The organism is Klebsiella sp. BIGb0132 (assembly GCF_024810075.1).
GTDB lineage: Bacteria > Pseudomonadota > Gammaproteobacteria > Enterobacterales > Enterobacteriaceae > Klebsiella > Klebsiella terrigena.
Genome location: NZ_JANUDW010000001.1, coordinates 1,323,386 through 1,380,924, shown reverse-complemented (window position 1 = coordinate 1,380,924; position 57,539 = coordinate 1,323,386). Strand labels below are relative to the sequence as shown.

Annotated in this window: 53 protein-coding genes (2 of these 53 running past the window's edge); 35 read left to right on the top strand and 18 right to left on the bottom strand. The window is 57.2% G+C overall.

Annotation, left to right across the window (positions count from 1 at the left end; all coding sequences use genetic code 11):
- The 4 genes in view from tauA to tauD are tightly spaced (at most 11 nt apart) and all read left to right on the top strand, a layout consistent with a single transcriptional unit that may run on beyond the window.
- A protein-coding gene (tauA, locus tag M2416_RS06370) for a taurine ABC transporter substrate-binding protein (protein ID WP_123706720.1) crosses the window boundary here: on the top strand, positions 1-573 show its 3' portion. The gene continues 390 nt to the left of window position 1, outside the view; 573 of the gene's 963 nt are visible here — the last part of the coding sequence; its start codon lies beyond the left edge, outside the window; its stop codon occupies positions 571-573.
- An 11-nt stretch (positions 574-584) separates the two neighbouring features.
- Positions 585-1,352 carry a taurine ABC transporter ATP-binding subunit gene (gene tauB / locus M2416_RS06365; RefSeq protein WP_045854154.1) on the top strand — a complete coding sequence of 256 codons (768 nt, stop codon included), beginning with the start codon at positions 585-587 and terminating at the stop codon, positions 1,350-1,352.
- Positions 1,349-2,176, top strand: coding sequence for a taurine ABC transporter permease TauC (tauC, locus tag M2416_RS06360; protein ID WP_041144240.1), 828 nt, complete (start codon positions 1,349-1,351; stop codon positions 2,174-2,176). Before tauB ends, tauC begins: the two co-directional genes overlap by 4 nt.
- Entirely contained in the window at positions 2,173-3,024 is an 852-nt protein-coding gene (tauD, locus tag M2416_RS06355; protein ID WP_237374997.1) for a taurine dioxygenase, read from the top strand. The genes tauC and tauD overlap by 4 nt, the downstream gene beginning before the upstream one ends.
- 54 nt (positions 3,025-3,078) lie before the next feature.
- Here the strand turns inward: tauD and olsF are convergent, their stop codons facing one another.
- Complete coding sequence (gene olsF, locus M2416_RS06350) at positions 3,079-4,779, bottom strand: bifunctional ornithine lipid synthase OlsF (RefSeq protein WP_076944625.1); 1,701 nt, start codon at positions 4,777-4,779, stop codon at positions 3,079-3,081.
- Between the two features lie 155 nt (positions 4,780-4,934).
- Positions 4,935-5,909: a porphobilinogen synthase gene (gene hemB / locus M2416_RS06345; protein ID WP_259222741.1), complete on the bottom strand. Its 975-nt coding sequence runs from the start codon at positions 5,907-5,909 to the stop codon at positions 4,935-4,937.
- Between the two features lie 505 nt (positions 5,910-6,414).
- On the opposite strand from hemB, the gene ehaB reads away from it, so the two are divergent.
- Complete coding sequence (gene ehaB / locus M2416_RS06340) at positions 6,415-9,366, top strand: autotransporter adhesin EhaB (protein ID WP_259222740.1); 2,952 nt, start codon at positions 6,415-6,417, stop codon at positions 9,364-9,366.
- Between the two features lie 91 nt (positions 9,367-9,457).
- Positions 9,458-10,081, top strand: a complete 624-nt coding sequence (iprA, locus tag M2416_RS06335; protein ID WP_259222739.1) for a hydrogen peroxide resistance inhibitor IprA — start codon at positions 9,458-9,460, stop codon at positions 10,079-10,081.
- Here the strand turns inward: iprA and ampH are convergent, their stop codons facing one another.
- Positions 10,082-11,239: a D-alanyl-D-alanine-carboxypeptidase/endopeptidase AmpH gene (gene ampH / locus M2416_RS06330; protein WP_041144246.1), complete on the bottom strand. Its 1,158-nt coding sequence runs from the start codon at positions 11,237-11,239 to the stop codon at positions 10,082-10,084.
- Positions 11,240-11,460: 221 nt separating this feature from the next.
- Between ampH and M2416_RS06325 the strand changes: the two genes are divergently transcribed.
- The 3 genes from M2416_RS06325 (at position 11,461) to M2416_RS06315 (ending at position 14,439) form a co-directional block, all read left to right on the top strand.
- Positions 11,461-11,973, top strand: a complete 513-nt coding sequence (locus tag M2416_RS06325; protein WP_259222737.1) for an isochorismatase family protein — start codon at positions 11,461-11,463, stop codon at positions 11,971-11,973.
- Positions 11,974-12,090: 117 nt separating this feature from the next.
- Positions 12,091-13,311 (top strand): peptide antibiotic transporter SbmA, encoded by a 1,221-nt coding sequence (gene sbmA, locus M2416_RS06320; RefSeq protein WP_041144248.1) that lies wholly within the window; start codon positions 12,091-12,093, stop codon positions 13,309-13,311.
- Positions 13,312-13,329: 18 nt separating this feature from the next.
- Positions 13,330-14,439 carry a DUF1615 domain-containing protein gene (locus tag M2416_RS06315; protein ID WP_259222736.1) on the top strand — a complete coding sequence of 370 codons (1,110 nt, stop codon included), beginning with the start codon at positions 13,330-13,332 and terminating at the stop codon, positions 14,437-14,439.
- Here the strand turns inward: M2416_RS06315 and M2416_RS06310 are convergent.
- Entirely contained in the window at positions 14,436-14,738 is a 303-nt protein-coding gene (locus M2416_RS06310; RefSeq protein WP_041144250.1) for a DUF2755 family protein, read from the bottom strand. The two genes, M2416_RS06315 and M2416_RS06310, sit on opposite strands and share 4 nt — an antisense overlap.
- 253 nt (positions 14,739-14,991) lie before the next feature.
- Between M2416_RS06310 and M2416_RS06305 the strand changes: the two genes are divergently transcribed.
- On the top strand, positions 14,992-15,195 hold the full coding sequence (locus tag M2416_RS06305) for a DUF2754 family protein (RefSeq protein WP_041144251.1): 204 nt from the start codon (positions 14,992-14,994) through the stop codon (positions 15,193-15,195).
- 75 nt (positions 15,196-15,270) lie between these two features.
- Here the strand turns inward: M2416_RS06305 and ddlA are convergent, their stop codons facing one another.
- Complete coding sequence (gene ddlA / locus M2416_RS06300; RefSeq protein WP_076944632.1) at positions 15,271-16,368, bottom strand: D-alanine--D-alanine ligase; 1,098 nt, start codon at positions 16,366-16,368, stop codon at positions 15,271-15,273.
- A 336-nt stretch (positions 16,369-16,704) separates the two neighbouring features.
- On the opposite strand from ddlA, the gene M2416_RS06295 reads away from it, so the two are divergent.
- The 7 genes from M2416_RS06295 to psiF all read left to right on the top strand — a co-directional run bounded on the left by M2416_RS06295 (position 16,705) and on the right by psiF (position 23,858).
- Positions 16,705-17,904 (top strand): multidrug efflux MFS transporter, encoded by a 1,200-nt coding sequence (locus M2416_RS06295; protein ID WP_259222732.1) that lies wholly within the window; start codon positions 16,705-16,707, stop codon positions 17,902-17,904.
- Positions 17,905-18,080: 176 nt separating this feature from the next.
- On the top strand, positions 18,081-18,845 hold the full coding sequence (gene idnO / locus M2416_RS06290; protein WP_076944634.1) for a gluconate 5-dehydrogenase: 765 nt from the start codon (positions 18,081-18,083) through the stop codon (positions 18,843-18,845).
- A gap of 110 nt (positions 18,846-18,955) precedes the next feature.
- Complete coding sequence (locus M2416_RS06285; RefSeq protein ID WP_076944635.1) at positions 18,956-20,245, top strand: MFS transporter; 1,290 nt, start codon at positions 18,956-18,958, stop codon at positions 20,243-20,245.
- Positions 20,246-20,311: 66 nt separating this feature from the next.
- The gene (gene idnR / locus M2416_RS06280; RefSeq protein ID WP_076944636.1) at positions 20,312-21,304 is read left to right on the top strand and encodes a DNA-binding transcriptional regulator IdnR; all 993 of its coding nucleotides are present in this window, start codon (positions 20,312-20,314) and stop codon (positions 21,302-21,304) included.
- Positions 21,305-21,667: 363 nt separating this feature from the next.
- Positions 21,668-21,928 (top strand): anti-adapter protein IraP, encoded by a 261-nt coding sequence (gene iraP, locus M2416_RS06275; RefSeq protein ID WP_041144254.1) that lies wholly within the window; start codon positions 21,668-21,670, stop codon positions 21,926-21,928.
- 87 nt (positions 21,929-22,015) lie between these two features.
- Positions 22,016-23,446 carry an alkaline phosphatase gene (phoA, locus tag M2416_RS06270; RefSeq protein WP_259222730.1) on the top strand — a complete coding sequence of 477 codons (1,431 nt, stop codon included), beginning with the start codon at positions 22,016-22,018 and terminating at the stop codon, positions 23,444-23,446.
- Positions 23,447-23,537: 91 nt separating this feature from the next.
- Positions 23,538-23,858 (top strand): phosphate starvation-inducible protein PsiF, encoded by a 321-nt coding sequence (psiF, locus tag M2416_RS06265; protein ID WP_041144255.1) that lies wholly within the window; start codon positions 23,538-23,540, stop codon positions 23,856-23,858.
- Between the two features lie 42 nt (positions 23,859-23,900).
- Here the strand turns inward: psiF and proC are convergent, their stop codons facing one another.
- Entirely contained in the window at positions 23,901-24,710 is an 810-nt protein-coding gene (proC, locus tag M2416_RS06260; RefSeq protein WP_041144256.1) for a pyrroline-5-carboxylate reductase, read from the bottom strand.
- Positions 24,711-24,826: 116 nt separating this feature from the next.
- Here proC and M2416_RS06255 point away from each other — a divergent pair, with 116 nt between their 5' ends.
- A complete protein-coding gene (locus M2416_RS06255; protein ID WP_259222728.1) occupies positions 24,827-25,279 on the top strand; it encodes a YaiI/YqxD family protein in 453 nt (150 codons plus the stop codon).
- A 1-nt stretch (position 25,280) separates the two neighbouring features.
- Here the strand turns inward: M2416_RS06255 and M2416_RS06250 are convergent, their stop codons facing one another.
- Entirely contained in the window at positions 25,281-25,982 is a 702-nt protein-coding gene (locus M2416_RS06250) for a DUF2076 domain-containing protein (RefSeq protein WP_041144258.1), read from the bottom strand.
- Between the two features lie 335 nt (positions 25,983-26,317).
- Between M2416_RS06250 and aroL the strand changes: the two genes are divergently transcribed.
- The 4 genes from aroL (at position 26,318) to ppnP (ending at position 28,631) form a co-directional block, all read left to right on the top strand.
- A complete protein-coding gene (gene aroL / locus M2416_RS06245; protein ID WP_076944639.1) occupies positions 26,318-26,848 on the top strand; it encodes a shikimate kinase AroL in 531 nt (176 codons plus the stop codon).
- 123 nt (positions 26,849-26,971) lie between these two features.
- On the top strand, positions 26,972-27,163 hold the full coding sequence (locus tag M2416_RS06240; RefSeq protein ID WP_045854177.1) for a YaiA family protein: 192 nt from the start codon (positions 26,972-26,974) through the stop codon (positions 27,161-27,163).
- 339 nt (positions 27,164-27,502) lie between these two features.
- Positions 27,503-28,180 carry an AroM family protein gene (locus M2416_RS06235; protein ID WP_259222723.1) on the top strand — a complete coding sequence of 226 codons (678 nt, stop codon included), beginning with the start codon at positions 27,503-27,505 and terminating at the stop codon, positions 28,178-28,180.
- 166 nt (positions 28,181-28,346) lie between these two features.
- On the top strand, positions 28,347-28,631 hold the full coding sequence (ppnP, locus tag M2416_RS06230; protein ID WP_041144262.1) for a pyrimidine/purine nucleoside phosphorylase: 285 nt from the start codon (positions 28,347-28,349) through the stop codon (positions 28,629-28,631).
- Positions 28,632-28,712: 81 nt separating this feature from the next.
- On the opposite strand, the gene rdgC is transcribed toward ppnP, so the two are convergent.
- A complete protein-coding gene (gene rdgC, locus M2416_RS06225) occupies positions 28,713-29,624 on the bottom strand; it encodes a recombination-associated protein RdgC (RefSeq protein ID WP_041147534.1) in 912 nt (303 codons plus the stop codon).
- A gap of 91 nt (positions 29,625-29,715) precedes the next feature.
- Between rdgC and mak the strand changes: the two genes are divergently transcribed.
- Positions 29,716-30,621, top strand: a complete 906-nt coding sequence (gene mak, locus M2416_RS06220) for a fructokinase (protein WP_041144263.1) — start codon at positions 29,716-29,718, stop codon at positions 30,619-30,621.
- Between the two features lie 69 nt (positions 30,622-30,690).
- On the opposite strand, the gene sbcC is transcribed toward mak, so the two are convergent.
- Positions 30,691-33,825: an exonuclease subunit SbcC gene (gene sbcC / locus M2416_RS06215; protein WP_259222716.1), complete on the bottom strand. Its 3,135-nt coding sequence runs from the start codon at positions 33,823-33,825 to the stop codon at positions 30,691-30,693.
- Entirely contained in the window at positions 33,822-35,024 is a 1,203-nt protein-coding gene (sbcD, locus tag M2416_RS06210; RefSeq protein ID WP_259222714.1) for an exonuclease subunit SbcD, read from the bottom strand. Before sbcD ends, sbcC begins: the two co-directional genes overlap by 4 nt.
- A gap of 181 nt (positions 35,025-35,205) precedes the next feature.
- Between sbcD and phoB the strand changes: the two genes are divergently transcribed.
- From phoB to malZ, 5 genes are all read left to right on the top strand, one after another.
- Entirely contained in the window at positions 35,206-35,895 is a 690-nt protein-coding gene (gene phoB, locus M2416_RS06205; RefSeq protein ID WP_004099401.1) for a phosphate response regulator transcription factor PhoB, read from the top strand.
- A gap of 21 nt (positions 35,896-35,916) precedes the next feature.
- Positions 35,917-37,212: a phosphate regulon sensor histidine kinase PhoR gene (gene phoR, locus M2416_RS06200; protein ID WP_259222712.1), complete on the top strand. Its 1,296-nt coding sequence runs from the start codon at positions 35,917-35,919 to the stop codon at positions 37,210-37,212.
- 409 nt (positions 37,213-37,621) lie between these two features.
- Positions 37,622-38,941: a branched-chain amino acid transporter carrier protein BrnQ gene (gene brnQ / locus M2416_RS06195; RefSeq protein ID WP_259222711.1), complete on the top strand. Its 1,320-nt coding sequence runs from the start codon at positions 37,622-37,624 to the stop codon at positions 38,939-38,941.
- Positions 38,942-39,064: 123 nt separating this feature from the next.
- A complete protein-coding gene (proY, locus tag M2416_RS06190) occupies positions 39,065-40,438 on the top strand; it encodes a proline-specific permease ProY (RefSeq protein ID WP_123706745.1) in 1,374 nt (457 codons plus the stop codon).
- A 162-nt stretch (positions 40,439-40,600) separates the two neighbouring features.
- Positions 40,601-42,424: a maltodextrin glucosidase gene (gene malZ, locus M2416_RS06185; protein ID WP_076944646.1), complete on the top strand. Its 1,824-nt coding sequence runs from the start codon at positions 40,601-40,603 to the stop codon at positions 42,422-42,424.
- Here malZ and M2416_RS06180 read toward each other — a convergent pair.
- Entirely contained in the window at positions 42,415-43,317 is a 903-nt protein-coding gene (locus M2416_RS06180; RefSeq protein ID WP_115193466.1) for a LysR family transcriptional regulator, read from the bottom strand. The two genes, malZ and M2416_RS06180, sit on opposite strands and share 10 nt — an antisense overlap.
- A 292-nt stretch (positions 43,318-43,609) precedes the next feature.
- Here M2416_RS06180 and M2416_RS06175 point away from each other — a divergent pair, with 292 nt between their 5' ends.
- The 3 genes from M2416_RS06175 (at position 43,610) to M2416_RS06165 (ending at position 47,067) form a co-directional block, all read left to right on the top strand.
- Complete coding sequence (locus M2416_RS06175) at positions 43,610-44,251, top strand: hydrolase (protein WP_041144271.1); 642 nt, start codon at positions 43,610-43,612, stop codon at positions 44,249-44,251.
- 377 nt (positions 44,252-44,628) lie between these two features.
- Positions 44,629-45,174 carry an antibiotic biosynthesis monooxygenase gene (locus M2416_RS06170; RefSeq protein WP_041144272.1) on the top strand — a complete coding sequence of 182 codons (546 nt, stop codon included), beginning with the start codon at positions 44,629-44,631 and terminating at the stop codon, positions 45,172-45,174.
- Positions 45,175-45,198: 24 nt separating this feature from the next.
- A complete protein-coding gene (locus tag M2416_RS06165) occupies positions 45,199-47,067 on the top strand; it encodes an amidohydrolase (RefSeq protein WP_259222707.1) in 1,869 nt (622 codons plus the stop codon).
- Between the two features lie 76 nt (positions 47,068-47,143).
- On the opposite strand, the gene fba is transcribed toward M2416_RS06165, so the two are convergent.
- The 7 genes from fba to acpH all read right to left on the bottom strand — a co-directional run bounded on the left by fba (position 47,144) and on the right by acpH (position 53,005).
- Positions 47,144-48,004 (bottom strand): class II fructose-1,6-bisphosphate aldolase, encoded by an 861-nt coding sequence (fba, locus tag M2416_RS06160; protein WP_259222706.1) that lies wholly within the window; start codon positions 48,002-48,004, stop codon positions 47,144-47,146.
- Positions 48,005-48,033: 29 nt separating this feature from the next.
- Positions 48,034-48,996 (bottom strand): carbohydrate kinase family protein, encoded by a 963-nt coding sequence (locus tag M2416_RS06155; protein ID WP_259222704.1) that lies wholly within the window; start codon positions 48,994-48,996, stop codon positions 48,034-48,036.
- A gap of 66 nt (positions 48,997-49,062) precedes the next feature.
- The gene (locus tag M2416_RS06150; protein WP_259222703.1) at positions 49,063-50,454 is read right to left on the bottom strand and encodes a PTS ascorbate transporter subunit IIC; all 1,392 of its coding nucleotides are present in this window, start codon (positions 50,452-50,454) and stop codon (positions 49,063-49,065) included.
- A gap of 20 nt (positions 50,455-50,474) precedes the next feature.
- Positions 50,475-50,762, bottom strand: a complete 288-nt coding sequence (locus M2416_RS06145) for a PTS sugar transporter subunit IIB (protein WP_041144277.1) — start codon at positions 50,760-50,762, stop codon at positions 50,475-50,477.
- 5 nt (positions 50,763-50,767) lie between these two features.
- A complete protein-coding gene (locus tag M2416_RS06140; protein WP_076944650.1) occupies positions 50,768-51,211 on the bottom strand; it encodes a PTS sugar transporter subunit IIA in 444 nt (147 codons plus the stop codon).
- 440 nt (positions 51,212-51,651) lie between these two features.
- Positions 51,652-52,254, bottom strand: a complete 603-nt coding sequence (locus M2416_RS06135; RefSeq protein WP_004858569.1) for a peroxiredoxin — start codon at positions 52,252-52,254, stop codon at positions 51,652-51,654.
- 169 nt (positions 52,255-52,423) lie between these two features.
- Entirely contained in the window at positions 52,424-53,005 is a 582-nt protein-coding gene (gene acpH, locus M2416_RS06130; protein WP_076944651.1) for an ACP phosphodiesterase, read from the bottom strand.
- Between the two features lie 367 nt (positions 53,006-53,372).
- Here acpH and queA point away from each other — a divergent pair, with 367 nt between their 5' ends.
- The 4 genes from queA to secD form a co-directional block, all read left to right on the top strand.
- The gene (queA, locus tag M2416_RS06125; protein WP_041144280.1) at positions 53,373-54,437 is read left to right on the top strand and encodes a tRNA preQ1(34) S-adenosylmethionine ribosyltransferase-isomerase QueA; all 1,065 of its coding nucleotides are present in this window, start codon (positions 53,373-53,375) and stop codon (positions 54,435-54,437) included.
- Between the two features lie 194 nt (positions 54,438-54,631).
- Positions 54,632-55,759 (top strand): tRNA guanosine(34) transglycosylase Tgt, encoded by a 1,128-nt coding sequence (gene tgt, locus M2416_RS06120; RefSeq protein WP_041144281.1) that lies wholly within the window; start codon positions 54,632-54,634, stop codon positions 55,757-55,759.
- Positions 55,760-55,781: 22 nt separating this feature from the next.
- On the top strand, positions 55,782-56,114 hold the full coding sequence (gene yajC, locus M2416_RS06115) for a preprotein translocase subunit YajC (RefSeq protein WP_041144282.1): 333 nt from the start codon (positions 55,782-55,784) through the stop codon (positions 56,112-56,114).
- Between the two features lie 25 nt (positions 56,115-56,139).
- Positions 56,140-57,539, top strand: the 5' portion of a protein-coding gene (secD, locus tag M2416_RS06110; RefSeq protein WP_071844890.1) for a protein translocase subunit SecD. The gene runs 448 nt beyond the window's last position; the window shows 1,400 of its 1,848 coding nt (coding positions 1-1,400); its start codon is at positions 56,140-56,142; the stop codon falls past the right edge of the window.

Sequence of the window (57,539 nt, the reverse complement as noted above, 5' to 3'; positions counted from 1 at the left end):
TCCACCACCCACTACAGCCTGCTGTCAGCGCTGAAGCACTGGGGCATTAAGCCGGGCCAGGTGCAGATTATCAACCTGCAGCCGCCGGCGATTATTGCCGCCTGGCAGCGCGGGGATATCGACGGCGCCTACGTTTGGGCTCCTGCGGTCAACGCCCTGGAAAAAGAGGGCAAGGTGCTGACCGATTCGTCGCAGGTCGGCGAGTGGGGCGCGCCAACCCTGGACGTGTGGGTGGTGCGTAAAGACTTTGCCGAGAAGCACCCTGAGATTGTGAAAGCCTTTGCGAAGAGCGCAATCGACGCCCAGCAGCCCTACATCGCTAACCCGGACGCGTGGCTGAAACAGCCGGAAAATATCAGCAAACTGTCGCGCCTGAGCGGCGTGCCGGATGCCGACGTCCCCGGGCTGGTGAAGGGCAATACCTACCTGACCGCGGCGCAGCAGGCGCAGGAGCTGAACGGGCCGGTGAACAAGGCGATTATCGATACGGCTAAGTTCCTCAAAGAGCAGGGCAAAGTACCCGATGCCGGCGCCGATTACAGCCAGTACGTCACCGACCGTTTTGTGAAATAAAGGAGGTCACGATGCTGCAAATCTCGCATCTCTTTGCCGACTACGGCGGCAAACCGGCGCTGGCGGATATCAACCTGACGCTGGACAGCGGCGAACTGCTGGTGGTCCTTGGGCCGTCGGGCTGCGGTAAAACCACGCTGCTGAACCTGATTGCCGGATTCGTGCCTTATCAGCACGGCAGCATCGTCCTTGAAGGGCAGCGCGTAAGCGGACCGGGTGCCGAACGCGGCGTGGTCTTTCAGCATGAAGGCCTGCTGCCGTGGCGTAACGTGCAGGATAACGTGGCGCTGGGGCTGCAGCTGGCGGGCGTGGACAAAGCGTTGCGTCGGGAAACCGCGGCGCAGATGCTGAAGAAGGTGGGCCTCGAAGGGGCTGAAAAACGCTTTATCTGGCAGCTTTCCGGCGGCCAGCGTCAGCGGGTGGGGATTGCCAGAGCGCTGGCGGCAAACCCGCAGCTGCTGCTCCTTGATGAACCGTTCGGCGCGCTGGACGCCTTTACCCGTGAACAGATGCAAACCCTGCTGCTCGGCCTGTGGCACGAGACCGGCAAGCAGGTCCTGCTTATTACCCATGATATTGAAGAGGCCGTGTTTATGGCCACCGAGCTGGTGCTGCTGTCGCCGGGACCGGGGCGGGTGCTGGAGCGCCTGCCGCTCGACTTTGGCCGCCGCTTCGTCGCCGGCGAGTCCTGCCGCAGCATTAAATCCGATCCGCGCTTTATCGAGCAGCGTGAATACGTGCTGAGCCGGGTATTCGAACAACGGGAGGCCTTCTCATGAGCGTGGTCATCAACGATAAACCGCGTCGGCGACCGCTGAAGTGGCGCTGGCCGGTTTCCCGCCAGCTGACGCTGAGCGCGGCGACGCTGGCGGTGCTGCTGGCTATCTGGTGGGCCGTCGCGGCGCTACAGCTGGTTAGCCCGCTGTTTCTGCCGCCGCCGGGCCAGGTGCTGCACAAGCTGATCGCCATTGCCGGCCCGCAGGGCTTTATGGATGCCACCCTCTGGCAGCATCTGGCGGCGAGCCTGACGCGGATCGTCATCGCGCTGCTGGCGGCGGTGCTGCTCGGCGTTCCGGTGGGGATCGCCATGGGGCTGAGCCCGACGGTGCGCGGCATTCTCGATCCGTTAATTGAACTCTACCGACCGGTGCCGCCGCTGGCCTATCTCCCGCTGATGGTTATCTGGTTCGGCATCGGCGAAACGTCGAAGATCTTATTGATCTATCTGGCGATTTTCGCCCCGGTGGCGATGTCGGCACTGGCGGGGGTGAAAAGCGCCCAGCAGGTGCGCATCCGCGCCGCCCAGTCGTTAGGCGCCAGCCGCGCGCAGGTGCTGTGGCTGGTTATTTTACCCGGCGCGCTGCCGGAGATCCTCACCGGGCTGCGCATTGGTCTTGGCGTGGGCTGGTCAACGCTGGTGGCCGCGGAGCTGATCGCCGCCACCCGCGGATTAGGTTTTATGGTGCAATCCGCCGGCGAATTCCTGGCAACCGACGTGGTGCTGGCCGGGATTGCGGTGATTGCGATAATTGCGTTTCTGTTGGAACTGGGGCTGCGCGCGCTGCAGCGCCGCCTGACGCCCTGGCATGGAGAAGTACAATGAGTGAACGTCTGAGCATTACCCCGCTGGGGCCCTATATTGGCGCGCAGGTCGCCGGCGTGGACCTCGCGCGTCCGCTGAGCGATAACCAGTTTGAGCAGCTGTATCACGCGGTGCTGCGCCATCAGGTGGTGTTCCTGCGCGAGCAGAATATTACCCCGCAGCAGCAGCGTGACTTTGCGCTACGCTTTGGCGACCTGCATATTCATCCGGTCTATCCCCACGCGCCGGGCGTCGATGAAATTATCGTGCTCGACACCCATGACGATAATCCGCCGGATAACGACAACTGGCATACCGACGTCACGTTCATCGAGACGCCGCCCGCCGGCGCGATTCTGGCGGCGAAAGAGCTGCCGTCCACCGGCGGTGACACCCTGTGGACCAGCGGCGTGGCGGCGTACGAAGCGCTTTCTGAGCCTTTTCGTCAGCTATTGAGCGGCCTGCGGGCGGAGCATGATTTCCGTAAATCGTTCCAGGAGTATAAATACCGCAACAGCGAAGAGGAGCACCGGCGCTGGCTGGAGGCGGTAGAGAAGAACCCGCCGCTGCTGCATCCGGTGGTGCGCACGCATCCGGTGACCGGCAGGCAGGCGCTGTTCGTTAACGAAGGCTTTACCACGCGCATTGTTGACGTCACTGAGAAAGAGAGCGAGGCGCTGCTGGGTTTCCTGTTTAGCCATATAACGAAACCCGAGTTTCAGGTGCGCTGGCGCTGGCAGCCGAACGATGTGGCGATTTGGGATAACCGCGTGACCCAGCATTACGCCAACGCCGACTATCTGCCGCAGCGGCGCATCATGCACCGGGCGACGATCCTCGGCGATAAGCCGTATTACCGGGCCGGATAGCGCCCCGGGACGCCCGGCTATGGCGCTGCGCGCCGCAGGCCGGGAGATGACGCTTTATAGATGCGCGCCGATATAGCGCTGATAGCGGTTGGCCTTCAGGTAGGTCAAATCCACCAGCACCAGCCCGTCCACGCAGTTGTTGAAGTCAGGATCGCTGCCGAAATCGATAAACTGCACGCCGCCCGGCTCGCACACTTCGGAGTATTGCTTATACAGCGGGGGAATGGCGCAGCCGAGATTGCCGAGCAGGGACTTCAGCCGGGTGAGATCCTCGGCATAATCCTCGCCGCTAAACTGCGCCAGCACGTCCGGTAGCGAAGCGGGATAGGGACGGCGCGACTCCGCCAGCGGGTGGGTCGCCGGGAACCACAGACGATAGAAGGCCACCAGCAGATCGCGGGCCGCCGGCGGCAGGCCGCCGGAAATCGATACCGGGCCGAACAGATAGCGATAGTGCGGGTAGCGTGCGAGGTAGGCACCGATGCCCGACCACAGATAATCCAGCCCGCGCCGTCCCCAGTAGCGCGGCTGAATAAAGCTGCGCCCCAGCTCAATACCGTACTGGAGAATGTCGTCCATCCGCTGGTCGTAATGGAACAGGCTATAGCTGTAAATCCCCTCCATCCCGCGCTTTTCCAGCTGCATTGCGGTGGGCATAAAGCGATAGGCACCGACGATCTCCAGATCTTCCTCATCCCACAGAATCAGATGCAGATAATCGTCGTCATAGCCGTCGACGTCGCGACGCTTGCCGCTACCTTCCCCCACCGCACGAAAGGCGATCTCCCGCAGGCGGCCGAGCTCGCGCAGCAGCGGGGCGTCGTCCTGACCGTTGCGCTGCCACAGATAGATGGTTTTGCCATCGGCGGTGTGCCCCAGGCTCTCCGCGCGGTGCAGCTCGCGTTTTATCAGCGCGCGGTCTTCGGGACGGGCGATGGCGCTTTCCGTTTTAAATATGCCCGCCAGACCTTTGCCCATCAGCTCGACGTGGCGATAGCAGCGGTCCGCCAGCTCCCGAGGAGACATCTGCGGGCTATACCAGCTGGACCAGGCAATCTGCTGACCAATGCCGATCGGCAGGCTGCTGTTGCGGCGACGGAACATTTGCTGCATGAGCAGCAGCAGCGGCAGGTTTTCTGAAAGCAGGGTGCTGGCGTAAAACAGGGCGCTGTTGTGCGCGCGGATCCACACCGGCAGCAGCGGGGCGCGATATTTGGTCGCCAGCTTGATAAAGCCGGGATGCCATTTCTTATCGCGGATCCCCCGGCGCGTCGGGCGCGAGACTTCACCTGCTGGGAAAAAGATCAGCACGCCGCCGTTTTGCAACTGGCGATCCATTTGCTGCAGCGCGGCTTTAGCGGTACGGCCGTTGATATTATCGACCGGAATGAACAGCGAGCTGAGCGGCTCAAGGTGGGTCAACAGGCGGTTGGTCACGACTTTGACATCGCGGCGAACGCGGGAGACGGCATAGAGTAGCGCAAGGCCGTCGAGGGTACCGGTAGGATGATTGGCGACGATCACCAGCGGGCCGTGTTCAGGAATTTGTTCCAGATCGTGCGCCGGGATTGCGCAGCGAATATTCAGGTGTTCCAGCACCTGTTCGACCGTATCGAGCCCCTTCAGGTGACGATGGCGGGCGGCAAATTGTTGAAACTCTTCCTCATGGAGCAGTTTTTTTAGCAGCTTCTTTTGCCAGGCGGCGGGCCTGGCCTGAGGCCACAGGTCGTCGAGTACATGATCGAGACTAAACATAGCGCTTCCTCCTCCGTCCTGCCCAGACAGTAGAAGGTGGAAGTGTCGCTTATATTGCAGTTGGGTGAAGATTCGGCATTGGCAGGCCCGAAAGCGCGGCGCAGGTCAGGAGAGCTCCCGGCCTGCGCGCGGAGCCTGGCGCCCGTAAGGCGGATTTAGCGCAGGATTTTCTTCTCGGCGAGATCGAGGGCGAAGTAGCTGAAGATCAGATCCGCGCCGGCGCGCTTAATGGCTCCAAGACTTTCCAGAACCACTTTTTCTTCATCGATGGCCCCCGCCTGGGCGGCAAATTTGATCATCGCGTACTCGCCGCTGACCTGGTAAGCGCCGATCGGCAGATCGCTGCGCTCGCGGATATCGCGCAGGATATCAAGATAGGCGCCGGCCGGTTTCACCATCAGGCAATCAGCGCCCTGGGCTTCATCAAGCAGCGACTCGCGAATCGCTTCCCGGCGGTTCATCGGGCTCATCTGATAGGTTTTACGATCGCCCTTCAGCGCGGTGCCCGCCGCCTCGCGGAACGGGCCGTAGAACGAAGAGGCGAACTTGGTGGAGTAGGACATGATGGCGGTGCGGGTAAAGCCGGCGGCATCCAGCGCCTGGCGAATAGCCTGCACCTGACCGTCCATCGCGGCGGATGGCGCGATAAAATCAGCGCCGGCCGCTGCCGCAACAACCGCCTGCTTGCCGAGGTTCACCAGGGTGGCATCGTTGTCTACGCCGTGCTCGCAAAGTACGCCGCAGTGGCCGTGGGAGGTGTATTCGCAGAAGCAGGTATCGGACATCACGATCATCTCCGGTACCGCATCCTTACAGATACGCGACATCCGCGCGACCAGGCCGTTTTCGTTCCAGGCATCGCTGCCGTTGGCATCGGTGTGATGGGAAATACCGAAGGTCATCACCGACCGGATACCGGCGTTAGCGATACGCTCGATTTCACGCGCCAGGTGTTTCTCCGGGATGCGCATCACGCCGGGCATGGCCTCGATGGCTTTGTAATCGTCGATTTCTTCTTCAACAAAGATCGGCAACACCAGGTCATTCAAACTCAGTGTTGTCTCTTCAAACAGGGCGCGTAGCGAAGCGGACTGACGCAAGCGGCGCGGGCGAGTGATTAAATCTGTCATGGTTTGCCTGATTTTGTGAAATGAAAGACCGCAGTATACCCGAACCTGAGGGCGGGCGTTTTACGAAAGTGGCTTAAAATCTCCCCGCGCGAACGGCGCTGGCAATAATAATGGGTTGCTGAATTGAATGCGCATAGTGAATATTTATATATGCAGGGGTGCTTGTTTTTTATTGGATGTTTTTGGAGTTAATTGGATTTATATATTTAATATGGGTGAGGATTTTGGTTTGTTTATTCATTGTTGTTTTGTTTGTTTGCTAATGTATTTGTTCGTTTTATATCTCGTGTTTATTTGGTGGCTAATTAACTGAAGTTAGTATGTTTGTTTTTTATTTCCGGGAGTTGTGCTGGTTAAATTATTGTCCGGTTTCGGACTTTGGCTAAAGAATAATTGAACCTTTCCTCGCTGACACCGCATAATCGTTCCGCGAAGCATAATAATGTTCTTCTACGTATTGATAATTGATGGATCAACGATATTACGTCCCTGAGGAGGGATGACAATGCACCCTTGGAAAAAGAAATTTGTAGTTTCACAATTAGCATTAGCCTGCACTTTGGCTATCACCTCTCAGGCAAGTGCTGTTACTGATATATCTGGAACCAACTACACGACATTTAAACATTATAACGACGCTAACTATGCCGACGGCGTTTATTATAATGGCTATGTAGGCTGGAATAACTATGCGACGGATAGTCTTTATAACGGTGACATTTATCCGGTCATCAATAAGTCCGTCGTTAATGGCGTGATCTCGACTTACTATCTGGACGATGGTCTTGCTACCAACGCGAACAGCAATAGCCTGACTATTAAAAACAGCACCATTCACGGGATGATCACCTCCGAGTGCATGACCACCGACTGCGTGGGTCGTGACGCTACCGGCTACGTTTATGACCGCCTGGCGCTGACCGTTGATAACTCGACCATTGATGATAACTACGAGCACTATACCTACAACGGCACGCACGCCGATGGCTCCGTAGATACGCACGTTGTTGACGTTTACGATCTTGGGACGGCCATTACGTTGGATCAGGAGGTCGATCTGGTCGTCAAAAATAACTCCCATGTTGCCGGCATCACCCTGACTCAGGGCTACGAGTGGGGAGATATTGACGACAATACCGTCAGCACCGGCGTCAACAGCGGCAAAGTGTTTCAGAACACGATTAGCGTAGCGGATTCTACCGTGACGTCCGGCTCATGGTCGGATGAAGGCACCTCCGGCTGGTTCGGCAACAACAATAACGCCAGCGATTACGGCGGGAGCGGCCTGAACGTGAACGGCGATGCCGGCTTCAATGCCGATGACGTCGCGATCTCCGCCATCGCCAATCCGCATGCGGATAACGCGATGCAGACGACGGTTAACCTTACTCATTCGACCCTGATGGGGGATATCTTATTTTCCAGTAACTTTGACCACAATTTCTTCCCGAACGGTGCGGACAGCTATCGGGATACCAATTCTGCCGTAGACACTAACGGTTGGGATGGTACCGACCGTATGGATGTCACGCTGAATAACGGCAGCAAGTGGGTGGGGGCCGCGATCTCCACGCATCAGATCGATTCTGATGGCGATGGCGTTTACGACAGCTTTGGCGAAGGCACTGAAGCGACCGCAACGCTGATTGATGTCGCGGCGAACAGCCTGTGGCCATGGTCAACCTATGGTGTCAACAGCAGCGACACGGCCTACAGTGAAAGCGGTCACGTTGCCGGCAACGAAGTCTATCAGAGCGGTCTGTTCAACGTGACGCTGAACGGCGGTTCGCGGTGGGATACGACCAAAACGTCGCTGATTGATACTTTAAGCATCAACAGCGGTTCTGTGGTCAACGTAGCGGACTCCACCCTGGTCTCTGACACTATCTCTCTGACCGGCGGCTCTGTCCTGAAGATCGATGAAGATGGCCACGTGGCGACCCACGCGCTGACAATCGACAGCAGTACCGTCACGATTGCCGACGATGTCTCCGCCGGCTGGGGCGTGGATGATGCCGCGCTGTATGCCAACATCGTCAACGTGACTCACGACGGTATTCTGGACGTCGGCAACGGCACGGCGTACGCGCTGCAGGCCGATACGCTGAACCTGACCAGCTCGACGGATGCCCGCGGGGATGTACATGCTGGCGTGTTTAATGTTCACAGCAATCGCTTCGTGCTGAATGCCGATTTAACCAACGATCGCACTAACGATACCGCTAAGCCTAACTACGGCTATGGCATCATCGCCATGAACTCTGATGGTCACCTGACCATCAACGGCAACGGTGACTCCGATACCTCTTTTGACCAGTCCGAAGTGGATAACGCGGGCGACAACGTTGCGGCCGCCACCGGCAACTATAAAGTGCGTATTGATAATGCGGTCGGTACGGGCTCCATTGCTGATTACAAAGGCAAAGAGCTGGTCTATGTTAACGACAAGAGCAGCAGCGCCACCTTCTCTGCGGCAAACAAAGCCGATCTGGGTGCCTACACCTGGCAGGCTAAGCAGGAAGGCAACGTAGTGGTTATGCAGCAGCGGTCGCTGACCGATTACGCAAATATGGCGCTCAGCATCCCGTCCGCTAACAGCAATATCTGGAACCTACAGCAGGATACCGTGGCGACTCGTCTGACCCACTCCCGGCATGGTCTGGCGGATAACGGCGGCGTCTGGGGCAGCTACTTTGGCGGTAGCTTCAACGGCGACAATGACGCTATCAGCTACGATCAGAACGTGAACGGCGTCATGCTGGGGCTGGATAGCAAAATTGAGGGGAACCATGCTCAGTGGATCGTCGGGGCCGCAGCGGGCTTCGTGAAAGGCGACCTGAGCGATCGCAGTGGTCAGGTGGATCAGGACAGCCAGACGGCCTACGTCTACTCGTCCGCTCGCTTTGCAAACAACGTTTTTGTTGACGGTTCACTGAACTACTCTCGCTTCAGCAACGAGCTGTCTGCCAACATGAGCAACGGCCAGTACGTCGATGGCAGGACTTCCACAGACGCCTGGGGCTTTGGTCTGAAGCTGGGCTACGACTGGAAGCTGGGCGATGCGGGCTATGTGACTCCGTACGGCAGCGTATCCGGCCTGTTCCAGTCCGGGGACGACTACCGCCTGAGCAACGGCATGAAAGTGGGCGAACAGTCTTACGACAGCATGCGCTATGAGCTGGGCGTTGACGCGGGCTACACCTTTAGCTACGGCAGCGATCAGGCGCTTACGCCTTACTTCAAGCTGGCCTACGTGTATGACGATGCCGACAACAACGCTAAGGTCAACGGGGATGCTATCGATAACGGCACCGAAGGTTCTGCGGTACGCGTTGGGCTGGGTACGCAGTTCAGCTTTACCCGCAGCTTCAGCGCCTACTCTGATGTGAGCTACCTCGGCGGCGGGGACGTGGATCAGGACTGGTCTGCTAACGTGGGCGTTAAATACACCTGGTAAGATAGTTTGCAGTGATAAAACATTAAAGGTTATTTAATCTAAAAGTATGCCCGTCAAGGAGTTGACGGGCATTATTGTCAGGAATGCATAAATGCTATCGCTGAGTAAACCGCTTAATGAATTTGGTCAGCTGGATCAATGCCTGTCAAAATACGGCACGCGCTTCGATTTTTGTAGTGAAAAGAAGATTATATTTTCGAACGATATACATTGCGACCAAACGGTGGTTATTTTAGCCGGCGTAATCTCGCTGCGCCGAGGTGAAAATATCCTTGTGGGCATCGCTCAGGCCCCTTTTATTATCGGGCTGGCCGATGGGGTAATGAAAAATGAGGTGAAATATAAATTAATGACCGAAGGAGAGTGCAGCGGATACCACCTGCCTTCCTCCCTGGCGATTAAAATAATCGACCAGAATAATTTGTGGCGCGACGCATTCTGCTGGCTGGTATGGCATAACCGCATTATGGAGCTACGCGACCTGCAGCTAATCGGTAATAACTCCTATGAGCAAATTCGCGCAACGCTGCTGTCGATGCTTGACTGGGACGAAGAATTACGTTTCCGTATTGGTGTTATGAATTATATTCATCAAAAAACGCGTATTTCGCGCTCCGTTGTTGCCGAAGTGCTTGCTGCTCTGCGTAAGGGCGGCTATATCGAAATGGATAAAGGCAAACTGGTCAGCATCAACCATTTGCCTTCAGAATATTAATCAGGATTCGGGAACGGGCAGCGGTTTTTCGCCGCTGAGCTCGCTGACCAGGTCGTTGATGCCGTTACTCATATTGCTAAAGCGCGTCAGCGAGGAACGGGTGACCACCACGAAGGCACCCACGTTAGCCTGCGGGTTCATCGCCATGTAGGTAATAAATCCGCCGCCGCCGCCGGTCTTCTGAATAATGCCCGGATGCCCATTCTTCGGCTTCATATAAACCCAGCCAAGGCCCAGCGCATCGGCTTTCCCCGGCACGTCCATACCGATAACGCGGGTCAGCTGGCTGCGCTGATAGATCAGCGTCTGCATGCGGTCAGCCTGCTGGCCGCGGGTGTAAAAATCAGAGGAGAGGAACTGCTGCATCCAGCGCATCATATCGCCCGGCGTAGAGTAAACGCCGCCGCTGCCGATCGCCGCCAGGGTGTTGTTGCACGGGCTGGCGCCCTTCTCGGCGACCATCAGGCGGCCACACTGATCCGGCGATGGCGTAAAGGTGGTGTCCTTCATGCCCAGCGGGCGGGTAATTTGCTCTTCAAACAGCTGCGGATAAGGCTTGCCCGCGGCGTTCGAGAGGGCGTCCGCCAGCAGATCAAACGCGAGGTTGGAGTAGGCGGCCTGCGAGCCGGGAGCGGCTTTTAACGACGTCGTCGACAGCCATTCCCAGCGCTGCTGGCGGGTTGGCCAGACGAAGACCGCGCGGTGCGCCGCGCCGCCGGGCTGTTCACGCGGCAGGGCGCTGGTATGCGTCGCCAGGTTAACCAGCGTAATCGGCGTGCCCTGATAGCTCGGCACCCGAGCGCCCGGCGGAGCGTATTTGCTCAGCGGATCGTTAAGCTTCACCACCCCCTGATCGAGCATTTTCACCAGCATTTCGCTGGTCATCAGCTTGCTCAGTGAGGCGATGCGGATAACGGAATCCAGCTGAGGATGTTCATTATTGCCCGGACGCGTCTCGCCAAAGCTGCGAAAAACGCGCTGGTTACCGTCGATGACGACCAGCGCCATGCCGGTGGCGCCGCTACCGTAGTAGATATGGTTGGCATAACGGTCGACAACATCGGAGGCAAATTCCGGATCGACGCTCGGTTGAGCAGCCTGGACCGATGTCCACGACGCCGCGCACAGCGCAGCAAAAATGAGCAGACTACGTTTCAACGGGGGTATCCATATGATGAAAAGAGATATAGAGCGTATTTATACTACGAAGCGGCGCACAGCGAAGCGCAATGACGACAATATTTCACGGAAAAACGTAACGGTGCGTAAAAAACGATTTTTTACGCTTTCGATACCCGCTTTACCCGGCGGGCGCGTATGATTATTGTTTGGTTTATCAGGTTGTAAGAGAGAGAGACATGGCCGCTCAACGGGTAGTAATGGTAGTAGATATGCAAAATGGCGTTTTTGCGACCCCGCGTATTGAGCGTGAGCGCTGCGTCGCACAAATTAACCGCCTTGTCCGCGCGGCGGATCGCGTGATTTTTATTCAGCACGCTGAGGATGGCGGGCTGGAAGAGGGAAGCGAAGGTTTTGCGCTGCTGCCTGAGATGGAGCAGCCGGAAAATGCAATTTTTGTCACCAAAACCGCCTGCGATGCGTTTTATCAGACCCGCCTCGCGCAGGTGCTGAGCGAGCAGGACATTACGCAGTTTGTGATTTGTGGCTGCGCAACGGACTATTGCGTTGATACCACCATCAAGAACGGCGCCAGCCGCGGCTATGCTCTAACCGTCGCCGAAGATGCGCATACTACCGCTAACCGCCCGGCGGCGCAGGCACAAACGCTGATTGCCCACTATAACGAGGTCTGGCGTACGCTGACCGTCCCCGGCAATCCTGTACGCGTGAAATCCACAGAAACAATTCTTAGCGCCTGGCAGACGAACTAAGCTGCTGATATCCGGTCTCATAATTCGGTCGCCTTTCCTTGCCGCTGCTCCTCTGCGGCGGGCATTGTCGTGGTACACAGCATAATCAGAATGATAAGAAGTTAGCAGGAGAGCATGATGTTTAAATCTTTTTTCCCCAAACCGGGGCCGTTTTTTATCTCTGCCTTTATCTGGTCGCTGCTGGCGGTGATCTTTTGGCAGGCGGGCGGCGGCGACTGGCTGCTGCGAATGGCCGGCGCATCGCAAAACGTGGCCATCAGCGCCGCGCGCTTCTGGTCGCTGAACTATTTGGTTTTTTACGCCTACTACCTGTTCTGCGTCGGCGTTTTCGCCCTGTTTTGGTTTAGCTGGTGCCCGCATCGCTGGCAGTACTGGTCGATCCTCGGCACGTCGCTGATTATCTTCGTCACCTGGTTCCTGGTGGAAGTGGGGGTGGCGATCAACGCCTGGTACGCGCCGTTCTACGATCTGATACAGGCCGCGCTGGCCACGCCGCATAAGGTCAGTATTAACCAGTTTTATCAAGAGATTGGTGTATTCCTCGGGATTGCGGTTATTGCGGTGATTATCGGCGTGATGAACAACTTTTTCGTCAGCCACTACGTCTTCCGCTGGCGTACCGCGATGAACGAACACTACATGGCGCACTGGCACCATTTACGCCATATCGAAGGTGCGGCCCAGCGTGTGCAGGAAGATACCATGCGCTTTGCCTCTACCCTTGAAGATATGGGCGTGAGCTTTATCAACGCGGTGATGACCCTGATTGCCTTTCTGCCGGTGCTGGTCACCCTGTCCGAGCACGTGCCGGACCTGCCGATTGTTGGCCACCTGCCGTATGGCCTGGTGATTGCGGCGATCGTCTGGTCGCTGATGGGCACCGGTATGCTGGCGGTGGTGGGGATCAAGCTGCCGGGGCTGGAGTTTAAAAACCAGCGCGTTGAGGCGGCCTATCGTAAGGAGCTGGTATACGGCGAAGATGACGCCGCTCGCGCGACGCCACCGACCGTTCGCGAGCTGTTCGGCGCCGTACGCCGCAACTATTTCCGCCTCTATTTCCACTACATGTACTTCAACATCGCGCGCATTCTCTATCTGCAGGTCGATAACGTTTTCGGTTTGTTCCTGCTGTTTCCGTCGATCGTTGCCGGTACGATTACGCTGGGCCTGATGACGCAGATAACCAACGTATTTGGCCAGGTGCGCGGTTCGTTCCAGTACCTGATCAGCTCCTGGACGACGCTGGTGGAGCTGATGTCCATCTACAAACGTCTGCGCAGCTTTGAGCGTGAGCTCGATGGCAAAGAGTTAAATGAAGTCACGCAAACGCTCGGTTAATTATCTCAAGGAAGGATTATGGCGGCAGCAGCCTCTACTCGTATCGTTTCGCTCTCCCTGACGCTTCTGGCGGGGATGGTTCTCAGCGCCTGTACCAGTAATCAGGGACCGGCGCTAAAAAAAGGCGAAAAGCCCGTGGACGTTGCCGCAGTAGTCCGGCAAAAAATGCCGGCCAGCGTGAAGGACCGTGATGAATGGGCGCAGGCGATAGCTAAAGCCTTCGAAAGCCAGAAGCTTGCGCCGACGGAAGAAAACGTCTGTTCGGTGCTCGCCGTGGCCCAGCAGGAATCCAACTATCAGTCTGACCCGGTGGTGCCTGGGCTGAATAAAATCGCCTGGCAGGAGATAGACCGCCGGGCGGAGAAAATGCACATTCCGCTGTTCGTCGTGCATACCGCGCTAAAAATTCCTTCGCCGAACGGCAAAAGCTACAGTGAGCGCCTGGATAGCGTGAAAACGGAGAAGCAGCTAAGCGCCGTTTTTGACGATTTTATCGACATGGTACCGATGGGCCAGACTCTGTTTGGCTCCCTCAACCCGGTGCATACCGGCGGCCCGATGCAGGTCAGCATCGCCTTTGCTCAGCAGCACACCGACGGCTATCCGTGGAAAATGGAGGGCAGCGTGCGCAAGGAGGTCTTTAGCCTGCGCGGCGGCCTGTGGTTTGGCACCCGGCATTTGCTGAACTATCCGGCGAACTATAGCGCGCCGCTGTATCGCTTTGCTGATTTCAATGCCGGCTGGTACGCCAGCCGCAATGCCGCATTTCAACATGCGGTCAGCAACGTTAGCGGCGTGAAGCTGGCGCTGGACGGGGATTTGATTCGCTACGACAGCGACGAGCCGGGGACCACAGAGCTGGCGGTGCGGCGTGTAGCCGGACAGCTGGCGATGAGCGATGACGATATTCACCGACAGCTGAAGAAAGGCGACAGCCTGGCGTTTGAGAAAACCGACCTCTATCAGCAGGTTTTCCGTCTTGCGGATAAGAAAGCAGGCAAGGCCGTGCCGCGGGAAATCCTCCCCGGGATCCAGCTCGAAAGCCCTAAAATTACGCGAAATCTGACAACTGCCTGGTTCGCGAAGCGGGTTGATGAGCGGCGCGCCAGCTGCATGGCGCGTCGTTAGCGATTATTGCGCCAGCGCAGAATAAGCCCGAGAAGAGCCACCAGCAGGCAGCCAATCAGAAAGGGGACCAGGCCAAATATTGTCCCCACCGCCAGACCTATTTCTATGCGCGGATGTTGGGTGTTCTGGACCTGTATTAAGTGTTCAAAAACGCCGGGTGCGTGCACCAGCATGCTCAGCATTTGCGCTCCGGCCCAGAAGCAGAACAGCACAAACAGTCCGTAGGCGATATTGCTGCTGGTCAGCGGGCTCCTTCTTTTTTTGCCAAAGAGCGTTTTTGAAAAGGCAAACTCTGCCATATAACCTCCGTACTCCACTTCTCAGCCGTTTTTACACCGGCTACACGGCGACTATTTTGGCAGCGGGGGGCGCTATCCAGTATCAGATTGCTGGTAATTTTCGGCCAGGAATATTCCTGAACTTACCGCTTTGCGAGCGTGCTAAGAGTTTGGCAAAGGGAGAGCCATCTCCCACTGTTAAATAATTCTCAACGTCGCTACAGACCGCGGATTGCGCCTGTGCGAAGATGCTTTTTTTGCCGTTGGAGTTGTCATGAAGCTCACTGATAAAATTCGCCGTGACTGGCACTATTACGCTATTGCGCTGGGGTTAATTTTTATTCTGAACGGCGTGGTGGGGCTGCTGGGGTTTGAAACTCAGGGCTGGCAATCCTATGCCGTGGGGCTGGTGACCTGGGTCATTAGCTTCTGGCTGGCGGGGTTTATTATTCGCCGTCGTCCGGCGGAGCAAGCCTAGGCACTGACAGTTTCGCGGCCACCCGGGCCGTAAAGCGGTCGCCCCGGCAAGCGCTGCGTCGCCGGGGCAATTTCATCAGTTCATCGAGGTTTTCAGCGCGCGATCGGCGGCGTGACGCTCCAGCGCCAGCTCAATCAGGCGAGTTATCAGGCTGGTATAATCCAGTCCGCTGGCTTGCCACAGCTTGGGATACATGCTGATATTGGTAAACCCTGGCAGCGTGTTGATTTCATTGATAACAACTTCATTATCTGCCGTCAGGAACACGTCGACGCGCGCCATGCCGCTACAGCCGAGCGTCTGATAGGCGCGCACGGCAATATCGCGAATTTTATCGTTAACTTCACCGTCAATGACCGCCGGAACGACGACTTTCGCCCCCTGGTCGTCAATGTACTTGGTGTCGTAGGCGTAGAATTCGCTGTTGAGGACGATTTCGCCGCAGGTGCTGGCCTCAGGTTCATCGTTACCCAGTACCGCACACTCGATCTCCCGGCCCTTAATTCCTTGTTCAACCACCACTTTATGGTCAAATTCAAAGGCCAGGGCAACCGCCTGCTGATACTGCTCTTCGTTGTTCACCTTGCTCACGCCCACCGACGAGCCCTGGTTGGCCGGTTTGACAAACAGCGGCAGGCCGAGGGTGTTTTGCACTTCAGCGAAGCTAAAGCGCTGGCGGTTAGCGCGGGTCAGGGTAATAAACGGTGCGATAGACAGGCCGGCGTCACGTAGCAGGCGCTTGGTGACGTCCTTATCCATGCAGGCGGCGGAGCCGAGCACGTCAGAGCCGACGAAGGGCAGGTTAGCCATCCGCAGCATGCCCTGCAGCGAGCCGTCTTCTCCCAGGGTGCCGTGGACAATCGGGAAAATGACGTCGATGGCGGCCAGCGGTTGACCGCTGTCGGCATTAATCAGCTGCCGGGATTGGCGACCGGGAATTTGCGCCAGCGTGACATCGGAGGGACGCAGCGCAATATGGGCAGGATCCTGCGGGTTCAGCAGATAGTTACCGGCATCGTTAATGTGCCAGAGACCCTGTTTATCAATCCCCAGCAGAACGACGTCGAAGCGCGATTTATCAATTGCTTCCACGATGTTCTTCGCCGACTGCAGTGACACTTCATGTTCTGCCGACTTGCCGCCAAAAACGATCCCAACCCTCATCTTAGCCATTTCAACTTCCATCCTGATTACATCAAAGCACATAACATAGCATGTGCGATGACGGCATGGCTGCCAGAATCTCTGCGGCAGATGGCAGGGGGTTAAAAGCTGTTCAACCGCCGCTGCGGATAAGCAGGCGAGGGCGGGAGCTGATGCGCGGCGCCGCCGCGACGTCAGCACAACGCCCTAAGGCTCAGGCGATTAGCTCTGATAATATTTTATAAATCGGGATATGGAATGATAAAACACTAAACTCATCGCGAGCGCATCTCTGGTAATACGCCGGCGGAGGGAACTTGCTAAGCTAGATAATAATTCACAAAAAACTAATGAATACGCGTAGTTATGGAATCCTGGAAGGTTAATCTCATCTCTGTCTGGTTCGGCTGCTTTTTTACCGGCCTGGCAATCAGCCAAATTCTGCCGTTTTTGCCGCTCTATGTTTCTCAGCTGGGCGTCACCTCTCACGAGGCGCTGTCGATGTGGTCGGGCCTGACGTTTAGCGTCACCTTCCTGGTATCGGCCATCGTTTCGCCGATGTGGGGCAGCCTCGCGGATCGCAAAGGGCGTAAGCTGATGCTGCTACGCGCCTCCCTGGGAATGGCGATTGCCATCCTGCTTCAGGCCTTTGCGACCAACGTCTGGCAGCTGTTTATCCTGCGCGCGGTGATGGGGCTGACTTCCGGCTATATTCCTAATGCGATGGCGCTGGTGGCCTCTCAGGTACCGCGCGAGCGCAGCGGCTGGGCGCTCAGTACGCTATCGACGGCGCAGATTAGCGGCGTCATCGGCGGGCCGCTGCTGGGCGGTTTCCTCGCCGACCACGTTGGCCTGCGAATGGTGTTTATCATCACCGCCATTTTGCTGACGGTGAGCTTCCTGGTGACGCTGTTCTTGATTAAAGAGGGCGTGCGCCCGCAGGTCAGTAAGGCGGATCGCCTAAGCGGGAGGGAGGTATTTGCTACGCTGCCCTATCCCGGCCTGGTCATTAGCCTGTTCTTCACTACCCTGGTGATTCAGCTGTGCAACGGTTCAATCGGGCCGATTCTGGCGCTGTTTATCAAATCGATGGCCCCGGAGAGCAATAATATTGCCTTCCTCGCCGGCATGATTGCCGCCGTGCCGGGCGTTTCGGCGCTGATCTCGGCCCCGCGTTTAGGCAAGCTTGGCGATCGGATTGGCACCTCGCGGATCCTGCTGGCGACGCTGTGCTGCGCGGTGGTGATGTTCTTTGCAATGTCGTTCGTGACCACGCCGCTGCAGCTGGGCGTGCTGCGCTTCATGCTGGGCTTTGCCGACGGCGCGATGCTGCCGGCGGTGCAAACGCTGCTGCTCAAATACTGCAGCGATAGCGTGACCGGACGCATCTTCGGCTACAATCAGTCGTTTATGTATCTGGGGAACGTCGTCGGGCCGCTGATTGGCGCCTCGGTATCGGCAATGGCCGGCTTCCGCTGGGTGTTTATCGCCACGGCGATTATCGTGCTGATTAACCTTTGGCAGCTGGCGGTTATGCTGCGGCGCAGCCGCCAGGCGACGGAGTAATCACACTCCTCCCTTCTGCCGGTATTTACGTCACAGCGTAAATGCCGGTTACCGATCCCTCCCGGTTATAAATGTATCTCCGATCACAAAATGATCATTTTTAGCTCTTCTCCTCTTCTATTTGTAACTGTTACGCGTATACAGTTACGCGTAACAGCTATCTTGAAAGAGGTTTTATGAGAAATTTATTCGATTTATCGGGGAAGCGAGCGCTCATCACCGGTTCTGCCCAAGGGATTGGTAATCTGCTGGCCGGCGGCCTTGCAGAGTACGGCGCGGAGATCATTATCAACGATCGGACCCAGCTGCGCGCGGACCAGGCCGCGCAGGCGCTGGTTGATCGGGGCTATCGCGCAGTGGGATGCGCATTTGATGTGACCAGGGCGGAGGAGGTTGAGCGCGGGATTACCCGCATTGAGCAGGAAATTGGGGCGATTGATATTTTAATTAATAACGCCGGGATCCAGCGCCGATATCCTTTTACTGAATTCCCCGAAGCGGAGTGGGATCGGGTTATTGAAGTTAACCAGAAAGGGGTGTTCCTCGTCTCGCAGCAGGTCGCTAAATATATGATGACGCGCCGTGCGGGTAAAATAATAAATATTTGCTCGATGCAAAGCGAATTAGGTCGAAAAACTATTACCCCGTATGCCGCATCGAAAGGAGCGGTCAAAATGCTTACCCGTGGAATGTGCGTGGAGCTGGCGGAATATAATATTCAGGTTAATGGCATTGCCCCCGGCTATTTTGCTACCGAGATGACGGCTGCGCTGGTGAATGACGAGGCGTTTTCCGCGTGGCTGTATCAGCGTACGCCAGCAGCCCGCTGGGGAAAACCGGAGGAGCTGATTGGCGCTGCGGTGTACCTGGCTTCTCCGGCGGCAAACTTCGTCAACGGCCATCTGTTGTTTGTCGATGGAGGGATGCTTGCCGCCGTCTAATGTTCACCCTAATCCAGATTGTATCGCTGCTGCTTTAGGCGCAGTTAATAAAATGAATCTCAAGTCATAATTAAACCCGTTTACCTACGAACATAATCTGAGGATTGCTTATGCAAATGCTCGCGAAGTTACCAGCGCGTCGCTGGTGGTATTTAATGCCCATCATTTTCATTACCTATAGTCTGGCATATCTCGATCGCGCGAATTACGGATTTGCCGCCGCGGCGGGAATTGAAAATGATTTAGGCATCACCAAAGGGACCGCCTCGCTGATTGGTGCGCTCTTTTTTCTCGGCTATTTCTTTTTCCAGGTTCCCGGTGCGATATATGCCGTAAAACGCAGCGTGCGCAAAATGATTTTTTGCAGCCTTATATTATGGGGCGTCTGCGCAGCGGCGACCGGATTTGTCAGTAATATTCCGATGTTGATGGCTATTCGCTTTACCCTCGGCGTGGTCGAGGCGGCGGTGATGCCGGCGATGCTGATTTATATCAGCAACTGGTTTACCAAAACCGAGCGTTCGCGTGCCAATACCTTCCTGATCCTCGGTAATCCGGTCACCGTGCTGTGGATGTCTATCGTTTCCGGCTACCTGATTCAGTCCTGGGGCTGGCGGGAAATGTTTATTATCGAAGGCATTCCGGCAGTTCTGTGGGCGGTATGCTGGTGGATACTGGTTCGCGATAAACCTTCAGAGGTCTCCTGGCTGAACGAGCAGGAAAAACAGGCTCTGCAGCAGGCGATGGATAGCGAACAGAGTCATATCAAGCCGGTACGTAATTATGGCGAGGCGCTGCGGTCGCGCAGCGTCATTATGCTGTGCGCCGTGCATGCGCTGTGGAGCATCGGGGTGTACGGTTTTATGATGTGGATGCCGTCGATTCTGAAAAATGCCGCGCAGATGGATATTGTGGCGGTAGGCTGGCTGGCGGCCGTGCCGTATCTGGCTGCCATTATATTAATGCTGACGGTCTCCTGGCTGTCGGACAAGTTTCAGAATCGTAAGCTGTTCATTTGGCCATTACTGCTGATCGCCGCTATTGCCTTCTTCGGTTCATGGATGGTGGGCGACCAGGCATTCTGGTTCTCTTATGCTCTGCTGGTGATTGCTGCAGCCTGCATGTATGCGCCGTACGGTCCCTTCTTTGCGCTGATCCCTGAGCTGCTGCCGCGCAACGTCTCCGGCGTTTCTATGGGATTGATTAACAGCTTCGGGGCGCTTGGTGCTTTCCTCGGCGCGTGGCTGGTCGGCTATTTGAATGGCGTTACGGGCGGTCCCGGCGTTTCTTACACCTTTATGGCTATCGCGCTGCTGGCCTCGGTGGTGCTGATGTATAACGTGCGGGCCAATAATGAATCCTCTTCATCGCTGCTGACGGCAAAAAAGGTTGCGGGTTAACATAAAACGTAGCTGCTGTGGTAAGGTTCTCTGCGAGCACATAAGTCGTTTGTCGTAGAGAACCTGATGAAAAACAGCCGGATGACATTACAGGATATCGCCAACCTGGCGGGACTTAATAAAATGACGGTGAGCCGCTATTTGCGCGACCCTGGCCAGGTGTCGCAGCGCAGCCGCGAGCTTATTGCAAAAGTCATGGAAGAGAATAACTATATCCCCAACCGGGCACCGGAAATCCTGCTTAACGCGCGCAGTAAAACAATCGGCGTGCTTATCCCCTCGTTTCGCAATCAGATTTTCGCCGACGTGCTGGCCGGTATTGAGTCGGTGACTTCCGCGCATCAGTACCAGACCCTGATCGCTAACTACGAATATGACCCCCAGCGCGAAGAGCGCGAAGTGCTCAACCTGCTTTCATATAATATCGATGGCCTGATCCTGACCGGCAAGCAGCATAGCGATCGCATGATCCAATACGTACGCGCGAGCGGTATTCCGGTTGCGGAACTGATGGACTTCGGTGGCCCGCAGCTTGATATTCAGGTGGGCTTCGATAACGAAAAGGCCGCACGGGATATGACCAATGCTTTTCTCGAAAGCGGCAAACGGTCAATTGCCTTTTTTGGCTCAATGGACGATCCCCGCGATCTGAGCCGTTTTCGCGGTACCGAGCTGGCGCTGCAGGCTCATGGCCTGAAGGCGTATCACATGGCTCCGCGTACGATTTCTTCGGTCGCCCTTGGGCGGCAGATGTTCCTGAAAATGCAGCAGTCGTGCCCAGGTATCGACGCGATTTTTTGTACCAATGACGATCTGGCGGTTGGCGTATTGCTTGAATGTCAGTCTCAGGGTAAAGCGGTGCCGCAGGAGATGGCTATTGCTGGTTTTCACGGGTTGGAAATTGGCCGCGCAAGCTTGCAGAAAATAGCCAGCGTCATTACTCCACGTTATGACATCGGTAAAACGGCCAGCGAAATACTGCTTGCCAGACTTGCCGGTAAAGATGCACCGGACAGTGTGAATTTGGGCTACCAGATATATTATGGCGATACGTTATAGTTATATATGCGCTATCCCTAAAATTGCTGATGCCTTGACCCTGCGGCTCCCGAATCATCCACCGGCCTCGACCCGTCAGAGAGCTGGCTATGCTCCTGCCAGTTCGCCGCCTTTCGGTAACCACATTTATTGTCGGCGTGCTGGAATAGCAATATTCCTTTTAACTCTTATCTATTAAATTTAGTTATGAAGATTATTACGCCGGTATTCAGGGGACCCCTCGCATCTAATAAGTAATGAGCAAAACGTTTCGCTTAATATTGATAGTGGTGAGTAATCATTTTCAAAAAATAATTCTGGTATCCGACGGCTAATGTATGACATAAATAGCAACTCACTGACCTCGCCTAAGGATAAAGCGTTGTGAAGAATCTCATTGCCGAGCTACTGGTAAATCTGGCACAAAAGGAAGAGGAAACAAAGGAACTGACGGTGCAGGTTGAGGCGCTGGAAGTGGTGGTCACGGCGCTGCTAAGGCATATGGAGCAGGACGCTCAGCAGGCGTTAATTAACGATATTGAACAGGCTATCGAGCAGGCCAGCCCCGGTCCGCTGGTTGACGAGCGCGATGCCCAGCGGTTGCAGCAATATATAAAAAAGCTGTTGCGGCATCCTCGTAGCTAGCGCCCGTGACAAGGCATGGATGCTGTCATTTTACTGTCACATCGCTTTTATAAAGTCTCCCTCGTTTTGTTTTTTAAGTATTTTTACATGGAGACGACAAAAGTGAAATTAAGCGCCCTCTTTATTGCCCTGCTGCCTCTGCTGGCTTCCCCGGTTATTCATGCTGATACCCCGTCCGCCCCGGCGCTCGATAATCGTGCCGCCCAGGGAGATATCACCGCTGCCGGCGGCGCTCGTCGTTTAAGCGGCGACCAAACTGCCGCGTTACAGGCCTCATTAATCAACAAGCCAGCGAAAAATATTATTTTGCTGATTGGTGACGGAATGGGGGATTCAGAAATTACCGCCGCCCGCAATTATGCCGAAGGCGCGGGCGGTTTCTTCAAAGGTATTGATGCGCTGCCGTTGACCGGTCAGTACACCCACTATTCTCTGGATAAGAAAACCGGCAAGCCGGATTATGTGACCGATTCCGCCGCCTCCGCGACGGCGTGGACCACCGGCGTCAAAAGCTATAACGGCGCGCTGGGCGTCGATATCCACGAGAAAGATCACCAGACCATCCTTGAGCTGGCGAAAGCCGCGGGCTTGGCTACCGGCAACGTCTCTACCGCCGAACTGCAGGACGCCACGCCGGCCGCTCTGGTGGCGCACGTGACCTCCCGTAAGTGCTATGGCCCCAGCGTCACCAGCGAAAAATGTCCGGGTAACGCGCTGGAAAAAGGCGGCAAGGGATCGATTACCGAGCAGCTGCTGAACGCCCGCGCCGACGTGACGCTTGGCGGCGGAGCAAAAACTTTCGCTGAAACCGCTACCGCCGGTGAATGGCAGGGCAAAACGCTGCATGACCAGGCGGTCGCCCGCGGCTACCAGATTGTCACCGACGCCGCTTCGCTGGCCGCAGTCGGCGAAGCCAACCAGGGCAAACCGCTGCTGGGGCTGTTTTCTGACGGTAATATGCCGGTACGCTGGGAAGGGCCTAAAGCCTCCCTGCACGGCAATATCGACAAGCCGGCGGTAACCTGCACGCCGAACGCCAGTCGCGACGCCTCGGTGCCAACGCTGGCGCAGATGACGGATAAAGCCATCAGCCTGCTGAGCAGCAACGAGAAGGGCTTCTTCCTGCAGGTTGAAGGTGCCTCCATCGACAAACAGGATCACGCGGCGAACCCGTGCGGCCAGATTGGCGAGACCGTCGATCTTGACGAAGCGGTGCAGAAAGCGCTGGAGTTCGCCAAAAAAGATGGCAATACCCTGGTGGTGGTGACCGCCGACCACGCGCACTCCAGCCAGATCATCCCCGCTGATTCTAAAGCGCCGGGCCTGACGCAGGCGCTGACCACCAAAGACGGTGCGGTGATGGTGATGAGCTACGGTAACTCCGAGGGCGAGTCGATGGAGCATACCGGGACGCAGCTGCGTATCGCCGCCTACGGCCCGCATGCCGGAAACGTCGTCGGCCTAACCGATCAGACCGATCTGTTCTATACCATGAAAGAGGCTCTGGGCCTGAAATAAGCCCGTGCCGGCGGCGAATTTCAGCCGCCGGCTGGTTTTTTTCCCGTCAGCGACCAGACTTACAGGGATTGACTCACAGAAGGATGGTGCGATGAAAATAACATTACTGGTTGCCCTGCTGTTTGGCCTGGTCTTTGCCACTGCGGTCAGCGCCGCGGAAAAAACGCCGACACCCCAGCAGCAAAAAATGACGGTCTGTAACAAAGACGCGTCGGCGAAAGCGCTGAAAGGGGATGAGCGTAAGGCGTTCATGAGCAGCTGTCTGAAGAAAGATGCGCCGGCTCCGGAGAACAAAGGGTTAACGCCTCAGCAGCAAAAAATGGGCGAGTGTAACGGTCAGGCGACCCAGCAGTCGCTGAAAGGGGACGATCGTAAGAAATTTATGAGCGCCTGCCTGAAAAAACAGGGGTAGTGGAAACGGGTGAGGCCCGGCCTCACCCGATCATACCCGGCTTCAGGAGCGGCTAAGCTTCTCTGATTTTTCCATGCATTTCGCTATCGCTTCGATCACCGCTGAACGGAAACCTTTCTCTTCCAGCACCCGAACCGCCTCGATGGTGGTTCCACCCGGCGAGCACACCATATCCTTCAGCGCGCCCGGATGCTCTGCGCTTTCCAGCACCATTTTCGCCGAGCCCATCACCGCCTGCGCGGCAAACTTATAGGCCTGAGCCCGCGGCATGCCGCCGAGCACGGCGGCGTCAGCCATCGCTTCAATAAACATAAACACGTAGGCCGGCGCCGAGCCGCTGACGCCGACCACCGGATGGATCATCGCCTCAGAGATAATCTCAGCCTGCCCAAAGCAGCGGAAAATAGTCAGAATTTCAGCGGTCTCTTCGCTGGTGACCAGCGCGTTTGGCGTGACGGAAGTCATACCCGCGTTGACCAGAGAGGGGGTGTTAGGCATGGCGCGGACGATCTTGCGATCGTGCCCCAGCGCGCGTGCGAGCTGATCGAGGGTGACGCCCGCCGCGATGGAGACCACCAGAGAATCTTTATTCAGGCTGGAGGCCACGTCGCTCAGCACTTTAACCATGATCCCCGGCTTCACCGCGCCGAACACAATATCTGCGACCTGGGCAACGTCCTGGGCGCTCTGCGCCGCGTTGATACCGTACTGGTCGTGTAGGGCCGCCACTTTATCCGGCGACGGGGTGTAGACCCAAATTTGCCCCGGCTGTACCTGCCCGCTGGCGATCAGGCCGCCGAGAATGGCCTTACCCATATTGCCGCAGCCGATAAAGCCAATTTTCTTCTCCATCACCCTTCTCCTGTGCTTATTTTGTCGTGAGTTATCTAGCTTATCACTCCGGAGCTTTCCCGGGGGACAAAAGCAGGTGACAATAATAGCCCCCTTTTTCGTCCACAGGAGCTGGAATGGCTATTTGGGTTGATGCGGACGCCTGTCCAAACGTGATTAAAGAGATTTTGTTTCGTGCCGCCGAGCGCACGCAAACGCCGATGACGCTGGTGGCAAACCAGGCGCTGCGGGTGCCGCCGTCGCGCGTTATTCGTACCCTGCGCGTACCGCAGGGCTTTGATGTTGCCGATAACGAAATTGTTCGCCTGTGCGAGCCGGGCGACCTGGTGATTACCGCCGATATTCCGCTGGCCGCCGAAGTGCTGGCCAAAGGCGGCGCGGCGCTCAATCCGCGCGGGGAGCGCTACAGCGAGGCCACCATTCGCGAGCGCCTGACGATGCGTGATTTTATGGAAACGATGCGGGCCAGCGGCGTGCAAACCGGCGGCCCGGATACCCTATCGCAGCGCGACCGTCAGCAGTTTGCCGCCGCGCTGGAGAAGTGGCTTATAGAAACGAAAGGTCGGTAGCCTACACCCAGCTATCGTCGTCGCTGCCGATGTCGTCATCGCCGAAACCGGCGTCGAAGTCGGAGCTGTAGGTGCTGTTATCCGCAAGGAACTGACCGTCGTCCTGGCGGAAGGGATCGTCCGATGCGCTGCTGTCCGCCGTCTGCGCGAGGTCAGCCTGCGGCTTCTCTTCGATGATATTGACGATCTCCTGCGGGTGCGATCCGCTGAACATATTGGTCAGCATATTGCCGAGCACCACCCCGCCCGCCACGCCCGCCGCGGTCTGGAGCGCACCGGCCATAAAACCGCCGCCGCGAGCCGCCTGAGGAGCGTAGTTCTGCTGCTGCATTTGCGGGGCATACTGCGGCTGCGCGCCGGCCTGCGGCCGACCGTACTGCTCCGCGCCCGGAATAGGGTCAGAACCGCGCGACTGCGACTGACCGCCGCCAAACAGGCCGGAGAGAAACCCGCCGCTGCTCGGTTTCGCCGCCTGCAGCTGCGTCACCTGGCCTTCCAGCGCCTGGATACGATCGTTAAGCTGCTTAATCGCCGCTTCCTGAATCAGGATCGTTTGCGCCATGTAGTAGGGGGCGGCTGGCTGCTCTTTGATGTGCTGCGCAATCCGCTCCTCGGCGTCGGCATCGCGCGATGCGCTCTGTGTTCCGGCCTCTTTTAGTCGGGAAAACAGCCCATCGATAAGGCGTTGTTCTTCAGATTGCATGATACATTCCTCTGTCACACTGATAAATTACGGTCAGAGTGCGTCTGGACCACCCATGTTGTAAATATGTTGCAGCGTAAAGCTTTGCATAAATGTGTTACCGTTTACGCCAGCCAGCGGCTAAAAAATAATCCCTGAGTCGAGGTAAATCTGGCGCAACATTTAATGCAATGATAAGTTTACATGCAAAATCCCTTTGCTCTCTATGATGAAAGGGAATGCCTGATAATTTGTAACGTTTATTTTACGGTTATCGTGATGCCGCTTTGCAGGTATCATTGCGCACTTTTCGTATTCATTTTCCCGCAAAATGCGGAACCAGAGGGTCTTCGGTAATGACACAGCCAATCTATCTCATCGGTCCACGCGGCTGCGGTAAAACGACGATCGGCCACGCGCTGGCGCGGGCGCGTAATTACCAGTTTACCGATACCGATCATGCCCTGCAGGCGCTTGAGCAGCGTACGGTCGCGACGATCGTCGAGCAGGAGGGCTGGGATCGCTTTCGTGAGCTGGAATCGCAGGCGCTAAAAGCGGTCACCCGCCCGGAAACGGTTATTGCGACCGGCGGCGGCATTGTGCTCATCGAAGAGAACCGTCAGTTTATGCGTGAGAACGGCGTGGTTTTCTATCTCCAGGCCTCGGTATCTGCGCTGATTGACCGCCTTGAGGCCTATCCGAAAACCGAACAGCGTCCGACGCTGACCGGCAAACCGATCCGCGATGAGGTTGGCGAAGTGCTGGCCCAAAGAGAGGTGCTGTACCGGGCGACCGCGCACCATATTATCGATGCGACCGCCGAGCCGGATGAGGTGGTCGGACAGATTATGGCGACGCTGCAGAGCGCCTGTACGGTCGATAATTAACCCTTCAGGGTGGCGAAAGAGCCGCCTGCTGGCGGGTAACGGAGCGAGTTCGGACTTTACCTGGGGCAAACGGAGCGCGGCTATCTATACTTTATGGCTCGTACGGTAAAAGAGGGAAGAGCCATGCCAGACCGACCGCCATATCCGCGCGAAGCGCGCGTCGTCGCCGTTGAGAAAGGTCAGAAAGGCCAGACTGAGACCTGGTATCAACTCCGCGCCGATTATCCTACCCCCGATTCACTGATTAGCGAACATCCAGTCGAGAGTGAAGCGCTGGATGCCAAACGGCGCTATGAGGATCCTGAGAAATCGTAGCTGCCTTCTGCGCCGCAGCCTGTCAGCGCCATCGCTGGCAGGTATTTTTGCCCCCGCTGAACACGTCTCTCGCCGCTGATTTACGCGCCTGCGCGGCGCGCTGTTTTTCTCAGCCAAAGAGTAAAACCGGACATCTGTCACATTTTTAATTCATCACGCGTACTAATGAATATCTAAGGTGCGGATTTTTCAGGAGTGTTCCTGAATCATCTGGAATCTTTACACTCTACTGGAGCGCTAAGCTGCTACGCTTCTGGACGGTTGATTTTTAGCCACCAGGGGGGCGGATATTATGCGGTAAGCCTGTGCTGAAGGCGTGGAAGTGAAAAGGTAGATGATATGAGTACAACAATGGCCATTTTAACCGTTGGCGTGGTGCCGGTGGCGGAGGTTCTGCCGCTGTTAACCGAACATATCAGGGAAGAGCAGATCACGCATATTAGCCTGCTAGGTAAAATGACGCGCGAAGAGGTGATGGAAGATTATGCCGTTGACCCCGACGACGATCGCCTGCTTACCTTGCTCAATGACAACCGGATGGCCGAGGTCTCGCGGTGGAAGATTGAACGTGATTTAAAACATCTTATCGCGCTGCTCGATCGGCAGGAGTATGACGTCATTCTGCTGTTGAGCTCCGACATGCTGAGCGGTTTTACGGCGCGCAACGCTATTCTGCTGGAGCCGCAGCGCATTATCCCGCCGCTGGTGGCGTCGATCGTCGACGGTCATCAGGTGGGGGTCATCGTTCCCGTTGAGGATGTTCTGCCGCTGCAGCAGCAAAAGTGGCTCTCGCTCAACAGCGCGCCGTACTACGCGCTGGCGAACCCGGTTAGCGGCAGCGACAGCGATTTGCTGGCGGCCGGAAGGGCGCTGCTGGAGCAGGGCGCCGACGTGCTGGTGCTGGACTGCCTCGGCTATCATCAGCATCACCGGGACGTGCTGCAAAAAGCGCTGGACGTGCCGGTTCTGCTGTCTAACGTGCTGGTTTCGCGGCTGGCGGCAGAGCTTTTAGTTTAAGCCGATCGGCGCCGGCGCGTATTGCGAGGCGCCTGGCCTACGGGCAAAGGCGGGCGCTGCGGCCATCCTGGGTCACAGGACAGGCATCAGGCGTTAATTTTACGTGACAGAAACGAGGAGCGCCCCCTATATTGAGGTTTCAACAAAAGATCATAAGGGCTTGTTTATGCTTCAAAGTAATGAATACTTCGATGGAAAAGTGAAATCGATTGGTTTCACCAGCAGCAGTACGGGCCGCGCGAGCGTGGGCGTGATGGCGGAAGGGGAATATACCTTTGGCACCGCACAGCCGGAAGAGATGACCGTGGTCAGCGGTGCGCTGAACGTTCTGCTGCCTGGGGAAACCGAGTGGAAAGTCTATACCGCCGGTGAAGTATTCAACGTTCCTGGCAGCAGCGAGTTCCACCTGCAGGTTGCTGAGCCAACGTCCTATCTGTGCCGCTATCTGTAATGCAGATTTTGTCATCCTGCCGCCGTGCGGCAGGATGACGATCCGCGTCATCGAGTGATTCTGCGGATGTCATTCAGCTGATTAGCGCTGGGCTTCTCCGCCCAGGGCTTCCACCAGATTCTGAATCAGCGCGGCCAGTTCGCCGGTCATCAGAATAAAATCGGCGTCAAAGCGCAGGGCAAAATCTTCCCGATCGATATCTTCATTCTGATCGCGCAGTTCGTCACAGAACTTCAGGCGCTTGATGGAGCCATCGTCACACATCAGGAACTGAATACGCTGCTGCCAGTCGAGGGCCAGCTTGGTGACGACCTTCCCGGCCTCAATGTGCACGGCGATTTCGTCGCTGACCAGATCCTGCTTCTTCGCGCGGATCACGCCGCCGTCTTCCAGCATAGCCTTCAGCTCGGCTTCATCCAGCAGCTGGAAGCCTTGCGCCACGGTGCCTGAGCGCACCCATTCGGTGAGCGTCAGCTCGATCGGGTTTTCCAGCGCCAGCGGGACAACCGGCAGCGAGCCTAAGGTTTTGCGCAGCAGAGCCAGCGTATCTTCCGCTTTTTTGGCGCTGGCGCAGTCCACCATGATCAGACCGTTGACGGTATCGATCCACATCATGGTCTGGCTAAAGCGGCTAAAAGCGCGCGGCAGCAGCGAGTGCAGCACTTCGTCTTTCAGCGAATCTTTTTCGGTTTTCTTCAGCTTGCGGCCCTGCTCGGCTTCCAGCTTGAAGATCTTCGCTTCCAGCGCCTGTTTGATCACCGGAGACGGCAGGATCTTCTCTTCTTTGCGCGCGCAGATAACGATCTGGCCGTTTGTCGTGTGCGTCAGCGCATCGCTGTGCGATCCCATCGGCGATACCCAACCGGTTTTCGCCATATCCTGGCTACCACAAGGCGTAAACGTCAGCTCGGCCAGCTGTTTTTCCATCTCCTCGGCGCGCAGTGAAATGTCGCGGCTGAGACGGTAAACCATTAAATTTTTGAACCACAGCATGATAATTTCCACGGCTTTGTCGTTAAATCCAGCGGGCATGATAGCGAATTGTCGCTATGCTTGCATTGTTAATCGGGGAGAGGAGCATACAGTGCGTATTGGTATTGATTTAGGCGGCACGAAAACGGAAGTCATTGCCCTGAGTGATAAGGGAGAGCAGCTGTTTCGCCACCGTTTGCCGACTCCGCGGGACGATTATCGGCAAACGATAGAGAATATTGCCGCCCTGGTCGATATGGCAGAGCAGGCGACCGGAGAGCGCGGCAGCGTTGGGATGGGGATCCCCGGCTCGATTTCGCCGTACACCGGCGTAGTGAAAAATGCTAACTCCACCTGGCTCAACGGCCAGCCGTTCGATAAGGACCTGAGCCAGCGGCTGAATCGCGAAGTGCGGCTGGCGAACGATGCCAACTGCCTGGCGGTATCAGAAGCGGTGGATGGCGCCGCGGCGGGCGCTCAGACCGTGTTTGCGGTCATTATCGGCACCGGCTGCGGCGCCGGCGTGGCGTTTAACGGACGTTCGCATATTGGCGGCAACGGCGCCGCCGGCGAGTGGGGGCATAACCCGCTGCCGTGGATGGATGAGGACGAGCTGCGCTATCGCGCGGAGGTCCCATGCTACTGCGCAAAGCAGGGGTGTATTGAAACCTTTATCTCCGGCACCGGCTTTGCCACCGACTATCGGCGTCTGGGCGGTCAGCCGTTAAAGGGCAGCGAGATCGTGCAGCGGGTCGGCGAGCAGGACCCGCTGGCGGAGCTGGCGCTGAGCCGCTACGAGATGCGACTGGCAAAGTCGCTGGCCCACGTGATTAATATCCTCGACCCGGACGTTATCGTGCTCGGCGGTGGAATGAGCAACGTCGAACGCCTGTACCAGACGGTGCCCGCGCTGGTGAAAGGGTGGGTGTTTGGCGGCGAGTGTGAAACGCCGATCCGTAAAGCGCTGCACGGTGACTCCAGCGGCGTGCGCGGCGCGGCCTGGCTGTGGCCGCTGTAGGCGGCTGAGGAGAGGCTCCCGACTCCGGCTTCCCGGCGGCACCGCGCTGCCGGGAAGCCGGGTGGCGTTTTACTCCACCGCGTAGGCCTTATCGAGACGGCTGTATCCCAGCCCGTTGATTTTTTTCACCTTGATCTGCACAGGGATACGCTCCTTCATCGCTTCGACGTGGCTAATCACGCCGATCGCCTTGCCGCTGGCGTTAAGGGCGTCCAGCGCGTCCAGCGCGGTATCCAGCGTTTCGCTATCGAGCGTACCGAACCCTTCGTCAAGGAACAGCGAATCAATGCGCGTTTTATGACTCACCAGATCGGATAGCGCCAGCGCCAGCGCAAGGCTGACGAGGAAGCTTTCGCCGCCGGAAAGGGTGCGCGTATCGCGCACCGCGTCCGCCTGCCAGGTATCGACCACCTCCAGCTCCAGCGCTTCGCTGGCCTTGCGCTGCAGCTGATAGCGGCCGTGCAGGCGGTTGAGCTGATGGTTAGCCAGCCAGACAAGGTTATCCAGCGTCAGCCCCTGGGCAAATTTACGGAATTTATCGCCTTCTTTCGAGCCAATCAGCGAATTGAGCCACGCCCAGTCCTCCATCTGCTGCGCGGCGAGCGCGATCTCCTGCTGCAGCGCCTGCTGGCGCTGCTGGTTCTCGGCGTTCTGCTTCAGCTGCTGGCGGATCTCCCCCTGACGGGCGCTGTTTTCCCGCAGCAGCGGGGCCAGCTGCCGTAAGCGGGCCTCGACCTCTTCCATCGGCTGGGCGATGTCGGCCTCCGCCGGTGGCTGCTGCTGATGCTGCGCCAGCGCTTCGCGGGCCCGCAGGGCGAGAGCGCCGTTTTGCTGGAGCGTATTTTCCAGCGTCTGCCTGAGCTGCTCCAGGCGCTGGCGGGTCTCTTCGTCGAGCAGGGCGTCGAGAAACGCCTGCCGGTCGGCAAAGGGGCTGGCGGCCAGGGCGGCGGCAAACTGGCCCTCGGTTTCTGCCAGCATCCGCTGCTGCTGGCTCTCCTGCTGGCTAAGGGTGCGCCACTGGCTCTGCAGCGCCAGGCAGTCGTCGTGCACCTGGCGCCAGCCCTCAAGCGGCGCGGGCGGGACCGCCTCTTCCGTCTCCGGCAGCGTCTCCAGCAGAGGGATCAGCTGCTGCAGGCGCTCCTGCAGGGCGGCAGATTCGTCGTGCCTGGTCTGCCAGCCGCGGGTTTCCTCTTCGCGCTCGGCCAGCCAGGCCGCCGCTGTTTCCGCCTCAGGCGCGCTGAGGGCAAAGGCCGCGAGCTCGGCGTTTAGGGCGCTGTGACGCTGAGTCAGATCCTGCTGCAGCTGCCGGAGCTGCAGCTCGCACTCCTGCAGCTGCGCCTGCCAGGCCAGCCGCTGCTGATGCTGATACAGCTGCTGCTCCCGCTCCTGCTGAGCGTCGAGCCAGCCGGGAATATCATCCTCCGGCCGCAGGTCAATCTGCAGTTCGCCGCTGACGCTCTGCCACTGCGAGGTAAGCGCTTGCTCCTGCTGGAGCAGCGAGTCTCGCTCCTCTTTTTGTTTAAGCTGTTGTTTCATCAACGCATCCAGCTCGCCGCGCAGCTGGGCGCCTTCTTCCGCCAGTCGTTTAACCTCGCGCTCGAGGGCCTCGCGGCGGGCCTGATTCACGCCGGGCGCCAGCGCCCGATATTCGGCGACGGCCGGGTGTTCGCAGGAGCCGCAGAGCGGGCAAGGCGCGCCGGGCTGCAGGCGCGCGCGCTCCTCTTCCAGTCCGGCAATCCGCGTTTCCAGCTCGCAAATGGCTTTCACATCGCTGAACTGCTGATTTTTCTCTTTGTAGGCCTGGCGCCGCTGGGTGAGCGTTTTTTCCAGCTTCTCCTGCTCCTCGCGGCCGGCCTGCTCCGTCGCCTGCAGCTGGCTGAGGCGCTGGCGCAGGGGCAGCAGACGGCTGTGCAGGGTTGCCAGCTGCTGACGCTGCGGGCGGGCGGCGGCGTGGCGGGCAAGGTCGTCGTGAACCTGGTCAGCATCCAGCGCCAGCGTCGCCGGCGGCAGTTCGCCGAGCCGACGGCGGGTTTCCGCCAGCCGCTGCTCCAGCCCGGCCTGCTGCTGCGCGTCACGCGCCTGCTGCTGGAACGCCGCCTGCCAGCCTGCCAGGGCATTGCCCCACTGGCGATAGCGGTCGTTGGCCTTCAGCCATTCGGCGAGCGATTGCCGGGTCTGCTGCAGCTGGCTCGTTTGCTGCTGCGCCGCGAGACGAATGCCCGCCCGCAGCCGCAGCCGATCGTGTAAGCGAGTATTTACTTCTTCCACCTGACGGCGGGTCTGCGCCAGCGCCTCGGCCTGCTCCTGCTGTCGGGTCCACAGCGGACGCAGCTGGTCGGCAGGCTGCGCCTGCTGCAGCGCCGCCAGCTGTGGCTGGGCCTGCTCCAGAGCCTGCTGCGCCTCGCGCAGTCGCGTCTGGGTCTGGCTCTCATCGCGGATGAGCTCCTGCTGGCGCAGCAGCCATTGCAGCGTATTTTGCTCGCGCGCCTGCTCAGCGAGGCGCTGCTGTTCTTCAACAGTAAGTACTTGCAAACTTTGCTGCAGCGCCTGCTGCTGCTCGTCGCTTAGCAGCAGCACCCCGGAGGCCTGGGCCTGCAGCTTTTCCAGCTCGCTGCGGGCGAGCTTGTGCTTTTCAAACACCTGGGCGGAGATCTGCCCGTAGATTTCGGTGCCGGTGAGCTCCTCCAGCAGCTCCGCGCGCTCTTTGGGTTTGGCGTTAAGAAAGGCGGCGAACTGGCCCTGGGAGAGGAGCATCGAGCGGGTAAAGCGGCCGTAATCGAGGCCGGTGAGCGAGGCGGTCATCTCCAGCTTATCTTTGACTTTGTCGGCCAGGATTTGCCCATCGTCGCAGCGGGCCAGCTCGACGCGGGGCGCCTGCAGGTTGCCGTCGGGCTGGTTGCGCGCGCGGTTTTGGCTCCAGAAGGCGCGGTAGGCGGTGCCTTTGACCTCAAACTCAACTTCAGCCAGGCATTCGGCGGTATTGCGGGTCATCAGATCGTTTTGCGATTGCGACACGCTGCTCAGGCGCGGCGTTTCGTGGTACAGCGCGAGGCAGATAGCGTCCAGCAGCGTCGTTTTCCCGGCCCCCGTCGGCCCGACGATCGCGAACAGCCCGTTGCTGGCGAAGGGTTCGGCGGTGAAATCAATTTTCCACTCGCCTTTCAGCGAGTTAAGGTTTTTCAGACGCAGGCTCAGAATTTTCACAGGTGCTCCTCACCGTTCAGGCTGTGCAGCGTTTCGTTGAACAGCTGCTCGAGGCGCTGCTGCTGCGGCTCTTCGAGATTCTCCAGCGCCAGGCGACGGGCAAAAACCTCCTCAACCCGCAGTTCGCTGAGGGTTTCCCGCCGCTCGCCGGCCAGAATGCGCTCGCGCTGGGCGCGGCTGCGGCGCACCAGCAGCACTTCCACCGGCAGCGCTTCGCAGCGGGCCTGGATCTGGCGCTGAATATCGTGCAGATATTCATCGCTGGTGATTTCAATATCCAGCCAGGCGGCGGGCAGTTCCGCGCTGTCCTGCCATCGGTCAAGCTGTTCGCTGATGCTGGCGAAATCGCCCTTTAGAACCGCCAGCGGCTGAACTATCGGCACCGTCAGCGGGCTAACGTCCGTCAGTCGTCCGTCGGTAAAGGTCACCAGATTGACGCTTTTACTTTTCCCGGTCTCATCAAAGCTCAGAGAGATTGGCGAGCCGCTGTAGCGTATATGCTCGCAGCCGCCGACGATCTGCGCCCGGTGGATATGGCCCAGCGCGATATAGTCGACGGGAGGAAAACGGCTGGCCGGGAAGGCATCAAGGGTGCCGATGTAGATTTCGCGCACCGCGTCGCTTTTGCTGGCGCCGACGGTGGTCAGGTGGCCGCTGGCGATAATCGGCAGCGGCCGGTCGCCGCGCAGGTCGCAGGCCTGCTGGTACTGCTGCTGATAGTAGTCGCTGATAGCGGTGAGCAGCAGCTGCTGCTTTTCACCGCTGGAGTGTCCGGCCTGGCTGGTGACCAGCTCGCGCGGGCGCAGGAAGGGGACCGGGCAGAATATCGCCCCCGGCGAGCCGTCGCGTAGCGGCAGAACGAAGGGGGCATGGCCGGCGTTCGCCACGACCGTGGTTTTTAAAAAGGCCAGGATGTCGCGCGATTCATTCAGCGTGGCGACCGAATCATGGTTGCCCGCCAGCACCACCAGCCGACAGCCGGTTTGCTGGAGCTGAACCACGAAGTGGTTATACAGCTCGCGGGCGTAGCTCGGCGGCGAGCCGGTATCAAAGATATCGCCGGCGACAATAATGGCATCGACCTCGTGCTCCTGCGCGCTGGCCAGCAGCCAGTCGAGAAAGGCCGCATGCTCAGCGGCGCGGCTTTTGCTGTAAAAGTTTTGCCCGAGATGCCAGTCAGAGGTGTGAATGATGCGCATAAATATTCCGTTGCCTGAGAGCGTTGCCGCCATTATACCATCGACGCAGGGGGAGTTAAGTGCGTGTCATAATTCAAAATCCTCGATCGTCAGGCGACCATTTTTTTCATAAATCTGTCACAAAACTGACGCATAATGGCGCCGCACTCTATACTGATGGCTAAAAAATACAGGGTAAATAATGGCGAGAAGAATTCTGGTCGTTGAAGATGAAGCTCCAATCCGCGAAATGGTCTGCTTTGTTCTGGAACAAAACGGCTTTCAGCCCGTCGAGGCGGAAGATTTTGACAGCGCGGTGAACCAGCTCAATGAACCCTGGCCCGATCTGATTCTCCTTGACTGGATGCTGCCGGGTGGTTCGGGCCTGCAGTTTATTAAACAGCTTAAGCGTGAGGCGATGACCCGTGATATTCCGGTGGTGATGCTGACCGCTCGCGGTGAAGAGGAAGATCGCGTTCGCGGCCTCGAGACCGGCGCCGACGATTACATCACCAAGCCTTTCTCGCCGAAAGAGCTGGTGGCGCGAATCAAAGCCGTGATGCGGCGCATTTCCCCGATGGCGGTGGAAGAGGTGATTGAAATGCAGGGGCTGAGCCTCGATCCCTCCTCCCATCGCGTGATGACCGGCGAAAACCCGCTGGACATGGGACCGACCGAGTTTAAGTTATTACACTTCTTTATGACCCATCCGGAACGCGTATACAGCCGCGAGCAGCTGCTGAATCACGTCTGGGGGACCAACGTGTATGTAGAAGACCGAACGGTAGACGTGCATATTCGCCGTCTGCGTAAAGCGCTGGAACACAGTGGCCATGACCGGATGGTACAAACGGTTCGCGGCACGGGATATCGTTTCTCCGCCCGTTTCTGAATGTCGACAGGAGTGTGAACCGTGCTGGAACGGCTGTCATGGAAAAGGCTGGCGCTTGAGCTTTTCTTATCTTGTATCCCGGCCCTGATTCTCGGGGCGCTATTTGGTCATTTGCCGTGGTTTTTACTGGCGGCGGTGACCGGACTTCTTATCTGGCATTTCTGGAATTTATTACGTCTTTCGTGGTGGCTGTGGGTGGACCGCAGCATGACGCCACCGCCGGGGAGCGGCAGCTGGGAACCGCTGCTGTACGGCCTCCACCAGATGCAGATGCGTAATAAAAAACGCCGACGCGAGCTGGGCAGCCTGATCAAACGCTTTCGCAGCGGGGCGGAATCGCTGCCCGATGCGGTGGTGCTGACCACCGAGGAGGGGGCGATCTTCTGGTGTAACGGCCTGGCACAGCAGATCCTCAATCTGCGCTGGCCGGACGACAGCGGACAAAACATCCTTAACCTCCTGCGCTATCCTGAATTTGCCAACTACCTCAAAAGCAAAGATTTCAGCAAACCGCTTAATCTGATCCTTAATAACGCCCGTCATCTGGAAATCCGCGTGATGCCCTACAGCGACAAGCAGATGCTGATGGTGGCGCGCGACGTGACGCAGATGCACCAGCTTGAAGGCGCCCGGCGCAACTTTTTTGCCAACGTCAGCCACGAGCTGCGCACGCCGCTAACGGTGCTGCAGGGATATCTGGAGATGATGCAGGAGCAGGTGCTGGAAGGGGTGACGCGGGAAAAGGCCCTGCATACCATGCGCGAGCAAACTCAGCGTATGGAGGGGCTGGTTAAACAGCTGCTGACCCTGTCGCGTATTGAAGCGGCCCCGGTTCTGGCGATGAACGACAAAATTGACGTGCCGATGATGCTGCGGGTTGTCGAGCGAGAGGCGCAAACGCTCAGCCAGAAAAAGCATACCCTGCACTTTGAGGTCGATGAGTCGCTGAAGGTGCTCGGTAACGATGAGCAGCTGCGCAGCGCGATCTCGAATCTGGTGTATAACGCGATCAACCATACGCCGGAGGGAACGGAGATTACCGTCAGCTGGCAGAAAGCGCCGCACGGCGCGCTGTTTAGCGTTGAGGATAACGGCCCGGGGATCGCGCCCGAGCATATTCCGCGGCTGACCGAACGCTTCTATCGCGTGGATAAAGCGCGCTCGCGGCAAACCGGGGGCAGCGGCCTGGGGCTGGCTATCGTTAAGCATGCGGTCAATCATCACGACAGCCGGCTGGATATTGAGAGCACGCCCGGTAAAGGAACGCGGTTTAGCTTCCTGCTGCCGGAACGTTTAATTGCCAAAAAAAGCGACTAAGCGCCGCGCTGTCAACATAACTTGTCAATGACCAGCTCCGGCTGGTCATTTTCGTTTGCAGTCAATTTTCAGCTGCGTAATTAACGAACGTCTGCTGCTTTTTTGTTCGCATGATTAGCCACATGTTTTCCTTCATTATGGTTAATAACGCTGGTTGAAACTGTAGACTTAGCATAATCATCTGCTTTTACGATCCCGCCTTGCTTTAAAACGTTATAAGCGTTTAAATTGCGCCCCATGCAGTCGTAGACAGACTGCTTTTGCGTGGTATTTCAAAAAACAATTCTTTCCCACGCCGCTTCGGGAGCATATCTCGCTGAGTTTCCGGCAATAGCCGCTGTATCATCCCTAAGGGAAGGCACGGTATTTTTCCGTTTAACACCACCACATCCACAGGCAGTATGAATTTATGACCCATCAGTTAAAATCTCGCGACATCATAGCGTTGGGCTTTATGACCTTCGCGCTGTTCGTCGGTGCCGGCAACATCATCTTCCCCCCAATGGTTGGTTTACAGGCTGGTGAACACGTCTGGACCGCCGCTATCGGCTTTCTGATCACCGCCGTGGGTTTACCGGTGCTGACGGTCGTGGCGCTGGCGAAAGTCGGCGGCGGCGTTGAAAGCCTGAGCACCCCGATTGGCAAAGTGGCGGGAATTCTGCTGGCCGTCGTCTGCTACCTGGCGGTAGGACCGCTGTTCGCGACTCCGCGTACCGCGACGGTCTCCTTTGAAGTGGGGATTGCCCCGCTGACCGGCGACGGCGCGATGCCGCTGCTGATTTATAGCGTCATCTATTTCGCCCTGGTGATCCTCGTTTCGTTATATCCCGGCAAGCTGCTGGATACCGTCGGCAATTTCCTCGCTCCGCTAAAAATCATTGCCCTGATTATTCTCTCCGTCGCGGCGATTATTTGGCCGGCAGGCCCGATCAGCAACGCGCTGGAGGCCTACCGCACCGCGCCGTTCTCAAACGGCTTCGTCAACGGCTATCTGACGATGGACACCCTCGGCGCGATGGTCTTCGGCATCGTCATTGTTAACGCCGCCCGCTCTCGTGGCGTCAGCGAAGCGCGCCTGCTGACCCGCTATACCGTGTGGGCCGGCCTGATGGCGGGCGTTGGCCTGACGTTGCTGTACCTGGCCCTGTTCCGCTTAGGCTCCGACAGCGCGACCCTGGTGGATCAGTCGGCTAACGGTGCGGCCATTCTGCACTCGTACGTCCAGCACACCTTCGGTGGCGCGGGAAGCTTTATGCTGGCGGCTCTGATTTTCATTGCCTGCCTGGTGACCGCGGTTGGCCTGACCTGCGCCTGTGCGGAATTTTTCGCCCAGTATCTGCCGTTCTCCTACCGCTCGCTGGTGTTTATTCTCGGCATTTTCTCGATGGCGGTCTCCAACCTCGGGCTGAGCCACCTGATTCAGATTTCGATCCCGGTGCTGACGGCTATCTATCCGCCGTGTATCGCACTGGTGGTATTAAGCTTTACCCGCAACTGGTGGCATAATTCGTCCCGCGTTATTGCGCCGGCCATGTTTATCAGCCTGATGTTTGGTATCATTGACGGCATTAAAACGTCGGCCTTTGCCGATATGCTGCCGGCGTGGACCGCGCGCCTGCCTCTGGCAGAGCAGGGTCTGGCCTGGCTCATGCCGACCGCCGTGATGGTGGTTCTGGCGGTGGTCTGGGATCGCGCCGCAGGGCGTCAGGTGACATCCAGCGCGCACTAGCCGACGTTTAAAAATCAGTGTTAAACCACGGGACTTCAGGTCCCGTGGTTTTTTGTTTTTCAGGTAATCCTCTTTTGATCTTCGCCCGGCGAAGGCTAAAGGAGAAAAACGGCATGGAATACGATGGAAAGTAGTAACAAACTTAAGCGCGGGCTAAGTACCCGGCATATCCGCTTTATGGCGCTGGGTTCGGCAATTGGTACCGGCCTGTTCTATGGTTCGGCCGATGCGATTAAAATGGCCGGCCCGAGCGTGCTGCTGGCCTATATTATCGGCGGCGTGGCGGCGTACATTATTATGCGCGCGCTGGGCGAGATGTCGGTGCATAACCCCGCCGCCAGCTCATTTTCACGCTACGCGCAGGACTATCTCGGCCCGCTGGCGGGCTATATCACCGGCTGGACCTACTGCTTTGAAATTCTGATTGTCGCCATCGCCGACGTGACGGCCTTCGGCATCTATATGGGCGTCTGGTTCCCGACGGTCCCGCACTGGATCTGGGTGCTCAGCGTGGTGCTGATTATCTGCGCCGTCAATCTGATGAGCGTGAAGGTGTTTGGCGAGCTGGAGTTCTGGTTCTCCTTCTTTAAAGTCGCCACCATTATCATCATGATCCTCGCCGGTTTCGGCATCATTATCTGGGGCATCGGCAACGGCGGCCAGCCGACCGGTATCCACAACCTGTGGAGCAACGGCGGCTTCTTCAGCAACGGCTGGCTGGGAATGGTGATGTCGCTGCAGATGGTGATGTTCGCCTACGGCGGGATTGAAATCATCGGTATTACCGCCGGGGAGGCGGAAGACCCGGAGAAATCCATTCCGCGCGCCATCAACTCGGTCCCGATGCGTATTCTGGTGTTCTACGTCGGCACGCTGTTCGTGATTATGTCTATTTATCCGTGGAACCAGGTCGGGACTAACGGCAGTCCGTTCGTCTTAACCTTCCAGCATATGGGCATCGCGTTTGCCGCCAGCATCCTCAACTTCGTGGTGCTGACCGCCTCGCTGTCGGCGATTAACAGCGACGTATTCGGCGTCGGGCGCATGCTGCACGGCATGGCCGAGCAGGGCAGCGCGCCGAAGATGTTCGCCAAAACGTCGCGCCGCGGCGTGCCGTGGGTGACGGTGATGGTGATGACCATCGCGCTGCTGTTTGCGGTCTACCTCAACTACATCATGCCGGAAAACGTCTTCCTGGTGATCGCCTCCCTGGCAACCTTTGCGACGGTGTGGGTGTGGATTATGATCCTGCTGTCGCAGATTGCCTTCCGTCGCCGTCTGCCGCCGGAAGAGGCCAGGGCGCTGAAGTTTAAAGTACCGGGCGGCGTGGCGACCACGGCGGTAGGCCTGGCGTTTCTCGTCTTTATCATTGCGCTGATTGGCTACCATCCGGATACGCGTATTTCCCTGTACGTCGGCTTCGCCTGGATAGCGCTGCTGCTGGTCGGCTGGAAGCTGAAAACCCGCCGCGAGCGTCAGCTGGCGCAGGCCCGCTAGGCGGGCCGCTCGCCTGCCGGATATGCGCGCGCTATCCGGCAGGCTATTGGCGCTTTTCCGATATCCTCCTCCGCTCTCCTCCCCCAATAATTCTGCCGATGATGAGTCATACCCCTGAGCGCTGTGGCAAGGTGTGCCCATTCTGTACAGAGAGGAATAACGATGTTGAAGGCATGGCACCTGCCTGTTGCTCCGTTTATCAAGGAGCAGCAGGGACGACTCTTTATCACCCTATGGGTCAGCGGCGATGAGCTGCCGCAGCGCGTCACGCTGCGTGCGGAAGAAGACAACGAAGAGCTTTCGCTGCCGATGCACCGCCTGCGCCAGGAGCCGCGGCCGGGCGTCGTCGCGTGGCGCGGCGAGATTAATCTGGCCAGCGGCCAGCCGCGTCGGCGCTATAGCTTCAAGCTGCTGTGGGCCGACCGGCAGCGCTGGTTTACCCCGCAGGGCTTTAACCGCTTCCCGCCGGCGCGGCTGGAGCAGTTTGCGGTCGATCTGCCGGACAGCGGCCCGCAGTGGGTTGCCGATCAGGTCTTTTATCAAATCTTTCCTGACCGCTTTGCGCGCAGCGAACCGCGCCAGGCCGAGCAGGACCGGCCCTACCATCACCACGCTGCGGGACAGGATATCGTTCAGAAGCAGTGGGATGAACCGTTAACCGGCGAGGCGGGCGGCTCAACCTTCTACGGCGGCGATCTGGACGGTATCAGCGAGAAGCTGCCGTATCTCAAGCAGCTGGGCGTCACGGCGCTGTACCTGAATCCGGTGTTTGTCGCGCCGAGCGTGCATAAATACGATACCGAAGATTATCGTCGCGTCGATCCGCAGTTTGGCGGGGACGCCGCGCTGCTGCGCCTGCGGCACAATACGCAGCGGGAGGGGATGCGCCTGATCCTCGACGGCGTGTTCAACCATACCGGAGATTCACACGTCTGGTTTGACCGCCACCAGCGCGGCAGCGGCGGAGCCTGCCACAGCGCGGATTCACCGTGGCGCGACTGGTTCACCTTTTCCCCCGAGGGGGAAGCGCACAGCTGGCTGGGCTACGCCAGCCTGCCGAAGCTGGATTATCGATCGACCAGCCTGATCAACGAAATCTACGCCGGGGAAGACAGCATCGTGCGCCACTGGCTGAAGGCGCCGTGGAGCATGGACGGCTGGCGCCTCGACGTGGTGCATATGCTGGGGGAAGGCGGCGGGGCGCGTAATAACCTGCGCCATATCGCCGGTATAACCCAGGCGGCAAAGGAGACGCAGCCGGAATCCTTTGTCTTTGGCGAACATTTCGGCGATGCGCGCCAGTGGCTGCAGGCCGATGCCGAAGATTCGGCGATGAACTACCGCGGGTTTACCTTCCCGCTGTGGGGCTTCCTGGCGAATACCGATATCTCTTACGATCCGCAGAAGATAGATGCGCAAACCTGCGTGGCGTGGATGGATAACTACCGCGCCGGGCTGTCGCACCAGCAGCAGCTGCGGATGTTTAACCAGCTTGATAGCCACGATACGGCGCGCTTTAAGTCGCTGCTGGGTAAGGACGTTGCGCGTCTGCCGCTGGCGGTGGTCTGGCTGTTCTGCTGGCCGGGCGTGCCGTGCATTTACTACGGTGACGAAGTGGGCGTTGATGGCAATAACGATCCGTTCTGCCGCAAACCCTTCCCGTGGGACCCGGCTTTGCAGGACGCTACGCTGCTGGGCCTGTATAAACGCATGGCGAAGCTGCGTAAGGCGAACCAGGCGCTGCGCTACGGCGGGTGTCAGGTGATTTATGCCGAAGAAAACGTGGTGGTATTTGCCCGGGTGTATAAAAACCAGCGCGTGCTGGTGGCTATCAACCGCGGAGAAGCCTGTGAGGTGGTGGTGGAGGATTCACCGCTGCTGGACGTCGGCGAGTGGCAGCTCAAAGAGGGCAGCGGAGCGCTGCACGACGGCGTGCTGACGCTTCCTGCCATCTCGGCCTGCGTTTGGTTTAGCCGTCAGGGATAAAGCTGGTGTAGAAACGGCTCTTCGAGAATGGCTTCCCGCCACCAGCGCTGGGCCAGGCCGTCGTTATCCGTACGCCAGGCCATGTAGGCGATATCCTTTTCGCGAAAAGAGATGACGGTTTTCTCCACCAGCTCGCCGCTCGCCAGCCACGGCCGGGCGACGTGACGGGGGAGAAAACCGCAGCCGATCCCGGCCCGCAGCAGCGCGACCTTGCTGGCAAAGTCATCGACGCGAATTTGCGACTGCTCGGTGAGAAGGTTGCTGTTGAGCGGGTGGCAGTGGCGGGCGCTATCGCTGATCACCACCGCGCGATGCAGGCTGAGCTGCTTGTTGGTCAGCGGTTGTACCGTTTCCGCCAGCGGGTGGCCGGGTGCGACTACAAAGACGTTATCCAGCGTGCCGAGCATTTTCCACGACCATTCGGCGGAGGTCGGCGGTTCGTTGATCGCGCCAAGAATGATATCCGCCCCGTTACGGGTCAGCTCTTCCCAGGCACCCGCCAGCGTATGGTGGGTAAAATTGAGGCGGGTTTGCGGATTTTGCGCGTAAAACGCGTCGATAAGCGGGAGTAGACGATCGAAAGGGAAGGAGGCGTCCAGCGCGATGGCCAGATCCCGCTCCCAGCCGGCATTGAGCTGCAGCGCCTGCTTTTCCAGATCCTTTGCCGCATTGAGCAGCAGCCGACCCTTTTCCAGCACCATTGTGCCGGTATCGGTAAACTTCGCCCGGTGTCCGCTGCGATCCAGCAGGGTGATACCGAGATCGCTTTCCAGCTTTTGGATCATGTAGCTCAGGGCGGCGGGCGTTTTATAGAGCGATTCCGCAGCGGTAGCGAAGGAGCCATGGGTCTCCAGGGCATCGAGGATCTGCAGGACATCAAGATTAAGGCGCATCGGTGGCTTACCGGTAATAAATAATTCCTCTGTTTTACCGAAGCCAGTTGCTCAATACCAGTGAATAATTTAGAACCGTTACCCGCAATTTTTTGATAAACATCATTATCACCCTCTTCGCCAATAGCGGGTTTTTTATTTCTTGCCTTTTATTTTTGAAATAAATCAGAAAAATTTCTTTAATAACTCGTTAGAAATTACTGACTATACTCACCATGCTTTATCCGTCAGGATCCAGACCCACAACAGCACTGATTGTCTCTTTTTAACTTATTGATTAAGAAGGTATGTTATGTCTATTCGGGAACTGATTGATCCAACCAACTCAACGCTTATCTTTATTGACCACCAGCCGCAGATGTCGTTTGGTGTCGCCAATATCGATCGCCAGACGCTTAAAAATAATACCGTTGCGCTAGCCAAAGCGGGCAAGATTTTTAATGTTCCGGTGATTTACACCTCCGTGGAAACAAAAAGCTTTAGCGGCTATATCTGGCCGGAATTGCTGGCGGTGCACCCGCAGGTTAAACCGATAGAACGTACCTCAATGAACTCCTGGGAAGATGCGGGTTTCGTTAAGGCGGTTAAGGCTGCCGGGCGTAAGAAGCTGATTATCTCCGCGCTGTGGACCGAAGTCTGCCTGACGTTTCCGGCGCTGATGGCGCTGGAAGAGGGATATGAAGTGTACGTTGTGACCGACACTTCCGGTGGGACCTCCGTCGATGCGCATGAGCGCTCGATTGACCGCATGGTGCAGGCCGGCGCGGTGCCGGTGACCTGGCAGCAGGTGCTGCTTGAGTACCAGCGCGACTGGTCGCGCAAAGAAACCTACGACGCGGTGATGGATCTGGTTCGCGAACATAGCGGCGCGTACGGCATGGGCGTGGATTACGCGTATACCATGGTGCACGGCGCGCCGGAGCGCCAGGCCTAAATACACTTCATCCTTCAGGCTGCCTCTTTGTTGGCTGCGCTCAGAAACCCCAGTCACATAGTTACCTATGCTCCCGGGGATTTCTTCCCTTGCCGCCTCGATGCAGCATGAATGATTTTGTGTATTTCAAGCTGCCTCTTTGCTGGCTTCGTTTGCCCGCCCCGGCGCAGCATGAATGATTTTGTGTATTTCAAGCTTGCCTCTTTGCTGGCTTCGTTTGCCCGCCCCGGCGCAGCATGAATGATTTTGTGTATTTCAGGCTGCCTCTTGGTTGGCTTCGTTTGCCCGCCCCGGCGTAGCTTGAATGATTTTGTGTATGGTTATTTATGGCTGATGGCGGGGAAATCCCGCCGCTTCCCTGCAGCAAGGAGCTCCTTATGGCGCAACAGAAATCGGTAACGCTGGTCATCAGTCATATGCTCGATCCCGAACACGGTAAGCGCTATGAAGAGTGGCTCGGAAAAATCATGCCGGTGGCGGCGGAGTTTCCCGGGCACCTTGGCGCTAACGTTATTCGCCCGGGGGCCGGGCAGAATTTATGGAGCGTGATTATTCGCTTCGACACCATTGAGCACCTCTACGCCTGGACGCAGTCGGAAACGCGCCGCGAGCTGGTTGCCGAAATTGCGCCGCTGCTTAACGAGGGCGATCGCACGGAGGTCCGTACCGAACCGGCTTTCTGGTTTACCCCGCCGGCGGCCAACGTGCGCCAGCCGCTGCGCTGGAAGCAGTTTCTGATAACCCTACTGGTTATCTTCCCCAGCACCAACCTGGTGCCCTGGCTGACCGGCATGCTGCTGCCCTCGATGCGGGGAAGCCTGCCGCTACATTTGATAAACGATGCCTGCGTCGTCGCGCTGGTGGTCTGGTTCTGGATGCCCATCGTGACCCGCCTGTTTGCTGGCTGGTTAAAGAAAAACTGAGTCAGCCTCCTCAAGGAGAGCGTTATGTCACAAACTGCCACACTGATCCTGACCCATGGTCGGATCCACACCCTCGATCGCCAAAATCCGCTGGCCGACGCGGTAGCGATCGCCGACGGTAAGATCCTCTCGGCCGGGAGCCACGATCGGATCATGAGCTTTGCCGACGAAGGCACGCAGATCGTCGATCTGCAGGGCCATACGGCGATCCCCGGGCTGAATGATTCCCACCTGCACCTGATCCGCGGCGGGCTGAACTACAACCTTGAGCTACGCTGGGAAGGCGTTCCCTCGCTGGCGGACGCGCTGCGGATGCTCAAAGAGCAGGCCGATCGCACGCCTTCGCCGCAGTGGGTGCGGGTGGTCGGCGGCTGGAGCGAATTCCAGTTTGCCGAGCGGCGCATGCCGACGCTGGAAGAGCTCAACCAGGCGGCGCCGGATACGCCGGTATTCGTGCTGCATCTCTACGATCGCGCGCTGCTTAACCGCGCGGCGCTGAAGGCCGTAGGCTATACCAAAGAGACGCCGGATCCGGCGGGTGGCGAAATTGTACGGGATAGCAACGGCAACCCGACCGGGATGCTGATCGCCAGGCCCAATGCCATGATCCTCTACGCGACGCTGGCGAAGGGGCCGAAGCTGCCGCTGGAGCTGCAGGTGAACTCGACGCGCCAGTTTATGCGCGAACTGAACCGTCTCGGGCTGACCAGCGCGATTGACGCCGGCGGCGGCTTCCAGAACTACCCGGAAGATTATGAAATTATTGAGCAGCTGCACGCGAACCAGCAGATGACCGTGCGCATTGCCTATAACCTGTTTACCCAGCGTCCGAAGCAGGAGCTGGATGATTTCGAACGCTGGACCGATATGCTGAAGCCGGGGCAGGGGACCGACTTTTTCCGCGCCAACGGCGCCGGCGAGATGCTGGTCTTTTCGGCGGCGGATTTTGAAGATTTCCTGCAGCCGCGTCCGGATCTGCCGGCGGGAATGGAGGACGAGCTGGAGCGGGTGGTGCACCACCTGGTCGAACACCGCTGGCCGTTCCGCCTGCACGCCACCTATGACGAATCCATCAGCCGGATGCTGGACGTCTTTGAGAAGGTGAACCGCGAGATTCCGTTTAACGGCCTGCACTGGTTCTTTGACCATGCGGAAACCATCACCGAGCGCAATATTGAGCGCGTGAAGGCGCTGGGCGGCGGGATTGCGGTACAGCACCGGATGGCCTTCCAGGGGGAGTATTTTGTCGACCGCTACGGTATCGATGCGGTAAAGCACACTCCGCCGGTGGCGAAAATGCTGGAAATGGAGGTGCCGGTGGGGCTCGGCACCGACGCCACCCGCGTGGCGAGCTACAACCCGTGGACCGCGCTCTACTGGCTGGTTTCCGGGCGCACCGTCGGCGGCATGGCAATGTACGACGAGAGCAACCGCCTGCCGCGCGACGTGGCGCTGGAGCTGTGGACGGCGGGCAGCGCCTGGTTCTCCAGCGAGCAGGGCAAAAAAGGGCGTATTGAGCAGGATCAGCTCGCCGATCTGGTGGTGCTGTCGAAGGACTATTTCAGCGTGCCGGAAGAGGAGATAAAAGGCATCGAATCGGTGCTGACGGTGGTTGATGGCAAAGTGGTTTATGCCGCCGGACACTTCTCGCCGCTGGCGCCGCCGCCCATCCCGGTGCTGCCGGAGTGGTCTCCGGTGGTCAAGGTTCCGGGCCACTACCGCTCGGCGCCGCCCGCGGCGGCAAAAATCGGCGCCATCGTGCAGATGCACCAGTGCTGCGGCAGCTGCGGCGTCCACGGCCACCAGCACGATATTGCGCGCCGGTCGTCGATCCCGGTTGCCGATGAGCAGGCGTTCTGGGGCGTGCTGGGCTGCTCCTGCTTCGCGTTTTAGCCCTCTGATTAACCAGCCTCCGGATCTGTCCGGGGCTGGGTTTTCCCTGAAGTGGCGCCGATAAAGTGAAAATTGGCTAATAGCGGTTTTGTGAGCCAAACAGCTCAATGCGCCGCGCGATCATTTCGCGCACCGGTTTCAGCCCCTGGCCGATCACTTTGCGCGGGTCGTTCACATCATGACCGGTATCGGCAGAGAGTATGGCCTTCACCTCCTGGCACCAGGCGTACATATTTTCGGTATTGACGTTAATTTTGGCCGTGCCGCAGGCAATGGCCTTACGCATATCCTCGTCGGCAATGCCGGTGCCGCCGTGCAGCACCAGCGGAACCTTAACCCGCTCCGCAATCGCCTTCATCTCCGTAAACCCGAGCTTTGCTTTGCCTTTGTACAGCCCGTGGGTCGAGCCTAGCGCCGCCGCCAGACAATCGACCTGAGTTTCGCTGACCAGGGTGTAGCACTCCTGCGGGTCGGCATAGATTACCGTCGAGTTGACGATACCGTCTTCGCTTCCGGCAATGGTGCCCAGCTCAGCTTCAACCGAAATGCCTCTGGCATGCGCCAGCTCGACCAGATGGCGGGTGATGGCCAGGTTTTCGCTGAACGGCAGGTGCGAACCATCAAACATGATGGAGCTGAATCCGGCCTCAATAGCCGCTTCGCAGGCTTCACGGGTGGTCCCGTGGTCGAGATGCAGCGCGACCGGAATATCAATGTGTAAATAATCAATCGCGTTGACCACGATGTCATGAATACATTTTAATCCCAGCATATGCTTAACGGTACCGCCGGAGACGCCGAGAATAACCGGGGAGCGCAGCTGTTGTGCAGTGCTTAATACGGCAGCGACCCATTCCAGATTATTAATATTGAACTGCCCTACGGCATAACCGTCCCGTAGGGCATGCTGAAGCATGTCCTTCATAGAAACTAACATGATCACCTCTCGATATTGATTAACGAAAATTATTCACCAAAATATTGCGTTAAGTTTCTTTCGTAGTTATTTAGCGAGTTATGGACGATGGCAAGGTCGGGCATTGATTCACGTACGCCCTTTTTCTCAATAGAGATTGCAGCGGTCAGGCTGGCAAACAAAATAATATTGTCGATATGCCACGAGTAGTGCACGCCATAGGTAAAGGCACCGTGGAATACGTCCCCGGCGCCGGTCGTATCGACCACATTGCAGAGCCAGGCCGGAACAATTTGCAGCATGCCGCTTTTTAAGAACACACAGCCTTTTTCCCCCAGCGTAATAAAGGCGTCACCGCGACAAATTTTATTTAGCTCGATCAGCGCCGCTTTAATTTCCGCTTCGGTCTCGAGGGCGCGATAGCCCATATAGTCTCTGGCGAAATGCTCGCTAACAACAAAGTAATCGGTCCAGGCTGCCAGCTTAATATTGCTGGCGCGCAGCGAACCTCCGTCCATAACTACCTTTGCGGCTGGCAGTTTCTTGATGATATATTCACTGAGTTCCGCTTCATGCCCATCAACTAATAGCGTTACCGGTTCCTCTGATTCAATGAGCCGCGCCGCTAAATCATCAATTTTCAGCTTCTGGTCGTAGGTCAGCGAAGGCGGTGTCTGCATTTTGCGGGTAATAATCGTCCTTGAGCCCGACAGGCGATTCACCAGCACCGACGCCAGCGGGGTGATCATTTCATCGGAGAAGACCACCTGGCTGGTATCGACCCCGGCCTCGGCAAACTCATCGATAATACGCTGGCCGTAAAGGTCCTTATTCAAATGGCCAATGTAGTAAACATCTTCCCCCCACAGGCCCAGCAGCCACGCCGCATTTGCTGCCGGGCCGCCGCCGCTCTCGATAAAGTCGTGGCAGAAATTTTTGGTATTCTCCTGCGGCCATTCGTTAAGAAAAAAGAACTGATCGAAACATGAAAACCCAATGGACAAGATAGCCATAACAACTCCTGATTATTTTGTCAGCTGCGGGAGGAAGTCCCTTCCCGCAGCGAAAAATGAAACCGCTTATTCATTTTTCTTATCCGCAGTGAGCTCCTCATAGCTGAGGGTGTCACCGACCACGCGCACTGAGCGGAAGCAGAATGGCACCAGCAGCGCGGCCAGAAGCGCCAGGCAGATGAGATAGATCGTTATCTGACCAAACTGGGTGAAGGCATTACCGATGATGATGCCCCAGACCGCAAAGTCGAAGTCGGCGAAGGTGCTGTTCTCAAAGCCGAGGCTACCCAAAGCCGGAAGCAGCATCGCCGGAAGGAACGCAAGGAATATGCCGCCGATAAATGAGGCGATGACGCAGCCGCGTTTGCCGCCCAGCTTATCGGCAAAGACTCCGGAGGTTCCGCCGCAGAAGAAGTGCGGCACCATGCCGGGGATAATCAGCGCCATGCCAAATGCGCCGAGGAAAAGCATGCCGACCAGGCCGCCAACGAACGAGCTGATGAACCCCACGACAACGGCGGTTGGGCTGAAGGTGAAGAAGACGGCGCAGTCGACGGCGGGGATGGAGTTCGGTATCAGCTTCTGGCTGATCCCCTGGAACGCCGGGACGAGATCGCCGAGGATCAGCCGCACGCCGTTGTAGACGATGGCGACACCTACCGCGAACTGCAGGCCGGTAAGGATAGAGAAGATCAGCATATTCTGGTCGGTTATCGTCCGCAGGTACTCCGTGCCCGCGACGGCGCTGCAGACGAAGTAGATAACAAACATCACGATCCCGGTGGTGACCGTGGTGTCGCGCAGAAAGCCCCATTTCTCTGAGATTTCGGTATCGGCAAATGAATTTGCCGGATTACCGGTTTTCGTGGCGATCCAGGCCGAGATGTAATAGCCCAGCGAGCCGAAATGCCCCATCGCAATGCCGCCATCTTCGGTAACCTGTTTGGTGTAGCGTTGACCTATTGCCGGAGAAATGGCCGACCATGAGCCCAGCAGGAATCCGCCGATTAACACCAGCATCCAGCCGTGGAACTCTGCCGCCTGCAGCACCGCGGAGAACAGGCATGCCAGGAAGAAAGAGTGGTGCCCGGTGAGAAAGATATATTTGTACTTAGTGCAGCGGGCAATGAGCAGATTGAAAATAAAGCCTAAGAGCAAAATGCTCATGGTTTCCACGCCCAGCATTTTTTGCGCGACGGAAACAATGGCCTCATTATTAGGGATCACGCCGCGAATATTAAATCCGGCTTCAATAATACCGCCGAGAGGGTTGAGGTTTGCAACAATAACCCCGGCGCCGGCGCTTAACATCAGATAGCCTAATATTGGCTTAAGGGTCCCGGTCAGTAATTTATTACCCGGGGAGCGCAGCGCCACTAAACCGACAAATGCGATAATCCCCATCAGAAATGCGGGTTGACTAAATATTTCCGCTAAGAAGCTAAGAATAGCCTGCATGGTCGTTCCCTCAATAATGATTAAGAGTGAGTTGCAGCAATTTTGGTGAGTGCTTCAGTAATATCCTCGGCGATTTTTGCCTTGTGCACGTAGCTGCGAATAATGGCGACGTTGCAGCGTGCAGGAAACTGGTTTGCCAGCTCTTTAATTGTGACGTAGAGGTCGGCTTTTTCTCCTACCGCGTTGGCAAAATCAACGGAGGCCACGTCGGCTTTAATACCTAATTCATCACATATTTTTTTGACATTATTCGCAGCCATTAATGAACTGCCAATACCGTTACCACAAACCGTTCTGATAACTAACATAATGACTACTCCATTTGCTTTTGGATGAAATGTAATACTGAATTGGCGTCATGCTCCTGTTGAAGAAACGTGACCAGATCTGACTCAATCAGCGAGGCTATCAGCTGGATCATTTTGATATGGCTATTCGCATCCGCCCCGGCGATGGCGATAATGACGTTCACCGGATCAAACTCCTCGTGGCCAAATGCGATCGGCCGTTGGGTGGTGACTAAGGAAAAACCCGTCTGCAATGCGCCTTTTTCCGGTCGGGCATGAGGCATCGCCAGGCCGTAGTCGATAACAATCGCCGGGCCAAAATCCCGATACACCTCGACCATCGCATTAATATATTCCGGGCGACAAATATGTTGCCGGACAAGCAGCTCTCCTGCGAATTCGATCGCCTGCTCGGCTGTGGAAATATTTTGCTTAAGCGCAATTAATGTAGGGTTAAAAATAATGTCCATCATCCGATCCTTAATGCGTTCGTATTCCTGAACGAGATCATGAACAAATATATCAACAAAAATTACGCTTCAGATCACATATGGATTTTTAAATATTGAAGTTGATCACATCGAAGGGATGTTGGAAATATTTTATCTGAAAAAATAAAATTAATTATATCGTTATATATCAACGTGTTATTGGTTTTTAATTTTCTTGGGTAGGAAAGTCAGGAGTGGGGAAGTGAGCTTGCATCTTAATTTAAAACGGAAAAATGCAATGCCTGTCACAAATATCAGGCTATTTTTTCAGCAAAGTTTGAACGGGATTACAAAAAAAGCGTAGCGGAATGCTTTTACCTCTTTGCCGTCTCCGCGGCCTATTTCCAGCAGTAAAAAGAGGGGGCGTAAAGCAACAAAAAAGGCTCGCCGTGGCGAGCCTTTTTAAGAACGGCAGCCGATTACAGGCTGGAAACGTTCTCGGTCAGGTATTTAGCGACGCCTTCCGGAGAAGCGGCCATCCCTTCTTTACCTTTTTCCCACTGGGCCGGGCACACTTCGCCGTGCTCTTCGTGGAACTGCAGCGCGTCAACCATGCGCAGCATTTCGTCGATGTTACGTCCCAGCGGCAGGTCGTTAACCACCTGGTGGCGAACAACGCCGTTCGCGTCGATCAGGAAGGAGCCGCGCAGCGCAACGCCTTCGTCCGGATGTTCGATACCGTAGGCTTTCTGGATTTCACGCTTGATGTCAGCAACCATCGCGTATTTAACCGGACCAATACCGCCCTGGTCTACCGGGGTGTTACGCCATGCGTTGTGAACGAATTCGGAGTCGAAGGAAACGCCAACAACTTCTACGCCGCGCTTCTGGAATTCTTCATAACGTTTGTCAAAAGCGATCAGTTCAGACGGGCAAACGAAGGTGAAGTCCATCGGCCAGAAGAACAGTACGGTGGCTTTACCGTTGGTGTGCTGTTTGAAGTTGAATTTCTCAACGATTTCGCCGTTACCTAAAACTGCTGCCGCGGTAAAATCCGGAGCCTGACGAGTTACCAGAACCATATGATTCTCCTGTTAATACTAAGGTTAATTGAAACGCAACGCGGGCAAGTATAGGGGCAGGAGCGAGCGAACTCAACGTGAGGCTGACAATCGATGAGATAGGTTTTACCTATCAATCGATATCAAAGTGTGACCTTCAGAATAGTCTTTTTGTCAGCAAACGCAACCGTTAGAGTTCGCGATTTTTCGCCTGCGCCATCATGCGCGGATAAAAAAGCCAGAACTGCTGCTCCAGCTTGTCGTAGTGGGTATCGAGGTCCTGCCAGGAATCGCGCAGGGCGTCGAGGCGCGGGCGACGGCTGGCCATTCCGTTAAGGACGCGCTGGATAAAGGCCATATCCTCATAGCGCTCGAGCCAGCGCTCGGACCACATGTACTCATTGAGATTGACGAAGCGCGGCGGCGAATCCGGCAAAATGGTTGCCACCTGGGCATGAGCATAGCGGACGAACTCGCTGAGCGGCATATCGGGCGAGATGCGGTCCCAGTGGTGCGACAGAAAGTGATCCCACATGACGTCGAGCGTAATCGGCGCCACGCGCCGGGTCTGCGGACGAAACCACTGCCGGGCGGCCTTAACTTCCGCCAGATTGTCGGTCATGACGTCGATTCGCCGATGCATAAAGATGCCGTCAACGATCTCCAGGGGATAGTCCGACTGCGGATTGCCGCGGACGAAATCGGCCAGCAGATTGCCCGGCAGCGAGCTGTCGGCAAGGTGGGCTAAGTGCAGGTGTGCGAGAAAATTCATAATACGCGTTGTACTTCCGGTTGCATGTGCGTTGGCTTCTTTACTCGGTCCAGTCGTGGGCCTTGTTCTTCCCGATCGCTGAGTTGGCTAAGCGCCCGGGATTAATGAAGGATATCCATGCCCCTCTCCGGAGGCCAGGCCTCGGCAGGTTAAATTCGTTGCTGACGAATTTGCCTCCCGGTTGCCGCATGACTCGGCCGACGGCCTCGCCCTCATGGTGCCAGCGCAGGCGCCGTTCAAGGCACAGGCGCCTTGTCCTGCAGCGCGAATTATTTAGAGTATTATAACCGTGCTGCGGGGTAAAGGTTGCAGGGAGAACGCCCCGGCACTAGACTACCCGCCTCTTTATTTAGTCTGAGCCACCGTCATGCGCGTTACCGATTTTTCCTTTGAACTACCCGAATCCCTGATTGCCCACTACCCGCAGCCTGAGCGCAGTAGCTGCCGCTTGCTGTCGTTAGACGGGCCGACGGGCGCGCTGACGCACGGTACCTTCACCGATCTGCTCGATAAGCTTAATCCCGGCGATCTGCTGGTCTTTAACAATACCCGGGTGATCCCGGCGCGCCTGTTCGGGCGTAAGGCCAGCGGCGGCAAGATTGAAGTGCTGGTCGAGCGCATGCTGGATGACAAACGCATCCTGGCGCACATCCGCGCCTCGAAGGCGCCGAAGCCGGGCGCCGAGCTGCTGCTGGGCGATGATGAAAGCATCCAGGCGACGATGGTGGCACGCCACGACGCGCTGTTTGAAGTCGAGTTTAACGACGAGCGTCCGGTGCTGGATATCCTTAACAGCATCGGCCATATGCCGCTGCCGCCCTATATTGACCGCCCGGATGAAGAAGCCGACCGCGAGCTGTACCAGACCGTTTATAGCGTCAGGCCGGGCGCGGTAGCCGCGCCGACCGCGGGCCTGCACTTTGACGAGCCGCTGCTGGAAAAGCTGCGTGAGAAAGGCGTTGAGATGGCGTTCGTGACGCTGCACGTCGGCGCGGGGACGTTCCAGCCGGTGCGCGTGGACAGCATCGAAGAGCACATCATGCACTCCGAATATGCCGAAGTCCCGCAGGACGTGGTTGACGCAGTGCTGGCCGCCAAAGCGCGCGGCAGCCGCGTTATCGCCGTGGGAACGACCTCGGTACGCTCGCTGGAGAGCGCGGCCCAGGCGGCAAAAAACGATCTGATCGAACCCTTCTTCGGCGACACGAAGATTTTTATCTATCCGGGATATCAGTACAAAGCGGTGGATGCGCTGGTCACCAATTTCCATCTGCCTGAATCTACTCTGATTATGCTGGTTTCGGCGTTTGCAGGCTATCAGCACACCATGAACGCCTATAAGGCTGCGGTAGAACAAAAATATCGCTTTTTTAGCTACGGGGACGCGATGTTTATCACGTACAATCCGCGGGCTATTTTTGAGCGTCCGTAAGAAGGCAAATTCACCTGCCATTTTGACGCCGGGCAGCGCTCGCCATCCTCACGTACTGCATGTACGCTCCGGTGGCTGCGCGCTGGCCAACCCAAACTGGCTGCGCCGATAGCGCCTCCAGGTATTTTTAGCTATGGAATCATTCCGTAGCGAGTTGTTTAACGTCAGACTGTTTTTCTGACGCAGGAGTGATAATGAAATTTGAACTGGATACCACCGACGGTCGCGCCCGCCGCGGTCGCCTGGTGTTTGAGCGCGGCGTGGTTGAAACGCCTGCATTTATGCCCGTCGGGACCTACGGTACCGTTAAAGGGATGACGCCGGAAGAAGTTGAAGCCACCGGCGCGCAGATCATTCTGGGCAACACGTTCCACCTGTGGCTGCGTCCTGGCCAGGAGATCATGAAGCTGCACGGCGACCTGCACGACTTCATGCAGTGGAAAGGGCCGATTCTCACCGATTCCGGCGGTTTTCAGGTCTTCAGCCTCGGCGATATCCGCAAGATAACCGAGCAGGGCGTGCACTTCCGCAACCCGATCAACGGCGATCCTATCTTCCTCGATCCGGAAAAATCGATGGAGATTCAGTTCGATCTCGGCTCCGATATCGTGATGATCTTCGACGAATGTACGCCGTATCCGGCGGACTGGGACTACGCAAAACGCTCGATGGAGATGTCCCTGCGCTGGGCGCAGCGCAGCCGCGACCGCTTTGACGGCCTGGGCAACAAAAACGCGCTCTTCGGCATTATTCAGGGCAGCGTTTACGAAGATTTACGTGATATCTCCGTTAAAGGTCTGGTAGATATCGGCTTTGATGGCTACGCTGTCGGCGGTTTGGCTGTCGGCGAGCCGAAAGAGGACATGCACCGTATTCTCGAGCACGTCTGCCCGCAGATCCCGGCCGACAAGCCGCGATATCTGATGGGCGTCGGCAAGCCGGAAGATCTGGTTGAAGGGGTACGTCGCGGTATCGATATGTTCGACTGCGTTATGCCTACGCGTAACGCGCGTAACGGTCACCTGTTCGTCACCGATGGCGTCGTAAAAATCCGTAATGCGAAGCATAAAAGCGATACGGCGACGCTGGATGCCGAGTGTGATTGCTATACATGTCGCAATTATTCACGCGCTTACTTGCATCATCTCGATCGTTGCAACGAAATATTGGGCGCGCGCCTCAACACCATTCATAACCTGCGTTATTATCAGCGCTTAATGGCTGGTTTACGCAAGGCTATTGAAGAGGGTAAATTAGAGAGCTTCGTGGCCGATTTTTACCAACGTCAGGGACGAACCGTTCCTCCTTTGAACGTTGATTAATTTTAATAATGAGGGAATTTCAATGAGCTTTTTCATTTCTGATGCGGCAGCAGCAACCGGTGGCGCAGCGCAGAGCAGCCCGATGTCTCTGATCCTGATGCTGGTGGTGTTTGGTCTGATTTTTTACTTCATGATCCTGCGCCCACAGCAGAAACGCAGCAAAGAACATAAAAATCTGATGAGCTCCATCGCCAAAGGTGATGAAGTGCTGACGAATGGTGGCCTGGTTGGTCGCGTCACTAAAGTTGCCGAAAGCGGATACATCGCTATCGCACTGAACGACACCACTGAAGTGGTTATCAAACGTGACTTCGTAGCCGCCGTTCTGCCGAAAGGCACCATGAAGGCGCTGTAATCCACTTTTCCCTAAGGGAACTGCCGTGTTAAACCGTTATCCTTTGTGGAAGTACGTCATGCTGGTCGTCGTCATTGTCGTCGGCCTGCTGTATGCGCTCCCCAACCTGTATGGTGAGGATCCGGCCGTTCAAATCACTGGCGCGCGCGGCGTCGCCGCCAGTGAGCAAACGCTGATCCAGGTCCAGAAAACGTTACAAGAAGAAAAAATTACCGCTAAGTCTGTGGCACTGGAAGAGGGCGCAATTCTTGCGCGCTTCGACACCACCGATGTCCAGCTCCGCGCACGCGAAGTGCTGGTGGACGTGTTGGGTGATAAATACGTCGTGGCGCTGAACCTTGCTCCGGCAACCCCGCGCTGGCTGGCGGCTATCCATGCCGAGCCGATGAAGCTGGGTCTTGACCTTCGCGGCGGCGTACACTTCCTGATGGAAGTCGATATGGACACCGCGCTGGGCAAACTGCAGGAACAAAATATCGACAGCCTGCGCAGCGAGCTGCGTGATAAAGGCATTCCTTACTCCACCGTGCGTAAAGAAGACAATTTTGGTCTGAGCATCGCTTTCCGTGACGCTACCGCGCGCGATCAGGCTATCTCTTATCTTAGCCCGCGTCACCGCGACCTGGTTATCTCCACTCAGGGCAGCACCGGCCTGAAAGCGGTGATGACCGACGAGCGCCTGAAAGAAGCCCGCGAATACGCCGTGCAGCAGAACATCAACATTCTGCGTAACCGTGTAAACCAGCTGGGCGTTGCCGAGCCGCTGGTTCAGCGTCAGGGTGCCGACCGCATCGTGGTTGAGCTTCCGGGTATTCAGGACACCGCGCGCGCGAAAGAGATTCTTGGCGCCACCGCGACCCTGGAATTCCGTCTGGTTAACAGCAACGTTGACAGCTCTGCAGCCGCTTCCGGCCGCGTCCCTGGCGACTCTGAAGTGAAAAATACGCGTGAAGGTCAGCCGGTTGTGCTGTACAAACGCGTGATTCTGACCGGTGACCATATCACCGACTCCACTTCCAGCATGGACGAGTTCAACCAGCCGCAGGTTAACATCTCGCTCGATAGCGCCGGTGGTAACATCATGTCTAACTTCACCAAGGACAACATCGGTAAGCCGATGGCGACCCTGTTTGTGGAGTACAAAGACAGCGGTAAGAAAGATGCCAACGGTCGTTCAATTCTGGCGAAAGAGGAAGAGGTGATTAACATCGCCAACATCCAGTCTCGCCTGGGTAACAGCTTCCGTATTACCGGTATCAGCAACCCGAACGAAGCGCGTCAGCTCTCTCTGCTGCTGCGTGCCGGTGCGCTGATCGCGCCGATTCAGATCGTTGAAGAACGGACTATCGGCCCGACCCTGGGTATGCAGAACATCAAGCAGGGCCTGGAAGCGTGTCTGGCCGGTCTGGTGGTGTCTATCCTGTT

Coding starts and splice junctions, on each gene's coding strand:
- tauB (WP_045854154.1), top strand. CDS start 585: ATGCTGCAAATCTCGCATCTCTTTGCCGACTACGGCGGCAAACCGGCG.
- tauC (WP_041144240.1), top strand. CDS start 1,349: ATGAGCGTGGTCATCAACGATAAACCGCGTCGGCGACCGCTGAAGTGG.
- tauD (WP_237374997.1), top strand. CDS start 2,173: ATGAGTGAACGTCTGAGCATTACCCCGCTGGGGCCCTATATTGGCGCG.
- olsF (WP_076944625.1), bottom strand. CDS start 4,779: ATGTTTAGTCTCGATCATGTACTCGACGACCTGTGGCCTCAGGCCAGG.
- hemB (WP_259222741.1), bottom strand. CDS start 5,909: ATGACAGATTTAATCACTCGCCCGCGCCGCTTGCGTCAGTCCGCTTCG.
- ehaB (WP_259222740.1), top strand. CDS start 6,415: ATGCACCCTTGGAAAAAGAAATTTGTAGTTTCACAATTAGCATTAGCC.
- iprA (WP_259222739.1), top strand. CDS start 9,458: ATGCTATCGCTGAGTAAACCGCTTAATGAATTTGGTCAGCTGGATCAA.
- M2416_RS06325 (WP_259222737.1), top strand. CDS start 11,461: ATGGTAGTAGATATGCAAAATGGCGTTTTTGCGACCCCGCGTATTGAG.
- sbmA (WP_041144248.1), top strand. CDS start 12,091: ATGTTTAAATCTTTTTTCCCCAAACCGGGGCCGTTTTTTATCTCTGCC.
- M2416_RS06315 (WP_259222736.1), top strand. CDS start 13,330: ATGGCGGCAGCAGCCTCTACTCGTATCGTTTCGCTCTCCCTGACGCTT.
- M2416_RS06310 (WP_041144250.1), bottom strand. CDS start 14,738: ATGGCAGAGTTTGCCTTTTCAAAAACGCTCTTTGGCAAAAAAAGAAGG.
- M2416_RS06305 (WP_041144251.1), top strand. CDS start 14,992: ATGAAGCTCACTGATAAAATTCGCCGTGACTGGCACTATTACGCTATT.
- ddlA (WP_076944632.1), bottom strand. CDS start 16,368: ATGGCTAAGATGAGGGTTGGGATCGTTTTTGGCGGCAAGTCGGCAGAA.
- M2416_RS06295 (WP_259222732.1), top strand. CDS start 16,705: ATGGAATCCTGGAAGGTTAATCTCATCTCTGTCTGGTTCGGCTGCTTT.
- idnO (WP_076944634.1), top strand. CDS start 18,081: ATGAGAAATTTATTCGATTTATCGGGGAAGCGAGCGCTCATCACCGGT.
- M2416_RS06285 (WP_076944635.1), top strand. CDS start 18,956: ATGCAAATGCTCGCGAAGTTACCAGCGCGTCGCTGGTGGTATTTAATG.
- idnR (WP_076944636.1), top strand. CDS start 20,312: ATGAAAAACAGCCGGATGACATTACAGGATATCGCCAACCTGGCGGGA.
- phoA (WP_259222730.1), top strand. CDS start 22,016: ATGGAGACGACAAAAGTGAAATTAAGCGCCCTCTTTATTGCCCTGCTG.
- psiF (WP_041144255.1), top strand. CDS start 23,538: ATGAAAATAACATTACTGGTTGCCCTGCTGTTTGGCCTGGTCTTTGCC.
- proC (WP_041144256.1), bottom strand. CDS start 24,710: ATGGAGAAGAAAATTGGCTTTATCGGCTGCGGCAATATGGGTAAGGCC.
- M2416_RS06255 (WP_259222728.1), top strand. CDS start 24,827: ATGGCTATTTGGGTTGATGCGGACGCCTGTCCAAACGTGATTAAAGAG.
- M2416_RS06250 (WP_041144258.1), bottom strand. CDS start 25,982: ATGCAATCTGAAGAACAACGCCTTATCGATGGGCTGTTTTCCCGACTA.
- aroL (WP_076944639.1), top strand. CDS start 26,318: ATGACACAGCCAATCTATCTCATCGGTCCACGCGGCTGCGGTAAAACG.
- M2416_RS06240 (WP_045854177.1), top strand. CDS start 26,972: ATGCCAGACCGACCGCCATATCCGCGCGAAGCGCGCGTCGTCGCCGTT.
- M2416_RS06235 (WP_259222723.1), top strand. CDS start 27,503: ATGAGTACAACAATGGCCATTTTAACCGTTGGCGTGGTGCCGGTGGCG.
- ppnP (WP_041144262.1), top strand. CDS start 28,347: ATGCTTCAAAGTAATGAATACTTCGATGGAAAAGTGAAATCGATTGGT.
- rdgC (WP_041147534.1), bottom strand. CDS start 29,624: ATGCTGTGGTTCAAAAATTTAATGGTTTACCGTCTCAGCCGCGACATT.
- sbcD (WP_259222714.1), bottom strand. CDS start 35,024: ATGCGCATCATTCACACCTCTGACTGGCATCTCGGGCAAAACTTTTAC.
- phoB (WP_004099401.1), top strand. CDS start 35,206: ATGGCGAGAAGAATTCTGGTCGTTGAAGATGAAGCTCCAATCCGCGAA.
- brnQ (WP_259222711.1), top strand. CDS start 37,622: ATGACCCATCAGTTAAAATCTCGCGACATCATAGCGTTGGGCTTTATG.
- proY (WP_123706745.1), top strand. CDS start 39,065: ATGGAAAGTAGTAACAAACTTAAGCGCGGGCTAAGTACCCGGCATATC.
- malZ (WP_076944646.1), top strand. CDS start 40,601: ATGTTGAAGGCATGGCACCTGCCTGTTGCTCCGTTTATCAAGGAGCAG.
- M2416_RS06180 (WP_115193466.1), bottom strand. CDS start 43,317: ATGCGCCTTAATCTTGATGTCCTGCAGATCCTCGATGCCCTGGAGACC.
- M2416_RS06175 (WP_041144271.1), top strand. CDS start 43,610: ATGTCTATTCGGGAACTGATTGATCCAACCAACTCAACGCTTATCTTT.
- M2416_RS06170 (WP_041144272.1), top strand. CDS start 44,629: ATGGCGCAACAGAAATCGGTAACGCTGGTCATCAGTCATATGCTCGAT.
- M2416_RS06165 (WP_259222707.1), top strand. CDS start 45,199: ATGTCACAAACTGCCACACTGATCCTGACCCATGGTCGGATCCACACC.
- fba (WP_259222706.1), bottom strand. CDS start 48,004: ATGTTAGTTTCTATGAAGGACATGCTTCAGCATGCCCTACGGGACGGT.
- M2416_RS06155 (WP_259222704.1), bottom strand. CDS start 48,996: ATGGCTATCTTGTCCATTGGGTTTTCATGTTTCGATCAGTTCTTTTTT.
- M2416_RS06150 (WP_259222703.1), bottom strand. CDS start 50,454: ATGCAGGCTATTCTTAGCTTCTTAGCGGAAATATTTAGTCAACCCGCA.
- M2416_RS06145 (WP_041144277.1), bottom strand. CDS start 50,762: ATGTTAGTTATCAGAACGGTTTGTGGTAACGGTATTGGCAGTTCATTA.
- M2416_RS06140 (WP_076944650.1), bottom strand. CDS start 51,211: ATGGACATTATTTTTAACCCTACATTAATTGCGCTTAAGCAAAATATT.
- M2416_RS06135 (WP_004858569.1), bottom strand. CDS start 52,254: ATGGTTCTGGTAACTCGTCAGGCTCCGGATTTTACCGCGGCAGCAGTT.
- acpH (WP_076944651.1), bottom strand. CDS start 53,005: ATGAATTTTCTCGCACACCTGCACTTAGCCCACCTTGCCGACAGCTCG.
- queA (WP_041144280.1), top strand. CDS start 53,373: ATGCGCGTTACCGATTTTTCCTTTGAACTACCCGAATCCCTGATTGCC.
- tgt (WP_041144281.1), top strand. CDS start 54,632: ATGAAATTTGAACTGGATACCACCGACGGTCGCGCCCGCCGCGGTCGC.
- yajC (WP_041144282.1), top strand. CDS start 55,782: ATGAGCTTTTTCATTTCTGATGCGGCAGCAGCAACCGGTGGCGCAGCG.